45 protein-coding genes and 2 pseudogenes (1 of these 47 cut by a window edge) are annotated in these 57671 nt (G+C 38.6%); 26 read left to right on the top strand and 21 right to left on the bottom strand.

The genetic code is table 11. From position 1 onward, the window contains the following. The 3 genes from ACFIKN_RS05520 to ispG form a co-directional block, all read right to left on the bottom strand. Positions 1–390, bottom strand: the 5' portion of a protein-coding gene (locus ACFIKN_RS05520) for a hypothetical protein (protein WP_375658030.1). The gene continues 147 nt to the left of window position 1, outside the view; only the first 390 of its 537 coding nucleotides appear in the window; the start codon lies at positions 388–390; its stop codon lies off the left edge, out of view. 875 nt (positions 391–1265) lie between these two features. Further along, the gene (locus tag ACFIKN_RS05515) at positions 1266–2417 is read right to left on the bottom strand and encodes an MFS transporter (protein ID WP_375658029.1); all 1152 of its coding nucleotides are present in this window, start codon (positions 2415–2417) and stop codon (positions 1266–1268) included. A 500-nt stretch (positions 2418–2917) separates the two neighbouring features. Continuing rightward, positions 2918–4159: a flavodoxin-dependent (E)-4-hydroxy-3-methylbut-2-enyl-diphosphate synthase gene (gene ispG, locus ACFIKN_RS05510; RefSeq protein WP_273790506.1), complete on the bottom strand. Its 1242-nt coding sequence runs from the start codon at positions 4157–4159 to the stop codon at positions 2918–2920. An 848-nt stretch (positions 4160–5007) separates the two neighbouring features. Here ispG and ACFIKN_RS05505 point away from each other — a divergent pair. Beyond that, positions 5008–5292, top strand: a complete 285-nt coding sequence (locus ACFIKN_RS05505) for a hypothetical protein (protein WP_273790507.1) — start codon at positions 5008–5010, stop codon at positions 5290–5292. Between the two features lie 2050 nt (positions 5293–7342). Here ACFIKN_RS05505 and ACFIKN_RS05500 read toward each other — a convergent pair. From ACFIKN_RS05500 to ACFIKN_RS05465, 8 genes are all read right to left on the bottom strand, one after another. Continuing rightward, positions 7343–8350 carry an HlyD family secretion protein gene (locus tag ACFIKN_RS05500; RefSeq protein WP_273790508.1) on the bottom strand — a complete coding sequence of 336 codons (1008 nt, stop codon included), beginning with the start codon at positions 8348–8350 and terminating at the stop codon, positions 7343–7345. Positions 8351–8381: 31 nt separating this feature from the next. Next, positions 8382–10010 (bottom strand): MFS transporter, encoded by a 1629-nt coding sequence (locus ACFIKN_RS05495; RefSeq protein ID WP_375630912.1) that lies wholly within the window; start codon positions 10008–10010, stop codon positions 8382–8384. 23 nt (positions 10011–10033) lie between these two features. After that, a complete protein-coding gene (gene atpC / locus ACFIKN_RS05490; protein WP_273790510.1) occupies positions 10034–10450 on the bottom strand; it encodes an ATP synthase F1 subunit epsilon in 417 nt (138 codons plus the stop codon). Between the two features lie 108 nt (positions 10451–10558). After that, on the bottom strand, positions 10559–12184 hold the full coding sequence (gene atpD / locus ACFIKN_RS05485; protein ID WP_375611724.1) for a F0F1 ATP synthase subunit beta: 1626 nt from the start codon (positions 12182–12184) through the stop codon (positions 10559–10561). 19 nt (positions 12185–12203) lie between these two features. Then, entirely contained in the window at positions 12204–13115 is a 912-nt protein-coding gene (locus ACFIKN_RS05480; RefSeq protein WP_273790512.1) for a F0F1 ATP synthase subunit gamma, read from the bottom strand. A 20-nt stretch (positions 13116–13135) separates the two neighbouring features. Beyond that, positions 13136–14671 (bottom strand): F0F1 ATP synthase subunit alpha, encoded by a 1536-nt coding sequence (gene atpA / locus ACFIKN_RS05475; RefSeq protein ID WP_273790513.1) that lies wholly within the window; start codon positions 14669–14671, stop codon positions 13136–13138. Next, positions 14671–15252, bottom strand: coding sequence for an ATP synthase F1 subunit delta (atpH, locus tag ACFIKN_RS05470; RefSeq protein ID WP_273790514.1), 582 nt, complete (start codon positions 15250–15252; stop codon positions 14671–14673). The genes atpA and atpH overlap by 1 nt, the downstream gene beginning before the upstream one ends. A 1956-nt stretch (positions 15253–17208) precedes the next feature. Next, positions 17209–19404 carry a primosomal protein N' gene (locus tag ACFIKN_RS05465; protein WP_375658028.1) on the bottom strand — a complete coding sequence of 732 codons (2196 nt, stop codon included), beginning with the start codon at positions 19402–19404 and terminating at the stop codon, positions 17209–17211. Positions 19405–20555: 1151 nt separating this feature from the next. Here ACFIKN_RS05465 and fsa point away from each other — a divergent pair. After that, positions 20556–21209, top strand: coding sequence for a fructose-6-phosphate aldolase (gene fsa, locus ACFIKN_RS05460; protein ID WP_273790517.1), 654 nt, complete (start codon positions 20556–20558; stop codon positions 21207–21209). Here the strand turns inward: fsa and lptE are convergent. Together lptE and leuS are read right to left on the bottom strand one after the other, a co-directional pair. Further along, a complete protein-coding gene (lptE, locus tag ACFIKN_RS05455; protein ID WP_375654379.1) occupies positions 21206–21814 on the bottom strand; it encodes an LPS assembly lipoprotein LptE in 609 nt (202 codons plus the stop codon). The genes fsa and lptE overlap by 4 nt on opposite strands. Next, positions 21801–24443 (bottom strand): leucine--tRNA ligase, encoded by a 2643-nt coding sequence (leuS, locus tag ACFIKN_RS05450; RefSeq protein ID WP_375658051.1) that lies wholly within the window; start codon positions 24441–24443, stop codon positions 21801–21803. The genes lptE and leuS overlap by 14 nt, the downstream gene beginning before the upstream one ends. Positions 24444–24608: 165 nt before the next feature. Between leuS and ACFIKN_RS05445 the strand changes: the two genes are divergently transcribed. From ACFIKN_RS05445 to ACFIKN_RS05415, 7 genes and pseudogenes are all read left to right on the top strand, one after another. Then, positions 24609–25298 (top strand): YggS family pyridoxal phosphate-dependent enzyme, encoded by a 690-nt coding sequence (locus ACFIKN_RS05445; RefSeq protein WP_273790520.1) that lies wholly within the window; start codon positions 24609–24611, stop codon positions 25296–25298. Between the two features lie 1203 nt (positions 25299–26501). Further along, positions 26502–26672, top strand: coding sequence for a hypothetical protein (locus ACFIKN_RS05440; RefSeq protein WP_273790522.1), 171 nt, complete (start codon positions 26502–26504; stop codon positions 26670–26672). Between the two features lie 527 nt (positions 26673–27199). Continuing rightward, positions 27200–29143 carry an acetate--CoA ligase gene (gene acs, locus ACFIKN_RS05435; RefSeq protein ID WP_375658027.1) on the top strand — a complete coding sequence of 648 codons (1944 nt, stop codon included), beginning with the start codon at positions 27200–27202 and terminating at the stop codon, positions 29141–29143. Between the two features lie 534 nt (positions 29144–29677). Beyond that, the gene (ftsE, locus tag ACFIKN_RS05430; RefSeq protein WP_273723097.1) at positions 29678–30337 is read left to right on the top strand and encodes a cell division ATP-binding protein FtsE; all 660 of its coding nucleotides are present in this window, start codon (positions 29678–29680) and stop codon (positions 30335–30337) included. Beyond that, positions 30330–31283: a cell division protein FtsX gene (locus ACFIKN_RS05425; RefSeq protein WP_375630906.1), complete on the top strand. Its 954-nt coding sequence runs from the start codon at positions 30330–30332 to the stop codon at positions 31281–31283. Before ftsE ends, ACFIKN_RS05425 begins: the two co-directional genes overlap by 8 nt. A 4-nt stretch (positions 31284–31287) precedes the next feature. Next, complete coding sequence (locus ACFIKN_RS05420) at positions 31288–31953, top strand: YdcF family protein (protein ID WP_375643240.1); 666 nt, start codon at positions 31288–31290, stop codon at positions 31951–31953. A 1240-nt stretch (positions 31954–33193) separates the two neighbouring features. Then, positions 33194–33416 (top strand): annotated as a pseudogene (locus tag ACFIKN_RS05415) (Arm DNA-binding domain-containing protein); the annotation flags it as partial. Positions 33417–34577: 1161 nt separating this feature from the next. Here ACFIKN_RS05415 and ACFIKN_RS05410 read toward each other — a convergent pair. The 7 genes and pseudogenes from ACFIKN_RS05410 to ACFIKN_RS05380 form a co-directional block, all read right to left on the bottom strand. Beyond that, complete coding sequence (locus tag ACFIKN_RS05410; RefSeq protein ID WP_273790526.1) at positions 34578–36566, bottom strand: MacB family efflux pump subunit; 1989 nt, start codon at positions 36564–36566, stop codon at positions 34578–34580. Between the two features lie 3 nt (positions 36567–36569). Beyond that, a complete protein-coding gene (locus tag ACFIKN_RS05405) occupies positions 36570–37796 on the bottom strand; it encodes an efflux RND transporter periplasmic adaptor subunit (protein WP_273790527.1) in 1227 nt (408 codons plus the stop codon). After that, entirely contained in the window at positions 37793–39274 is a 1482-nt protein-coding gene (locus ACFIKN_RS05400) for an efflux transporter outer membrane subunit (RefSeq protein ID WP_273790528.1), read from the bottom strand. The genes ACFIKN_RS05405 and ACFIKN_RS05400 overlap by 4 nt, the downstream gene beginning before the upstream one ends. A 61-nt stretch (positions 39275–39335) precedes the next feature. Next, the gene (locus ACFIKN_RS05395) at positions 39336–40151 is read right to left on the bottom strand and encodes an exodeoxyribonuclease III (RefSeq protein WP_273790529.1); all 816 of its coding nucleotides are present in this window, start codon (positions 40149–40151) and stop codon (positions 39336–39338) included. A 33-nt stretch (positions 40152–40184) separates the two neighbouring features. Continuing rightward, positions 40185–40793 carry an outer-membrane lipoprotein carrier protein LolA gene (locus ACFIKN_RS05390; protein WP_273790530.1) on the bottom strand — a complete coding sequence of 203 codons (609 nt, stop codon included), beginning with the start codon at positions 40791–40793 and terminating at the stop codon, positions 40185–40187. A 121-nt stretch (positions 40794–40914) separates the two neighbouring features. Further along, a pseudogene (locus ACFIKN_RS05385) lies at positions 40915–41174 on the bottom strand (DNA translocase FtsK); the annotation flags it as partial. 723 nt (positions 41175–41897) lie between these two features. Beyond that, on the bottom strand, positions 41898–44339 hold the full coding sequence (locus ACFIKN_RS05380; RefSeq protein ID WP_375643239.1) for a DNA translocase FtsK 4TM domain-containing protein: 2442 nt from the start codon (positions 44337–44339) through the stop codon (positions 41898–41900). 732 nt (positions 44340–45071) lie between these two features. Here ACFIKN_RS05380 and ACFIKN_RS05375 point away from each other — a divergent pair. Continuing rightward, the gene (locus ACFIKN_RS05375; protein ID WP_375658026.1) at positions 45072–46349 is read left to right on the top strand and encodes a ubiquinone biosynthesis hydroxylase; all 1278 of its coding nucleotides are present in this window, start codon (positions 45072–45074) and stop codon (positions 46347–46349) included. Positions 46350–47918: 1569 nt separating this feature from the next. Here ACFIKN_RS05375 and ACFIKN_RS05370 read toward each other — a convergent pair. After that, on the bottom strand, positions 47919–48206 hold the full coding sequence (locus ACFIKN_RS05370) for an H-NS family nucleoid-associated regulatory protein (protein WP_015857007.1): 288 nt from the start codon (positions 48204–48206) through the stop codon (positions 47919–47921). A 128-nt stretch (positions 48207–48334) separates the two neighbouring features. Between ACFIKN_RS05370 and ACFIKN_RS05365 the strand changes: the two genes are divergently transcribed. The 16 genes from ACFIKN_RS05365 to trwL (ACFIKN_RS05290) all read left to right on the top strand — a co-directional run. Continuing rightward, positions 48335–48949 carry a hypothetical protein gene (locus ACFIKN_RS05365; protein ID WP_375643237.1) on the top strand — a complete coding sequence of 205 codons (615 nt, stop codon included), beginning with the start codon at positions 48335–48337 and terminating at the stop codon, positions 48947–48949. Continuing rightward, a complete protein-coding gene (locus tag ACFIKN_RS05360) occupies positions 48949–49581 on the top strand; it encodes a TrwN protein (protein ID WP_375658025.1) in 633 nt (210 codons plus the stop codon). Before ACFIKN_RS05365 ends, ACFIKN_RS05360 begins: the two co-directional genes overlap by 1 nt. A 124-nt stretch (positions 49582–49705) precedes the next feature. Further along, positions 49706–50005: a KorA family transcriptional regulator gene (gene korA / locus ACFIKN_RS05355; RefSeq protein WP_015857010.1), complete on the top strand. Its 300-nt coding sequence runs from the start codon at positions 49706–49708 to the stop codon at positions 50003–50005. Then, positions 49968–50291: a VirB2 family type IV secretion system major pilin TrwL gene (gene trwL, locus ACFIKN_RS05350; RefSeq protein WP_375658024.1), complete on the top strand. Its 324-nt coding sequence runs from the start codon at positions 49968–49970 to the stop codon at positions 50289–50291. The genes korA and trwL (ACFIKN_RS05350) overlap by 38 nt, the downstream gene beginning before the upstream one ends. 81 nt (positions 50292–50372) lie before the next feature. Continuing rightward, positions 50373–50693 carry a VirB2 family type IV secretion system major pilin TrwL gene (gene trwL, locus ACFIKN_RS05345; RefSeq protein WP_375658023.1) on the top strand — a complete coding sequence of 107 codons (321 nt, stop codon included), beginning with the start codon at positions 50373–50375 and terminating at the stop codon, positions 50691–50693. An 80-nt stretch (positions 50694–50773) separates the two neighbouring features. Further along, a complete protein-coding gene (gene trwL, locus ACFIKN_RS05340; RefSeq protein WP_375658022.1) occupies positions 50774–51091 on the top strand; it encodes a VirB2 family type IV secretion system major pilin TrwL in 318 nt (105 codons plus the stop codon). A 74-nt stretch (positions 51092–51165) separates the two neighbouring features. Continuing rightward, positions 51166–51489 carry a VirB2 family type IV secretion system major pilin TrwL gene (gene trwL, locus ACFIKN_RS05335; protein WP_375658021.1) on the top strand — a complete coding sequence of 108 codons (324 nt, stop codon included), beginning with the start codon at positions 51166–51168 and terminating at the stop codon, positions 51487–51489. A gap of 64 nt (positions 51490–51553) precedes the next feature. Further along, positions 51554–51874 carry a VirB2 family type IV secretion system major pilin TrwL gene (gene trwL / locus ACFIKN_RS05330; protein WP_375658020.1) on the top strand — a complete coding sequence of 107 codons (321 nt, stop codon included), beginning with the start codon at positions 51554–51556 and terminating at the stop codon, positions 51872–51874. 81 nt (positions 51875–51955) lie between these two features. Beyond that, on the top strand, positions 51956–52294 hold the full coding sequence (gene trwL / locus ACFIKN_RS05325) for a VirB2 family type IV secretion system major pilin TrwL (protein WP_375658019.1): 339 nt from the start codon (positions 51956–51958) through the stop codon (positions 52292–52294). A 74-nt stretch (positions 52295–52368) separates the two neighbouring features. Then, positions 52369–52689 (top strand): VirB2 family type IV secretion system major pilin TrwL, encoded by a 321-nt coding sequence (gene trwL, locus ACFIKN_RS05320; protein ID WP_375658018.1) that lies wholly within the window; start codon positions 52369–52371, stop codon positions 52687–52689. A gap of 239 nt (positions 52690–52928) precedes the next feature. After that, complete coding sequence (locus ACFIKN_RS05315; protein ID WP_375658017.1) at positions 52929–53240, top strand: conjugal transfer protein; 312 nt, start codon at positions 52929–52931, stop codon at positions 53238–53240. Between the two features lie 12 nt (positions 53241–53252). Next, on the top strand, positions 53253–53561 hold the full coding sequence (locus tag ACFIKN_RS05310; protein WP_175869113.1) for a type IV secretion system protein VirB3: 309 nt from the start codon (positions 53253–53255) through the stop codon (positions 53559–53561). 2 nt (positions 53562–53563) lie between these two features. Further along, positions 53564–56035, top strand: coding sequence for a VirB4 family type IV secretion/conjugal transfer ATPase (locus ACFIKN_RS05305; RefSeq protein WP_375658016.1), 2472 nt, complete (start codon positions 53564–53566; stop codon positions 56033–56035). Beyond that, positions 56032–56790: a type IV secretion system protein gene (locus ACFIKN_RS05300; RefSeq protein ID WP_375658015.1), complete on the top strand. Its 759-nt coding sequence runs from the start codon at positions 56032–56034 to the stop codon at positions 56788–56790. The genes ACFIKN_RS05305 and ACFIKN_RS05300 overlap by 4 nt, the downstream gene beginning before the upstream one ends. Before the next feature lie 183 nt (positions 56791–56973). After that, the gene (gene trwL / locus ACFIKN_RS05295; protein WP_375658050.1) at positions 56974–57273 is read left to right on the top strand and encodes a VirB2 family type IV secretion system major pilin TrwL; all 300 of its coding nucleotides are present in this window, start codon (positions 56974–56976) and stop codon (positions 57271–57273) included. 80 nt (positions 57274–57353) lie between these two features. Next, a partial coding sequence (gene trwL / locus ACFIKN_RS05290) for a VirB2 family type IV secretion system major pilin TrwL (protein WP_375658014.1) occupies positions 57354–57671 on the top strand: 318 nt, incomplete at its 3' end.

The following is a 57671-nucleotide window of genomic DNA, read 5'->3' as shown; positions in this document are numbered from 1 at the left end:
TCCACTTGAAGAATTAAGAAATTTTTTCGCATAATCAATCATGGGGTCGGTAGAATTCATAGACATATTATAAGCCCAAATAAAATCGCTTTCTCTCCAATTATAGTCATTCCGCAAACTGCTTATGACATTGGGTAGCATTGCCCATGACATCTCCTCATTATAATCACCGCGCAATAAATTAACAAAACGTCCACATAAAACAATCAGTATGTGACGATGCCATATAATATCAAATTTGGGCGCTATATTCTGATAGCCACGGCTATAGACGAAATTTCTTGCTTGTTCCTGCTTTTGAAAATGTTCAAAAGCCTCGTATTTTTCACTTATATATTCTTCGTAAAGGTTATTGTACTGCTCTAGACTATCTACGCGCGTACATCCCAACAACACGGATACAAAAAAAAAGAGTTATAAATGTTACAATATGCGTTATGGATAACGATTTCACCGCTTTATCTTTTAATAACTACAATTTGTACAGCCTAACAGATTCCTATCAAATATATCAATATGTGCTGGTTTCTTGTAGCTTATTTATAGCAAATTGTACTCAACAATATTTCTGTACTTGATTTTATTCCCTCTCAAAGAGGGGGCTGTCATTCAAAGTTTCCATAGATAAGTTTATTATCTAGATTAAGAGTATTTTCTAACATCAGAAAATACAAAGCTAACGCCACAACCAAAGAGAAAATACTCAAAAATGAGCTATAATGAGAATGAAAAATGTAAGAAAATATCTCAACAAGATGATTGATATTTTAAAGGAGGCAATGGTAAAATCCGCTAAATATACCAACAATAAAATAGATCATCAAAATATCAAAATCGATCATAAGGGAATTCTTATGAGGACAGGCTATAAATTGTCCGACTGTTTAAATTAGCTCTAATGAGATAAAGTGTTACCAGCAAGGAACCAATGAAAATGGGGAAAACTGCTCCATCACCATTCCTTAATAAGCATATAATCCAGCACAATCATTTTCTTTATCAGCGTCCAATCTTATCAGCAACTCTTGGCGCAATATTCATGAGCAGCATTTTTATTTCCTTTTTAACGATTATTATGCCACGCCCACTTATAACGACAAGCGGATGACTTTGATTACTTCAACATACATAGATTTTAAATAAGAGTAACTGACACTATTCAGCTTTCTCATTCAACATGCAAAAACAACGATGTGCCTTAATAAATAAAAGCATTGCCCCACTATGAAACCATATAAAACACGTATCGTAATAAGTTAATATTTTCACTGAACTTTTTTGAGAGTTCCTTCTAAAAAAAATACCGCCAACAAGTAAATCAATAAATAAATAGCAAAAATATAAACGAGTGAGAAAAAGCCAAATATATTGACCATATACGCACTCATGTAAAAAAATACCAATAAGCTAAATCTCCCAACGGTTGACAAGAAAGATTCATATGTAGCCCTGAAATGATCACTAATACTATCATGCAAAACAACTTCTACACGAAGATATGTATACTTAATGAGATAAAAAATCATACAGACTAAAATGACAGCAATTTCTTTTCTTGGTTCAAAGAAAGCAATGGTAAAAATCAGTGAAGCCGAAAGAAACAACAGTAAAATAAAATTCACTCTTTCACTTAGTTTTGTAAAGAGAAAACTAGCCAAGAGCTGAGAGAACAATATCAATGAAAATGTCACACCAAGATCAAAATAAGTGACATTAATATTATGATCTTTAAATATCCACTGCCAATATTGCGAGAATATATTGAAAAAGATCAATGAAAAATAAAAGCATAAAGAGATATAAGGAACTTTAATAAAAATAGATAACATCTCCTTAGCTTCACAAATGAGAGAATTCGCTTTATTTGGTTTTTTCTCCCCCTTCAAGTCATCAAGAAAAAACAAACCAAATAGTGTTGTCATCAACATTAAAAACGCCGCGATATACCATATATATTGGCTAGAATAATCAGCAAAATATGCCCCGATTAAACTGAATATAAACATGCCGATGTAATTATATTGAGAGCTGGAACCAAGCACTTTTTTAGTGGATGTCACTTTTGCTTTTGCATATTGAACAAGTAAAGCATTATAAGCCCCAGCAATTAATGTTAGCGATAAGGCATTAAAAGTTTCTGCCAAAAGAAAACCATAAAAGCTTGTAGAAAATCCCATGAGAAAGAGCCATGTAGCAGCAAAAGCAGCTGCCAAAACGATCGATATTTTATAACTTTTTCGATCAGCAAAATATCCCAGAGGAATATCGGTAACCATCATAATAAAAGCCTGAAACGACTTAATGACACCTATATCAATAAGCGTTAAGCCTTTTTCAAGCATATAAAAGACAATAAAGGCGCCAGTTAAAATCCTTATACCATTAAATAAAAAGCCAAACGCTAATATACTTGTCATGCATTCCCCCAATAACGCCCAAAAAGGCACCCGTATACATCATTTTATATCAATATAAAAGTTTACATTTTACGACAAATAGGACTATAATCGCTATAAGGATTTCCAATCCTATCAATTTGATACCCCAAAAAATGCTGGGAAAATGCCTGAAAAATCAATAAACAATGTTCTTTCTATAATTTGATATTTGAAGAATCCGTTAAATATTTTACTGTCTCAAGAGCAGCCCAAAAACCAGCAACAACATTTACGGATCTATCAAAGTATTCATATCGTTTTGCTTAATAGTCTTAACACACTCAAACTCATTAATATCCTTCATAAGCTTCTGATTCTAAAACAGGCATATCATCTGGTTTTACCTAAAATAATAAGCAACCAACGACAGTATTGACCATAGCTAAAGCAGCATACAACAGCACCCTCTTCACATTGAAGACAGCTTGTTTTTAAAAAATGACACACCATTTTTACTTCAGCCTTATGCGATTTTTACCTCAACCTTGCCCAAAGCGTGTATGAATATAATCACTCAAAAGTGCTTCAAATTCTTCAGCAATGTGATCACCCCGCAAAGTTTTTACCTTTTGTCCCTCAATGAAAACAGGTGCCGCAGGACTTTCCCCCACTCCAGGCAAAGAGATTCCAATATCCGCATGCTTTGACTCCCCCGGTCCATTGACGATACATCCCATCACAGCAACCTTCAAGCTTTCAACGCCAGGGTATTTTTCACGCCAAATAGGCATATTTTTGTATAAATCTGCTTCAATTTTTTGCGCCAATTGTTGAAAGACCGTTGAGGTTGTGCGCCCACAACCAGGACAAGCCGCAACAACAGGCAAAAATTGCCGAAACCCCATCACTTGCAAAAGTTCTTGCCCCACCTTTACTTCTCGTGTCCGATCACCACCAGGTTTTGGCGTTAAGGAAATTCGTATCGTATCGCCAATCCCTTGCTGTAATAAAATACCCAAAGCCACCGAAGAAGCAACAACGCCCTTTGTTCCCATCCCAGCTTCCGTTAATCCCAAATGAAGAGCATAATCACAACGCGCCGCTAAGGTGGTATAAACAGCAATAAGATCTTGGACGTCACTCACTTTAGCAGAAAGAATAATTTTATCACGTCCCAACCCCATCTCTTCAGCGCAAAGAGCCGATTGCAGAGCAGACTGCACAACAGTTTCCCGCATCACTTCAGCAACCGATAAAGGATTTTCTTGCTGTGCATTTTCATCCATAAGCCGTGTTAACAATGCATTATCAAGAGAGCCCCAATTCACGCCAATGCGAATAGGTTTATGATACCGACAAGCAATCTCAATAATTTCTGCAAATTGACGATCTTTTTTTGCGCCAAAACCAACATTTCCAGGATTGATGCGATATTTTGCAAGCGCCTCAGCACACGCAGGATGCTCAGATAAAAGCTTATGACCAATATAATGAAAATCCCCAACCAATGGTACAAAAAATCCTAACCTCTCCAATCGCTCCCGTATTTTTGGTACAGCAGCCGCCGCTTCATCGCGATCAACAGTAATTCGAACCAATTGTGAACCAGCTTGCCAAAGAGCAGCCACTTGAGCAACAGTTGCATCAACATCAGCGGTATCTGTATTGGTCATTGACTGTACAACTATCGGGCTCTGCCCCCCAATGATCACATCACCAACAGCAACACCAACAGATCGACGACGCTCAAGTGGTTTAGATAAAAAATAGGTCGTATTCATCAAGTCCTCAAATTTTTAAAACCTGCGCTATCAATCATTACTTACATTGACTTCCTCCGCGCTTCAAAGGACGAAAATTACACCGCCCACCAATCTTAACAGATTGCTCTCAAAAGGTTCTACCTACTAACACTGATGCAATTCAACTCATAGGTGGATTCATTCTATAGACGCACCGGATAAGTTCTACTACTTCTGTTCAAGTTTATACTTCTACACTTGGTTGATTCAAAAAGAAACTGAAACCAAACAGAGACAATACTGTATTTTTAGTTGCATGCCGATACCTTACATCAACGTCATCACAAAACAGTGTTTTACAACACAACAGATAACGCCTAACAAAACACCATTTTTAAAATGCATGAAAGACATCGCCAAATTAATCCAACATATTGATTTATAATAATCTATTTTTTACAAATTTGAATGCTAAACCCAAATATCGTAAGATTTCCTCATTTTAAATCTTCTTAATTGAATCAATCAATACCACTCCCTACAGCCACAAGAGAATATGTAGATAAAAACTCCTTATAAACTATTTCAAGTGCCAAAAGATATCCCAACACTTTAAACAAACAAAAAAATGAAGACATCGCCCACCATCTTTATGATGAATCTTACACCATCTTGTAAAAATTTTTACCTTACATCCTTAACAAAAACCATCATGAAAAGAACTCGGACACATTAAAAAATGCCTCATTAAACTCAAACTCTTAATTTTCATCTCACCCACGCGCGGCATTATCAATGCAACTTTTCAATTTTCAAGCCGTTATAGCAAAACCCCAAACACAATTCCAACTGTCACGCAACAATTTAACACATGAAGGAGTCAATAAATGTGTCTATTTTCACCCCATAGAAAAAATGCTAAAATTAAAAAACGTATAGCACAATTAAAAAGAGAGCTGGTCCCCGTAAATCATTGGAGTTTTCAAAATGATAGCTTTGAAAACATTTCTGAGCTGTTTAACACATGGAAACAAAAAGGCCGTCACGCACTTTATCACCTCAACGAACATGCTACAGAATTAAAGAAAAAAGCGAAAGAAAATCCTAAAAAAACCCTCGCATTAGCAGCAGGAATTGTTTTAGTAAGCTTCTTGCTAATCCGTAAACATTAATAACGCAATCAATAACCTTCCCTTTTAATGCCCGATTCAAAGCGGGCATTTTTATGGTTTACAAAATATAAACTTTACGTCTTTCTCCTAACTTTACGCCCTCTCCCAAAAGGATAAGTTTTCCAGCCATCCAGCCAGTCTATAATCCAGCTTTTGTCTATCGGAAACCTATCAACGCATGCGATTCACATCACCACCCCTCAAAGGAAAACATTTCTAAAGGCAACAAACAAGCCCTACAACGAATGTGCTCCCCACACAAACACTTAACGCATCAAAAAGATGCCTGATACCACACCTAAAATGAGGATATTCACGGGACAATAAGATAACAACTCAAATATTCAATCCAAAACTTCCCCCAATTTCCCAGCCTTCCCAAAACTTCATTGTGTATATAGACTAAAAATAAAGAATTAATACTGGAAAAGCTTACACTTTTACTCTATACGCCCCCGATTGTCATTTTAATTGGGGAAAGGGGAGGATATTTTGATATTGAAAACCCACACTCCTCTCACTACCAGGTATTTTTTATAAAAAATACCTTTAGACAAAAGAAATGTTTCTCAACAACAATCATTGCATTTTCCTTTGAATTTCACACGAGCGTATTTGCAATAATTCTTCTATTTTTTTCCAACTCATTTTGCCAAAATATAGAACAGATTAAACAAGAAAAACAACAGCTTGCACATTTTAAAAATCCACTCGATGAAATAAAAAAACGACATGGTTTCTTAAATAAAACATCCGCTGCTCTTCAAAGAACATTCAAAAAGCAAAAGAGTCATGGCCTCCATCGCTCTAATTTTAGTCACTTTCAAAAATTGACAGGTATCAGCAGCAGCAAAAATACTGAAAAGAGGAAAGAAAAATTCTTATACTAAAGAGCCATTAAAAAACGCAAAATCAAAAGCCGCAGTTGATATTTTTGATGAACAAAAAGCCAAAACACAACATAGAACAAGCTATTTACGAAAAAGCGCGTGAAAAACAAAAAAACCATAAAACAGCTTATTGATCAACTTAAAAGTCCTAAAGATACTGATCAAATTCAGCCCATTCAAACACTCTACGCAGCCCTACAGATTCACGAATACGAGTTCTACAAATGAAAGCCTCGGCAATAACCCAACAAGGAAAAGAAGAATGTGAAGCGAAAGAATTTAGAAAACGACACAAAGATTATACCCAACCACTCTATAGTCATTAAACTAAAAAAATTGTGAAAACGTACGAGTAGCTGATCATGAACTTGCCATAGAACGTCAGAAAAAAGCTGAAGAGGAAGCTAAACGAAAAGCCGAATATGAAAATGGGAAGCTGAAGCTGAAAAACGGAGAGCTGAAAGTGAAGTTAGAGGACGAGCTAAACTTTAAGAATTACAGTGAACATAACAAGAGAATATTCGTAAAATGTTTGGAACTGAAAAACAAAAAGAAAACGAAGGCATATTGACCTAGATAGATAACGATTTAGTCCCTTACAAAGACAAATAGACAACACCATTACACATCTTTCATCGGCTATATCTGCTCCGGTAACTACATTTTATACGCTCTATAGTGTGTCCCCATAAAGTACAATATTATGTATAAGCGTTTTTTAGCTAGATTATTGCGACAGTTTTCAAACTTAGCATCATTGTTATACACACAATACACATTGATAATAACAACACATCTATCAGAGATAGATTTTTCAATGATCTGCCTCACATCATTGCAAATATCACATAAAGAGTACACTCAGATAAAAAGAAGAGCCTCCTTTCCACACCTCAAAAGATGATGTTGCTAGAAACGACAGGCAAAGCTTCCAATACTCCATCCCCCCCTACTGAGTTATTTCAAAAGAAATGGAAGTGAGTAAAGATGCATGCGCTTTAATATTCTAAGGCACATTATTTTACATCATGAAATAGAATAATAAGAAGCTTAAGAGCTTTAAAAGATGTAGTATAGCAAACCAAACGAAATCTTCTAACGTGAATATCCATTTGCTATAAGTAAATGACGCAAAAATTAAACTGAAAAAACCCAAAATTTTATCCTCCAGAATCGACTCGCTGCGAAGTATCTACATAGGTAACCACGGACATGCCAGGAATGAGTTTTTCAATCCCTTCCTGTCCAGGATCTAAAGCAATCCGTACTGAAATACGTTGCGCAATTTTGATAAAATTACCAATTGTCGTATCCGTTTTTAACAATGAAAACTCTGAGCCTGTAGCAGGTGCAAAACGAACCACACGCCCTGTTAACTTTTTGTTGTTCAATGCATCAACAGAAAAAACAACCGGTTGTCCCACACGCATCTGAGAAAGTTGCGTTTCCTTATAATTAGCAATAATCCAAATATCATCAGAAATAACAGAGACCAATTGTGTCCCCGGCATAACATATTGCCCTACCCGCGCTCCAACTAATCCAATATAGCCTGTTCGAGGAGATAAAATCTTTGTATGATCGAGATTAAGTTTTGCCAACTCAACACTCACCTTCGCTCCAGAAATTTCTGACTGTAAACTTTGCCGTTCAAGATCCAATTGTTTTTGCAATTGGCGTTTTGTTTCGAGAGCTGTCAAGAGTTGTGAAAGAGGACGAGAAACAGAACTTGCCGCATCACCAAAACCTAACTTTTTACTATCTGGAACAACATTTGAAAATGCTCGTGAACGCGCCAACTCCACCTCTGCTGTATTAATCTCGCCCTGCAAAAGCTGTGCTTGTAATTCAATACTTGCCAGTTTTGCATTTTTTGAATCGAGAACAGCCTGTGCCCGTGCAAGCTGCTGGCGAAAAAGAGAATCATCGAGCTCAAAGAGCAGCATTCCCTTTTCAACGCGTTGATAATCTTGCACATAAATCCGTGCAATCACCCCAGAGATCTGTGAACTAACCAGAGTAACATTGCCCTTAATGGAAGCATTATCGGTTATTTGAATGTTACTCACAAAAGGAGGAAGTCTCCAAGCCCACAAAATCAGCAAAACACCCGTAATACCCGATAGGAATGCAACAATCGTAGCTTTTGACCGTAATGTTTTTATCATTTTTTTGCACCCCTCTTTCTATGACATTACTCTACTTTTCTAATGCGCGCAAAGAGCATGACTTAACAATCATTGTGACAAGAAAAATAACGAATACAACCATTGAAATATAAAAATAAAGCCGAAAAACGTCATCATAAGCAAAAATATTTGCTGTTAACTTAAATTTCTCTATCAACATAGAAGTACCTTGCTCACTTCTCAAGCCATTGGGAACAGAAACACCATAAGAAGGCGAAAATAAAGTATTCATCTCACCAGAAATAAGAGGATCAGTAATAATAATATTTTGTGTTAAGGACTCAAAGTTTTTATGGGCAAAATAAAACTGTAGGCTGCCAAAAAAAGCCGACCCCATCAATCCCCCTGTCACTTGCGTTAACAAAAAAACAGCAATAAAACTTAAAACGTAACGCGGTCCTCGCTCACCAGCGATCACAAACCCTTTGAAAAGAGCAGGAGGCAAAAAAAGTGCATAACTAAAACTCACCAACCCTTGGCTCAACATCATATCTTTCGGACGCGTTAAATAGTTTACATGACTGTCTAAATAAGCTCCCAACGCCAAACAACCTAAAGATAACAAATAAAAATAATCCTCACGCCCCGCCCGTAAAAAAAAGACACAAACAGCCCCCCCTAACAGAATCCCTAATGTCACCGCAAGATACATGGGCGCCATCTCACGATTGAGTAAACCAAAAAGATTAAAAAACCCTACGGGCAAATTTGACCGCTCCAATAAAAAAACATGAAAGATCAATAAAATAAAAACAGATTGGATCATTTCTTTACTGAAAATCCAACGTAAATCAATCAACGGTTTTTCTCTATTAAGCTCAATAATAATAGCAATAGCCAACGAGAAAATAGCAAGTGCGAGCCCCCAACCAATCCATGGTGCTTCATACCACCAATACAATATGCCAACAGACATGATCACAGCATTTAATCCAAGACCAAGAGCAATCAAACCATAGCTTATCCAATCTAATTTTTGAATAACCTTACTACGCACAACAGGAGTAAGAGGCAAAGTATAGATACAGACCAAGCTGATAAGAACCAACCCCATTTCCAGAGCGGAAAGACTGGAAAAACCACCATTTTCCAGCAAATCAGGAGAAATCAAACGTGATAAAGGTGCCGCTAAAGCCGCATTCATATAATTCAAACTAAGACCAATAGTAAACTTCTTTGCTGGAGCAAAAGCCTCCATCATATAAAGCAGCGCAAGCGAAGCCAAAGGAGCAGCAGCAATCCCAGCAAAAAAGCGAATAATCAATGCAGAACGCAAATCCGTAACAAAGAGCTGCAACACGCAAACCAAAACAAAGCCAAGAATTGATAATTCAGCAAAAGCGCGTAGCCCAAATTGATAGCGGATTTTGATCAACATAATCGCTACACTCACATTTGGCGCCATATAGGCCGCTACCAGCCATGTCGTCTCGGCCAAAGTTGCATGAAAATCACCCGTAAGATGGACAATATTAGACTGAACAATATTAGCCCCTAAACCATAAGCCCATTGCAAAATAAGAGAAGCCAAAATATAAACAAAGCACTTTGGCAAAGGTCCCGCAAAGACACGACCAGGACGAGGAAAGGGTTTTGCGCTCCTTTTAGCAGACACAACCGTACTCTTTTTTCCGCTCATGTCACCTTTTCCTGTATACTCTGCTACGCTTCTATCAATACAGCACCATCAGCTGACAACTGCTGGAAAAAAGACTCTATTTTATGATTGTCCTCATCACTTGTCCCTCCTTCTAACGTCGCTTGAATCTGCAAAATCTGCTGTTCTAATGCATCAAAAGAAAGATTCTCTACAGCCACAACGTGCTCTACCAATAAAGAGCAGCCCGAAAAGGTAATATTTGCAACGCCCCCGCATACAGCAAATAATTTTTCACCCAAAGAGGTGCGAACACGAACACTACCCAACACAATACTTGCCACCAATGGCGCATGATGCGCCATAACTGTCAAATAACCTGAGGCTGAAGGAAGAACAACAGACACTACCTGCTCTGAAAACACAATTTTTTCAGGCGATACAAGCTCAAATAAAAAATGCTCTTCTCTATTGTTTTCCACAAAAATCTCCACAATACCCGATATAAGGACTCTCTGTTTTCTTCAACGATGCGTCCTTTTTAACGAAAAATACCCATGACAGTTTTTTCTTGAATAAGAAGCTTCTTACTAAGAAGCCTCTGCCATGAGACGCTTTCCTTTTTCAAGTGCTTCATCAATCGAACCAACCATATAAAAAGCAGCTTCTGGCAAATCATCATAATCGCCAGCACAAAGACCTTTAAAGCCTTTGATTGTCTCTTCTAAAGGAACGAGTTTCCCCGGCGAACCAGTAAAGGCTTCCGCAACATGGAAAGGTTGTGAAAGGAAACGTTCAATTTTACGCGCCCGCCCCACCAGCAACTTGTCATCTTCAGAAAGTTCATCCATTCCAAGAATAGCAATAATATCCTGAAGCGCTCTATAACGTTGTAAAATGGTTTGTACTTGACAAGCAACTGTGTAATGCTCTTCCCCCACAATCAATGGATCCAACATACGTGAAAAAGAGTCAAGCGGATCAACCGCCGGATAAATTCCCTTTTCCGCAATAGAGCGCGAAAGCACAGTTGTTGCATCCAAATGAGCAAAAGACGCTGCAGGCGCCGGATCCGTCAAGTCATCTGCCGGAACATAAATTGCCTGAACGGAAGTAATAGAGCCTGTTTTTGTACTGGTAATACGTTCTTGCAACGCCCCCATATCCGTTGCCAAGGTAGGCTGATACCCAACAGCAGAAGGAATACGCCCTAAAAGAGCAGATACCTCAGCTCCTGCTTGCGTGAAACGGAAAATATTATCCACAAAGAAGAGAACATCTTGTCCTTCATCACGGAAACTTTCTGCAATTGTCAATCCTGAAAGAGCCACACGCGCACGTGCTCCTGGTGGTTCATTCATTTGCCCGTAAACAAGGGCACACTTTGACCCTTCCGTTGAACCATTATTCTCTTTTGGATTCACATTCACGCGGCTTTCGATCATTTCATAATAAAGATCATTTCCTTCACGTGTACGTTCTCCCACACCAGCAAATACAGAATAGCCACCATGTGCCTTTGCAATATTGTTTATAAGCTCCATAATGAGAACGGTTTTTCCAACACCAGCACCACCAAACAAGCCAATTTTACCCCCTTTAGAATAAGGGGCTAACAAATCCACGACTTTAATACCGGTGACGAGAATTTCCGAAACAGTCGATTGCTCAACATATTCAGGTGCCTCTTGGTGAATAGAACGTGTTTTGGTTGAAGCGATTGGTCCCACATTATCCACCGGCTCCCCAATCACATTCATAATACGTCCCAACGTTGCTTCTCCTACAGGAACGCTAATTTGTGTGCCTGTATCCACAACCTTTTGGCCCCGCATCAAACCATCAGTCGTATCCATAGCAATCGTACGCACGGTATTTTCACCCAAATGCTGCGCAACTTCTAATACCAAGCGATTACCTAAATTCTCTGTTTCCAAAGCGTTGAGAATATTTGGCAATTCACCTTCAAATTGCACATCAACGACAGCACCAATAATCTGCTTGATTTCACCAACAGCGCCTTTTGCACGCTCTTCTTTTTTTGCGGATGTATCTTTTTTTACAGGTGTATCTTTAGCTGCATCACGCGCAGGTACAGAGGAAGCCTTTACATCCACTTGAGATTTCGAAGCGGCTTTTTTCACGCTAGAACGAGCAGCTGGTTTCTTTTTTTCACCTTTTTCTGTTCCTTTGCTTGAGGTTACTGCTTTTACCATCAATCCTTACCTTCTCCATTTAAAGCGCTTCAGCGCCCGCAATAATTTCGATCAATTCTGTCGTAATCTGTGCTTGACGTTGACGATTATAAGCCACCGTCAATTTACTAATCATTTCACCCGCATTGCGCGATGCATTATCCATAGCTGTCATCTTGGCGCCCATCTCACCAGCAACATTTTCCAGCAAAGCCCGAAAGATTTGCACCGAAAGATTACGTGGTACAAGGGCCTCTAAAAGAGACGCAGCATCAGGTTCATATTCATAAACAATCGATTGTGAACCTGTGTTATGATCGGTTTGCTCCACAACATCTATTGCCCCAACAGCTGCTTTTGGAGCAACCATTGGAATCAAATCCAAAGCTGTTGGACGCTGATTAATTACGGAAACAAATTCAGAATAAAACAGCGTACAGACATCGAAAGCGCCTTCATTGAATAAATCAACAATCCGTTGACTAATCATCACTGCCTCTGCAAAACCAATTCGCTTTACAGCATGCAAATCGATATGGTCAATTATCAAGCCTTTGTAATCACGCGATAAAATATCCGCGCCCTTTTTACCCACAGTGATAATTTTTACTATTTTATCAGCCGCCAACAATGCCTTAATCTGTTCACGTGCACGACGAGCAATTTGCACATTAAAAGCACCACACAAACCGCGCTCAGCAGTACACACCACCAAAAGATGCACATCATCGCGCCCCGTACCACGCATAAGAGCAGGCGCATCAACACCATCTACATCAGCAGCAACACTGGTCAAAATATCAGCCATTTTCTTCGCATAAGGGCGTGCAGACTGCGCTGCCTCTTGAGCACGATGCAACCTTGCCGCTGCAACCATTTGCATAGCTTTGGTAATCTTTTGTGTTGCTTTAACCGAAGCGATACGGTCTCTAAGATCTTTTAGTGAAGCCATTCAAGCATTCCATCAATTCATCACGAGAAATTTTTCGCATAAGTATCAAGAACAGTTATCAACTTATCTTTCAGCTCATCTGTTATTTGCTTTTGCTCAGCAATTGCCTTTAAGAGATCTTGATAATCACTACGCAAAAGCACCAAAAGTCCCTGCTCAAACCGCGCAACATCAGAAACTGCCAAAGCATCAAGATAGCCATTCACACCCGCGAAAATAACCACCACCTGTTCTTCTGTTTTGAGTGGAGAAAATTGCGGCTGCTTCAACAGCTCTGTCAAGCGCGCACCCCGATTTAACAAACGCTGGGTTGACGCATCCAAATCAGAGCCAAACTGCGCAAAAGCTGCCATTTCACGATATTGCGCCAATTCACCTTTAATCGAGCCAGCAACTTGCTTCATCGCCTTAATTTGTGCAGCAGAACCAACACGCGATACAGAAAGACCAACATTTACAGCAGGACGAATTCCTTGATAAAACAAATTAGTCTCTAGAAAAATTTGTCCATCAGTAATCGAAATCACATTTGTAGGAATATAGGCAGAAACATCATTTGCTTGCGTTTCAATAACTGGCAAAGCTGTCAACGACCCAGATCCATTTTCCGCATTCAACTTTGCAGCCCGCTCTAAAAGACGCGAATGCAGATAGAAAACATCTCCCGGATAAGCTTCACGACCTGGAGGACGACGCAATAAAAGAGACATTTGACGATACGCTACCGCCTGTTTTGACAAGTCATCATAACCGATCAAAGCATGTTGCCCATTATCACGGAAATACTCACCCATAGCACATCCAGCAAGAGGTGCAATAAATTGCAATGGTGCTGGATCAGAAGCGGTCGCTGCAACAATAATAGAATATTCCAGCGCTCCACGTTCTTCTAAAACTTTAACGAATTGTGCCACAGTCGAACGTTTTTGACCGATAGCCACATAAATACAATAAACTTTATCTTGCTCTCGTCCAGCCCCTTTTTCATGAAAAGGTTTTTGGTTTAAAAATGTATCGAGCAAAATTGCTGTTTTTCCTGTTTGGCGATCACCAATCACCAATTCACGCTGCCCCCGTCCAATAGGGATGAGTGCGTCAATCGCTTTCAATCCGGTCGACATCGGTTCATGGACAGACTGACGCGGAATAATTCCAGGAGCCTTAACATCGACACGACGACGCTCTGTTGCTTTAATGGGCCCCTTACCATCTATAGGGTTTCCCAACGCATCAACCACACGCCCAAGCAAAGCGGGGCCCACAGGAACATCGACGATAGCGCCTAACCGCTTTACACAATCACCTTCACGAATATCACGATCTGAGCCAAAAATGACCACACCAACATTATCAACTTCCAAATTGAGTGCCATACCGCGCACACCGTTTGGAAAGGCGACCATTTCCCCTGCTTGGACATTATCCAAACCATAAACGCGAGCAATACCATCTCCCACAGAGAGAACCCAACCAATTTCTGAAACCTCAGCCTTTTGGTCAAAGTTTTTGATTTGCTCTTTTAGAATTTTTGAAATTTCAGATGGTCTAATATCCATCAGCTGACCTCTTTTTTCAATGCAAGCTTAAGCGAAGACAATTTTGTGAGAAGAGACGTATCAATTTGAGACGACCCCACACGAACGATTAATCCACCAAGAATTGTTGGATCCACAATGATGTGCAGCAAGACTTTTCCTCCAACAACACCTTCCAAAGCCTCACACAACTCTTGTCTTTGTTGAGAACTTAAGGGGCGCGCAGAAACAATTTGCGCAGTAACCTGCCTACGAGCGCGTGCAACACAACGCTGGAAAGCATGTAAAATACCAAATACGGCACTAAGCCTACGGTTTATTACAATAACGCGTAAAAAATTACCAATGACCTGCCCTGCGTTTTTATCAGCAAATTTGATGTTTGCACAAACAGATTGCATCACCTTAATTTGCTCTTTAACTGAAAAGAATGGACTGAGCACAAAGAATTTTAAATCCTTATTCTCCAAAACAAGCAAAAGATCCTCTACTGCCTTTTCAACCTTTTCGACATTTCCGGCTTCTTGAACGCAATCAAAAAGCGCTTGCGCATAGCGTTGATCTACCAACGGCAGCGGTATGAGAGAAAATGAATCCGACACGAAATACCGCCTCTTTCCCTTGAGCGACTCTCTGATAGTTATCAGATGAAATGAAACAGACATTCTCAATCTTAAGAATCTTCTTCTTAAAACCTAGAACAAAAATCACTTGGTTTCTAGCATAGACATAGCCGACTCGCAACACCACAAATCGCTGCTTTTCAAAAATTTTAATAAAATATTCAAAATATTTTTGAAAAGCATTTTTTTAGATATACAGGATGGCATCACAGTTTTTTTATGCCTCTTTTTGACATTCTCTGAGCGATTTTTTCACTCTCTTTGATTTTTCTTCAAACGCTCTTGTCACCAAACGCTCTTGTCACCATAACAAAACATTCCCTTTATCACCACAAAACCTTTAACGAAAGACGACGGCGACTGAAAAAGTCTATTATTTCAAACTGATAAGAAAGAAAAAACAATGAATATCCTCCTAAAAATTGATCTTTTTTCTTCAAACACCCACTCCTTTTAAAAAATTTTACCAAGTAATATTTTCTTGTAAGCACACTCTTTTAATATACAAAACATTGATTTATAATGATAATATATCATTTTTCATACCGGATGAGCTTCAAATATCGAAAGATTCTCTCTTTTCAAATTTTTTTATCAAAATCACTCCCTTGCTTCATCACAAACAAAAAAGGAAATGATTAAAGAAAACAACACCTCTTATAAACGCTCTCAAGTACTAAGAGTTTTCGTAATACTCAAAGCTAAATAATAAATGGCGCCATTTTATACCTTTATGAAATAAAGATGGGGAGCCTTAACGTGGTTTTTTCATTCATGAAAGCTTTGATATTCTACACTCGAAAAACATCGTAAAATGAATTCGAGTATGCTGAGAAACATTTGCTTAAACAAGCATATGAATGTAGTAATACAATAGATGTTCTGTAATATTCCGCTTTGGGCGTTCTGCTTTACATGAAAAATGTGCCCCGTTAAAGAACGAAAGTAATAAAAGCATGAAACAATGGATAATCTCCATTTCACGACAGCGCCTATGAATGCTATAATGGTAACCCCATTGAGCAGCCCCATCTTTACACTTATGAAAGAACAAGCCGGCACCATCACACACTTTGCCATCTCCCAATTTTACGACAGCCCTTAATTCTTGAGATGATTAGGTATTTTGGTCCTCTCTTGTATAGTTTTACGCGACACATGCTCCCCCATCTGTAACATGCAAACGAATGGTTTTGATTGATCAATATAAATAGATTTTAAATAAGAGAATCCTACGATAGTTGAGGCTATAATATGAATAACGGCATATTATCACTATAAATCAATATTTATTATTTATAAAAATTATTATTATGGATGCTTTTGAAAATTCTAGAGCCGAATGAATAAGGATGACAACGATGAATGCTCATTTTGACCTTCACGCTCCAAAATGAGTCCGTGTTCTCGTCAAAGATAAATAAAATAGATATATGCAATATTCTCGCCCTAATCTAGCATATAAACGCAGGTACGACTCGTACAGCGCTGATACATCTTATGAACGCCGCTTCATAAGGCTTTAAGGTCAAATAATATCAAAAACACGTCCCTCATTAAGCCCACATAGCGTCACTTTATATGGCACTATATTGCACTGATTTAGAAAAAGCATAGATCAATATCAATTTGAACGCGAACGGAACTGGGCATTTTGGGTGTACAGCTAAGCATTTTAAGCCCTTATAAAAAGAATCCGCCTATCAAAAGAATACTGTCCCTCATACAAAAAAGGAGTAAAAGCCGAAATGATAGTGCCCTCGAAGAAGAGAGGCGCTTCTGCTGGTTCTATAACAAAGATATTTTTTCCCGTAGCTCTACTTAATACAATGTACATGTATCATATTTTGCTGCCTGGATGCTTATTCTGAATAATATAAGAGTTCAAGTAAAGCACCTTAAGCAAAGAGACCTTCACTTTATGCGATACTGGTTTTAGAAAAAACTTTGCGGATCAATATCAATTTGAACCCGAACGGAACTGGGCATTTTGGGTGTACCACTAAGCATTGCACGTATAAACCCTTGTATATCAAAAGAACGCTGTCCTTGCAGCAAAAGCCGAAAACGATAACGCCCCCGAACCAAAGCCAAAGGCGCTTCTGCTGGTCCCATAACCGAGATATTTTTTTCCCGTGGCGCTGCTTGACGCAATGCGCGCGCATAATGTTCTGCTGCTTGGCGCTGTTGTGCAGAGATAATCAAAGAGGCAAGCCGCCCATAGGGAGGCAAATGATAATGCTGACGCGCTGCAATCTCACGTGTGTAAAAATCTTCTGGCTGGCATGCAAGTAAGGCTTTGATAACCGGATGATCTGGTTGATAAGTTTGCAATAATCCTAAACTTTTCAATCCCACACGCCCTGCTCTTCCGGTAACTTGAGAAAGCAGCTGATAGGTACGTTCACTTGCGCGTAAATCGCCATTGGCAAGACCAAGATCAGCATCAATAACGCCAACCAGAGAGAGCTTGGGAAAATGATGTCCTTTAGCGACTAACTGTGTTCCAATAATAATGTCCACATCGCCATTTGCAATGGCTTGTAATTCGCTTCGCAACTTCCCAATCCCTCCTTTGAGATCTGTTGAAAGGATCAATGATCGCGCTTGAGGAAAAAGCATTTGTGTTTCTTCGGCAATTCTTTCCACACCCGGTCCACAAGCCACGAGATGATCTAATGTCCCACATTCAGGACAGGCTTGAGGAAGTGGTTCATGATATCCACAATGATGACATTTCAGTTGCCCTTGCGCACGATGTTCGACCAACCAACTTGAACAATCGGTACAATGAAAACGATGTCCGCAAATTCGGCATAAAGTTAAAGGTGCATAACCACGACGATTAAGAAAAAGAAGAGCTTGTTCGCCCTTATCAAGCGTTTGTTTTAAAGCCCTTTCAAGAGCAAAGGAAATAAAGCGCCCCTTTTGCACCCCTCCTTGGCGCATATCAACCACCCGCAACTGTGGAAGTGCAGCTTCTTTAAAACGGGAAGGTAAATGCACCTTTTGATAACGCCCTTTTAAAACATTGGCTTGGCTTTCAATCGACGGTGTGGCTGAAGATAAAATAACAGGAAAATGCTCAAAAGAGCCCCGTGCAACAGCCATATCACGCGCATGATAAAAAATGCGCTCTTCTTGTTTATAAGCGCTATCGTGCTCTTCATCGACAACAATCAAGCCAAGCTCATGAAAGGGAAGAAAAAGCGCCGAACGAGCCCCCGCAACGACACGCACCCGCCCTTCTGCAACTTGTCGCCAGACGCGTTCTCTACGACGTGGCGTCAAATCAGAATGCCATTCTGCTGCCGCAGCGCCAAAACGTGCATAAAAACGATCTAAAAACTGCTGTGTTAAAGCAATTTCCGGCAATAAAATTAAAACCTGCTTGCCCTCTTTAAAGGCTTGAGAAACCGCTTCAAAATAAACCTCTGTCTTTCCTGAACCCGTAACACCATCAAGCAAAAAAACTTGAAACTGAGAAGATAAAACACCTTCCCGCAATAATGTTGCTGCTTCACTTTGCGCTCCCTGCAACTGAGGGAGACAAAAATCAGGATCAGGCATTGCCACAAGATCAGGAGCAGGAACCTTAACATCTTCAAAAATTCCTAGCGCTTTTAAACCTTCAACAACAGAAACCGAAGTTCCAGCCGCATGTGCCAGACCAGAACGTGTCCATATCTTCTCATTACGCACCAATTCCAAAATCCGTGACCGCGCTGGTGTGAGACGTTCTACATTTCCACCACAATATCGCAAACCCAGCATCTGCGCTTCCGGCTCTAAAGCAGCCGGTACCGACAAAACCAATCGTGCGACAAGACCAAAAGGTGCCATTGTATAGCGACTAACAAAACGCAAAAATGTGATCATTTCTGCTTTTAATGGGGGGCAATCAAAAACATGAAGCAGAAAGCGTAATTTTTCACGCGCCACCGAAGCAGACTTGTGCCCATCGGCTGTCTGCTCTCCAACATCTACAACAAAACCGCAAAGCTCACGCCCCATCAACGGAACCCGAACAAAGGAACCAATGTTCACCTCCATAGAAGATGGAACTTTATAACTATAAGCGTGAGCAACAGGAAGAGGAACCAATACGGATACAATCTTTTCCTCTATCATGCTTGAATTCATCTTGTAAACCAATCTACGACCTATTGAGCATCAACAAGTCTACACCTTATCTTTAAACACTCTTATAAAATTCATTGCAGGATTCAATCCCCCCCCGATCACAACACTTTTCTAACAAAAATTCTTTTTAACACGCATTCCCTCACCAAAGTGCCAATATAAAGAACCAATCTCATCGTCTATAACAAAAAACTCTATAGCAAAAAAACAGCACTATTCTTCTGTGTAAATAAAACGCATCACTATTAAGCATTCAACATGCTATCGGTTAAGTGCATCCTTCAACAAAGCGATCCCATAGTGTGACCTCTTCCCAACGCACACTTTTATTTTTTTACCGCCTCATATCTCAATTTATCTTCAACAAACTGATTTATAAAGATATAATCATCATTTTACCTATTGTAATAAAAACCCTCAATACGATGATTTTTTTTCATTTCAAACCCATCGAGGAACATTTGTAAATCCTTATTGATGAAAAAGTATCCCATGATTTTAATTATAAGGAGAATAATATTGCAAATGGAGCCGTTACAATATTCACCTTGGCTTTGTGCCAAAAAGTGAAAACACGTGTATACATCTTTCAGCTTGATTGAAAATCAAGCAACAATACAAGCAGCACAAAAGCGTATTTTTGAAGAATGGGGAAAACAGAATAAATCAATGTAATTGACCATAAAAAAACCCTTCATGCGTAAAATTTTACAGGCGTTCTTCAACAGTGTTTTACGACAAAATAAATCCATCCGCTTTCATCAAAAACAGGTTAAACATACCCCCTAAAAAAGGAAGGTATCTTATGATGCACTCTCAAATATCAAGAGCAATCGCAAATAGGAAATGAGCAAAGTGTTTGATAATGCTAGCTTATTTCCATAAATATAAAAACACCGCTACGCAAAGATGCCAATACGCAAAAATGTTGGTACGCAATGAATTCTATGCCTTATCACGAGCAACACTATGAAATGGGTGTGGAAACGATAAATCATATTTCTTTATCGAAAACGGATACATGATTAACACCATAGCATTCTTGTTCTTTACACAGATATTAATTCTTTCTCTTGCTTTTGCAGTCAACAATAGCGCATAACAAAAAATAGGATAAAGCTAAAAAAAAGAGGTTAGAGATGAAATTTTTTGTGGATAGCGCCAATATTGAAGAAATTCAAGAGTTACAGAATTTAAGCCTTGTTGATGGTGTTACCACCAATCCCTCTCTTATCCTAAAATCAGGACGCAATATTCTTGATGTTACAAAAGAAATTTGTGCTCTCGTTAGCGGACCTGTTTCTGCTGAAGTTGCAGCAACGGAATTTGAAAGCATCATGAAAGAAGCAGCTGTTTTAGCAAAGGTTGCCGACAATATTTGTATCAAGCTTCCTTTAACACTCGATGGATTAAAAGCCTGTAAAGCCCTCACAGCAGCAGGACTAAAAACAAATCTCACACTTTGTTTTTCTGCCAATCAAGCCTTATTAGCCGCCAAAGCAGGCGCAACATTCGTTTCACCTTTTATTGGTAGACTTGATGATTGTGGAAATGATGGAAGTGAACTGCTTCATGAAATTCGCACAATTTATGATAACTATAACTTTGAAACACAAATCTTGGCCGCTTCAATCCGCACCGTTAATCATGTCAAAGAAGCAGCACTAAGCGGTGCTGACGTTGCAACAGTTCCACCAGCAATCTTAAAAGCACTAGTCAAACATCCTCTCACCGACAAAGGGTTGCAAATATTCCTCGACGACTGGAAAAAAACAGGACAAAATATTGCTTAATGTCTAGAAATTTTATTGGAAAGATCTTTTGAAAGTAACAAAAAGATCTGTTCAGCCAACTCTTCCGCAACACGTTTTTTTGCATCTTCTTCTGCTTGCAGCGTTGCATATTCTTGACGAAGTTGCTCAAAAGATGCATTCATCATTGCTGTTCCTTTTGCAACAAGAGTATTTTTCATATCCTGCAAAGTATAAGAAGCTCTGCTCATAACAGTTCCAACAGAAGGTCGTCCCTTTCTCTTTTTCTCGAAATCAACCTCTATCTGCATAGATTCTCTTGTAAAGACGGATATCTGCAATGCCAATTTATAAGCAGGTAGAGAAGGTTTAGCACCATTTCCATACAAAAGAAAAAGCAGATGATTGCGCACCATTTGACCAAAACGATCCGAAGGTTCTTCCACAACAATAGAAGCAAGCTTTTGCGCTAACCCCAAAGAAGCTTGTCCAGAAGGGTATCCAGAAGCAGGATTCCCATAAGAAGCAGAATCCATTGTCATTGCACTCTGCAACTCTTGACGGTAAAGCGGTTCAACTTTGCATCCACACAACAGTGTGAATACACCAGCTAAAATGACAAGAATAGAACTTCTAAAAAACGACATTCACAATCCTTTGTGGAACAACAATGATTTTTTTCACAGGCTTTTCAACCAGCTGCGCCTTTACAAAATCTAACGCCAAAACCGCTTCTTTAATCATCACCTCATCAGCAGTTGCTGCAACGCTCACCTCACCGCGTTTTTTACCATTAATTTGTACTGGCAAAGTATAGCATTCCGCAACGGTTAACGCACGATCATAAACAGGCCAAGCAAGCGCAGACATTAAAGTTTTTCCTCCTAAAGCAGCATGACATTCTTCTGCTAAATGGGGCATCATGGGTGCAATCATGGCAAGAAAAAAATCCATAGCTTGACGTAAAGAAGCTTTCATTTCATCGTCAACACTTTCTATCCTATTTAACAACGGTGCCATAATATTCAAGAATTCATAAAGGCGTGCAATAGCCCGATTAAAAGCGAATTTTTCCAAATCATCTTCTACAGCGCAAAGCGTGCGATGTGCGACCTTTGAGAGTTCCAAAGCCGCCCCCTGATGCCCTGCACAAGGCGCCACATCCTTTAAAATAGAAGCACTCACAGCCACATGGCGCCAAACACGCTGTACAAAGCGATGTGCACCTTCAACACCAGATTCTGTCCAAATGACATCCCGCTCGGGAGGAGAATCTGACAACACAAACCAACGCACAGTATCAGCGCCATAAGATGCAATAATATCATCAGGATCAACGACATTCTTTTTTGATTTTGACATTTTCTCAATCAAACCAATCGTCACTTCACTTTGATCGGTTAATTTATAAGCACACCGCTTTCCATCTTTTTCAACAATCGAAATTTCTGCTGGAGAAACCCACCCTTGATCATCCCGATAGGTTTCATGCACCACCATCCCTTGGGTAAAAAGCCCCTTAAAAGGCTCATCTACCGTCACATGACCGACCAATTTCATAGCACGCATAAAAAAGCGCGCATAAAGAAGATGCAAAATGGCATGCTCAATTCCACCAATATATTGTTGCACAGGCAACCATTCAGCTGTTGCTTGTTTGTCAACAGGTCCCTGCGCAAAAGGAGCTGTAAAGCGTGCATAATACCAAGAAGAGTCAACAAATGTGTCCATGGTATCGGTTTCGCGTTTGGCAGGTTGACCACAGGAAGGACAAGTAACATTCTGCCACCTTTCATGTCGTGCAAGAGGATTTCCTGGTTGATCAAAAGTAACATCATCAGGCAACACAACCGGTAAATTGGCACGTGGAACAGGAACAACCCCACAAGTTGTACAATGGATCATCGGAATGGGACACCCCCAATAACGTTGACGTGAAATCCCCCAATCACGCAAACGAAATTGCACTGTTTTCTTCCCTTGCGGTTGCCCATTGAGCATTTGTTTTTCAAGCTTTTTAGCAGCTTCTTCAAAAGCTTGTTGGGGTGTTAAACCATCCAAAAAACTGGAATTGATCATCACACCATCACCCGTATAAGCTGTTTCAGCAATGACAAAATCTTCTGCTCGCTCTCCTTTTGGTAAAACCACCGGTTTTATTGGAAGATCATATTTACGCGCAAAATCGAAATCTCTCTGATCATGAGCCGGACAACCAAAAACAACCCCTGTTCCATAGTCCATAAGCACAAAATTCGCGATATAAACGGGAATATGTACTGTTGAATCGAAAGGATGAACAGCCAAAAGGGGCGTGAGAAACCCTTGTTTTTCAGCTGTTTCAAGTGCTGCTGTTGTCGTTCCACCACACCGACAATTTTCAATAAAAGCACTCAACGCTTTGTCTTTTTTTGCCAAAGCTTGTGCAATAGGATGATCAACAGACAGAGCCAAAAAGGAAGCGCCAAACAGTGTATCAGGACGCGTTGAATAACAAACAACCTCATCAAATTTATCACAAACATCATCAGCATCACCCGCCGACTTTAAAGCCCAACGAATCAACAAACCTTGTGATTTTCCAATCCAGTTTTTTTGCATGGTGCGAACTTTTTCCGGCCATTGGTTCAGCTCTTCAAGCCCTGCCAAGAGATCTTCACTAAAGTCGCTAATTTTGAAAAACCACTGCGTCAACTCACGTTGTTCCACCAACGCACCAGAACGCCATCCCCGCCCATCAACAACCTGTTCATTGGCCAAAACAGTATGATCAACAGGGTCCCAATTCACCTTAGCCACTTTACGTGCTACCAACCCCTTTTGATAGAAATCAAGGAACAACATTTGTTGGCGGTGGTAATATTCCACATCACAAGTTGCAAATTCACGCGCCCAATCGAGTGAGAGTCCTAATTGTTTTAATTGCCCGCGCATGACCGCAATATTTTGATAGGTCCAAGTTTTAGGATGCACTTTACTTTGCAGAGCAGCATTTTCAGCTGGCATACCAAAAGCATCCCACCCCATGGGATGAAGCACATTAAAACCCTTTGCCCTTTTATAGCGTGCCACCACATCCCCCATGGCATAATTGCGCACATGCCCCATGTGAATACGGCCAGAAGGATAAGGAAACATTTCTAAAACATAATATTTTTCACGAGCATCTTCTTGAAGAGTCTGAAAAATTTTCTTTTCATCCCAAATTTCTTGCCATTTTTTTTCTCTCGCACGTGGATTATAGCGTTCGCCTATATTATAATGTCCAATTGTCATTCCCATTATACTCTTTTAATAAAACAGAACCAAAAACTTGTTTTATTATGCTTGACCATGGATTAACCTCATCGTCAACATTTTCGTGAAATATTTCCCTAAGTATTTTATAAAACTTTAAAAAAAACGACCAACTCTTGAACAAAAAAGGCAAAGCACAAAAATATGAATACACAAACGCCCCTCGATGCCCCTTCCGTTGAAGCATGGCAAAACCTTCAAAAAGACATTGCAGCAATATGCCAAGAGCTACAACGCCCTGTAGAAGAAATTGAACTTATCGCTGTTTCAAAAACTGTTTCTGCTATTGATATACGACCCCTTTTGCAAGCAGGCCAATCTTTGTTTGCAGAAAACCGCGTACAAGAAGCAGCACAAAAATGGCCTGCTTTACGTCAACAATTTGAAAATATTAAACTTCATCTCATCGGTCCCCTACAATCAAATAAAACAGCAGAGGCGATCAAACTTTTTGATGTTATTCAAACGGTTGACCGTGAAAAAATAGCCAAAAGCTTAGCTGAAGAAATGGAAAAACAAAAAAGGCATCTTCCTTGCTATGTTCAGGTTAACATTGGCTTAGAACCGCAAAAAAGTGGTATCGCACCACAAGAAGCTACATCTTTTGTCAACCAATGCAAAAACAACTATGGACTTGATATCATCGGACTTATGGGCATTCCCCCTGTCGATGAAAACCCCGGCCCCTATTTCGCACTGTTAGCAAAATTAGCAAAACAAGCAGGTCTTCCAAAGCTTTCCATGGGCATGTCCAGTGACTTCAAAACCGCTCTACAGTTTGGCTCTAACGTCCTTCGCATTGGCTCTGCTTTATTTGGAAAACGCCCTGTGTAAAGCAATTCCCCCTTCATATAAATTCCCATTGAAAATTCTACGAACAAACCAAAAACAGCAGAAATGAGAAAAAATATTTCCTTCAATATCAATAAAAGAGCAATTCTAGCAAAAAAGATTCCAGTCCCTCTTTCATCCTGTTAGCAAAAAAGCTGGTCTTCTCAAATCTCTCACCGGCACATCCACAACACGTACAATAGCTTCAAGATAGCATTGCAATTTGGCTCTCATATTCTCGCACATTGGCTCTACTTTACTCCCCTCTGACCGCCTCTCCAGCAAAAGCAATATAAAAAATAAATCCTTATATAAAGGCAAAATGATAAGAGGGGCGTTGCGCATGAATGAAAAAACTGTCGCGAAATAAATAATTACAAAAGAATATTTAATAAGATCATCGCAATGATTTCCATTAAAAACCACGAATTCTCTTAAACTTCTCCAACACGCGTAAACAATTTCCCCACATGCCAATGGTGTAAAGCAGACAAAAAGAGGCTTATGGCTGCATAATACAGTAACAAAACTCTTTCATGTAAGTCACTTGAGCAAAATAAACATCTCAAATACCCAATAGAGCACCAAGAACCGCGCTAAACAACATGATAGCAATCTATAAGGTCAACGATAGCATAGAGGCTTTCCATGCTCTACAAAGCATAACATACGGTCAATATTCGCCTGAAAAATAAAAGAACAAATCCCGTGCATATGCGCATAATACATGCACGCAAAACAATGGAAATGAGAACGATTTCAATAACGATATTCCTTTATCATTATTCCTTTGTCGATCTCGTAAACAAAGAGAAAAACTTCAACTTTTCATATGCCTAATTTTTCTAATTTTAAACTTTAATTAAGGAAAAACAGGGGATATTTCTTATATTTTAAAATATTGCAAATAATATTATTATCTTCTTAAGAATAAGATTTCATGTATACATAGTATAGATATTATTTATACAGTATTTTTATTGTTATTTTTAAAATTTATCTTTGAAATTTTTCTAAAAATACATGATATACATTTGAAATGTATCATTATGATACTACTTTTAATGTAGATAATTAAGGAGAATTAATATTTTTGGTTCATGCAGCACATTCGGTCATATAGCGACAAAGCCTTCTTTTGGTCATTCGCACAATTCAAGACCTACTCATGGAAATGCATGCAGTCCTAATGCTTTTCTTTCTCACATGAATGCACAAGGTTTTGACTATGCAGTTGCAGGAGGGATAACCGGAGCAGCATTGGGAGCTGCAACTGGTCCAGGTGCACTTATGGGTGGACTTACTGGTGCCACGACTGGTTTCTTCGGAGGTTTTGGTTTAAGGTTCGTACAGAAAGTTCATGAGTGTTGGTTCTAATTTTTAGAGAGCAACTATAAAGATATCTCTGAAGTTAATAATTTGTAATTATATTATAATTTGGATTGCGTGATGACAGATCTTATCTCTAAAATTATTGAAACGCTTATAGCAACATTTTTTTTTTGGTTTAATATATCTTTTTTATTATAAGTTTATTTATTATAGTTGGAAAGATTCTCTAAAAAAATCATTATTAATAAGCTCAATATTCTTTCTTGTTAGTCTTTTATTTAACTATATTGGTTTATATCAAATTTTGAGAAATATTTTATAATAGACATTTTTAAAATGTCTTAGTGTGTTTATAAAAAGCTCTATACCGCAATAGGTTTTGCTATATTTGAGTATCCTAAAAACATAGAATACCCTCTTTAATATCATCACATCAGATTTAAAAATTGACTATTCTAATCTTTGTCATTTAGTCTAACCTCACAATGAAAAGCTTTTGGGAAAACTCTGCCACAAATATAACCATACAAAAATACAGAGGCAGATTTTCAAAACAATAAAAAGAGGGAAACATGACTGAAAAAATCTATCCAGTATCAGAAGAGATCAAAAAAAATACTTTACTCGATGAGGAAACTTATCAACAGTGGTATCGAGAAAGCATCGATGATCCAGAAAGCTTCTGGGCAAAACATGGTCAACGCATTGAATGGTTTAAACCTTTTACAAAAGTAAAAAACACTTCTTTTAACGGAGATGTCTCCATTCAATGGTACGAAGATGGGATAACAAATGTTACCTATAATTGCATTGATCGCCACCTGAAAACCCATGGAGACAAAATCGCACTCATTTGGGAAGGAGATAATCCTTACCATGATAAAAAAATAACCTATAACGAGCTTTATGAACATGTTTGTCGTTTTGCTAATCTTTTGAAAAGTCGTGGCATTAAGAAAGGCGATAAAGTAACCATTTATCTCCCCATGGTACCCGAAGCAGCCTATGCTATGCTCGCCTGCGCCCGCATTGGTGCTATTCATTCGGTTATTTTTGCTGGCTTTTCTGCTGAGGCAATAGCAGGACGCCTTGTCGATTGTGAATCAACCTTCATTATTACCGCTGATCAAGGCTTGCGTGGCAGCAAACGGATCAACTTAAAAGACAATGTTGATCATGCTATTGAGATAGCAGCGCGCCAAAACGTGCATGTGGACCAAGTCATGGTTATACGGCGAACTTGTGGACCCATTCAATGGGTAGAGGGGCGTGATTTTTGGTACCACGAAGAGATAGCTCATGCCAAAACAGCTTGTCCACCAGAACCAATGAATGCTGAAGATCCACTTTTTATTCTTTATACTTCAGGCTCCACCGGCAAACCTAAAGGTGTTTTGCATACCACAGCAGGCTATCTTATTTTTGCCTCGATGACTCACCAATATGTTTTTGATTACCACCCCAATGAAGTTTACTGGTGCACGGCTGACATTGGGTGGATAACCGGTCATTCTTACTTGGTTTATGGACCTTTATGCAATGGTGCGACCACTTTAATGTTTGAAGGCACACCAACCTTTCCTGACAAAGGCAGATTCTGGGAAATTGTCGACAAACACCAAGTCAATACGCTCTATACAGCACCAACAGCTATCCGCGCCTTAATGGGAGCAGGAAATTCGTTTGTTGAACACTCAAACAGAACATCGTTGCGTCTCTTAGGCACGGTAGGAGAACCGATTAATCCAGAAGCATGGGAATGGTTTTATCATATAATTGGAAATGACCGTTGTCCGATTCTCGATACATGGTGGCAAACGGAAACAGGAGGGCATATGATCACGCCCTTGCCCGGTGCAACACCCCTCAAAGCAGGATCGGCCACACGTCCTTTTTTTGGTGTTCAACCCCAAATTGTTGATGCCCAAGGCAATGTTTTAGAAGGTGAAGCAGAAGGCAATCTTTGTATCAGTGATTCATGGCCCGGACAAATGCGCACACTTTATAAGGATCATGAACGCTTTATTCAAACTTATTTTTCCTCCTATAAAGGAAAATATTTTTCAGGCGATAGCTGTAGGCGCGATAGCGACGGTTATTATTGGATCACAGGACGAGTTGATGACATTCTCAATGTCTCGGGGCACAGGTTAGGAACTGCTGAAATTGAATCAGCTCTTGTTTCTCATCCCGCTGTATCAGAAGCAGCTATTGTGGGTTACCCGCATCCCATTAAAGGACAAGGAATTTATAGTTTTGTGACTCTCATGGAAGGAACAGAGCCAAGTGAAGAATTGCAAAAAGACCTTATCAAGCATGTGAGACAAGAAATAGGCTCTATTGCCATATTGGATAAAATTCAGTTTGCTCCGCAGCTTCCCAAAACACGATCAGGGAAAATTATGAGACGTATTTTACGAAAAATCGCTGAAAACGATTTTGATACTCTCGGAGATATTTCAACCCTTGCCGAACCACAAGTTGTTGAAGATCTGATTGCCAACCGACAAAACTAAAAAACACGACGCAATACAACATACGGTGGTTTTTGTTTTTTTGCTAAAATTATCTCAGCATTATTACGAAAACCACCAAGGAGAATAAAAAACAAAACAATGCATGAGAAGCTCAATCATTCTAACAACAAACGCTTTTTTTCATAACAGGTAAGAAATAATTTAAGCAAAAACCTCAAGATTGGGATGCGAACAAGAATAAGAAAGTAAGATAAAAAGAGCAACATAGCTTTTTAAAATCACCCAATGTCCACTCAATGCAAAAAAAGCCTCTGAGTAAGAAGGAAAAATAGTTCTGATGTTTATGCTAGAATCCCTTTGAAATTCCTGCTAAAATCATAAATAAAGCTAAAAAAAGAAAGTATAAGTGATAATATTCTTGAGCAAAAATATTTATCTATAACGAGGGTGTATAAAAAATATTGAAAACCATGAAATCTAAAATAAACAAGCTTACAACAAAAATCTAAAGCAATGAAAGTAAAAGTTCTTAGAATAAATGATGCAATATAAAATCAGGAGTAATAATAAAAAGTGATTCATTTTGAAAATGTCGGCCTACGCTATGGAATGGGCCCTGAGGTCCTTCGTGATATTAGCTTTCATATTCCTCCTGGATCATTTCAATTTCTCACAGGTGCCTCTGGAGCAGGGAAAACGTCGCTGATGCGTCTTATGTTTTTGGCACTCAAACCCACCCGCGGTCATATTGATCTCTTTGGAACAGACACAGCATTACTCAAACGACAAGAGCTCCCTGCGCTGCGACAACGTATCGGTGTGGTTTTTCAAGATTTTCGTTTACTCGACCACATGACCACTTATGAAAATGTCTCCTTACCTTTACGCATTAAAGGACAAGAAGAAGCAACCTATCGCAGTGAAGTGGAAGATCTTCTCTGTTGGGTAGGTCTTGGAGATCATATTCATGTTTTACCACCTGTTCTTTCCGGTGGGGAAAAACAAAGGGTAGCCATTGCACGCGCACTCATTGATCAACCTGAAATTCTACTTGCCGATGAACCCACTGGAAATGTCGATCCGCCCTTGGCAAAACGCCTCCTCCGTTTGTTTATTGAATTAAACCGTTTTGGAACGGCTGTTATCATTGCCACCCATGATATTGCCTTAATGGAACAAGTTGCAGCACGGCGTATGCTTCTCCATAACGGACGGATGACGATTCATGAATAAGTCTTTCCCCATTTTTACAAGCAATAAAAAAAATACAACAGCGATTATTCCCAGTGGTAATATTTCTGGAAAAGCATTGGTTGCCGTAATTGCTATTATGACATTTCTTTCAAGCCTCACCTTAATCGGTGTTGATTTAGTCCAACATGCCGCCCAAAATTGGAGTAATCAGATTAGCTATGAAGCAACAATACAAATACGCCCCATTGACAATGTTGATATCAACAAAGCACTCCGTGATGCCGTACAATTGGTTAAAACATTTTCTGGTGTACAAGATGCAAAAATTGTTGACCAAAAAGCTACAGAAAAGTTACTGGAGCCATGGCTTGGAACAGGCTTCAATGTCAATGAACTACCCCTTCCCCGCCTCATCATTGTGACCCTGAATGGGGATGAAAAAATCAATTTTGCAGCCATTAATCACGCCATTAAAACCCAAATTCCAGGAGGTCAATTTGATGATCACCGTGTTTGGGTTCATCGTTTTGCGACCATGGCACACACCACTGTTTTCATTGGTTTTTCAATTTTAGCATTGGTTCTAGGTTCTCTTATCCTCACCATCATTTTTGCCACTCGCAATGCATTGGCAGAAAATACACATATTATCAATGTCTTATATTTCCTTGGTACTGAAACTCTTTTCATTGCTCGCCAATTTGACTGGCATTTTTTTAAAACCGCGCTGCGTGGTGCTTTATATGGTGGTCTTACAAGCATATTTCTGTTTTCAGCCTTTTGTCTCTGGACGAATTATAACTTGGGAAGAGTGGAAGCTAGCCAAATAACAGCTTTGTTTGGACATCTTTCCATAAGTTCCATTCCTTATGGAAAAATCATTTTTCTTATTATTTTCGTTTCTTTTCTTACCACCCTTACAAACCGCATGACTATTTTAACGCAACTGAAAAAAATCGATCAATGTGAAAACGGTTTATTTTAATTTTATGACTCACAACACTTCCAACTCATTGACGCAAAACAATTTAGAACGTCCTCTTCCAAAACGGCTCCACTATAGTTGGTCTCCCCGCTTTTTATTTCGCTATTTTCCACCGACAACCCTTACTCTTTCAATCATTGTTTTCATTTTCTGGAGCGGTTTTATTATTTTTTCTGAAAAAACTGAACGACTTTCTCCCCCACAGCCTCTCCCCAAAGCTGATGCCATCATTGTGCTGACAGGCGGAGAAAACCGAATAGAGACAGGACTTAATCTCTTACAAAGGGGGCTTGGTTCACGTCTCCTCATCAGTGGTGTAAATACCACAACCAACCTGAAAAGTCTCATGCATAACATGCATATTACCCGACGGCTTATCTCCTGTTGTATTGACATCGGGCATCAAGCGATTAACACCAGAGGAAATGCTAAAGAAAGCGCCGATTGGATCAAAAAACACCACTATAAAACCCTTTATATCGTCACCCATGATTACCATGTGTGGCGCTCGATGCGAGAACTTAAATATTTAATGCCTGATATCCATTTCATTGCCTATCCTGTTAAAAAGAACAATGCTGAAAGCGCAATACAACAGATCAATCAAATCCGCATTCTCATATTCCAATATATTAAAACGCTCCAAGTCTATATCAGAACCGCATTCTAATCTTTATCCTTCTGACTTTTTAAAAATCTTGCCATCTTCTGACCTCTTCATACCTTTCTCTCATACTCTTCCACAAGAGGTTGCTTCTATAAAAGCTCGACAGAGCTACCTTCATACAACACAGAACACCCCACAATACATGTATCACTGTATTGCACATTCACCCAAAACATCTCTTACATCCCAAACATATCTCACAGCACGGGATCTGTACATGCCATCTCAATATATAAGCTCTTGTAAATAGAGCCCCCAGACAACTATAAGATCTTCAGACTTGTTATAGAGATCTATTTATACCACCGTCTTTACGCTTCATAAAAATGCAAACCACCCCACCCTATATTTTGCCGCCCCCAAGTATTACGATAGCTCAAGCCTCTTGGGATGATTGGTAAGAGGCATGCATTACGCCTTTCTTAAACACGAACATACCAACCTCGTATGACATGCAAAGAAATAATTTTAATAGATTTAAAATGAGAAAATTTATGATACTTAGATTTCTCATTCAACAGAGAGAATGTTAAACGATCATTATAAGTCAATATATTAGTAACAATCTCTTATTCTAAAAAGCATCTTCTTAAGAGCATTTTAGATCACAGATAGGAATAAGCTCAAAACGCACACCGCTACAAATACCCCACGTTTTTTATCGCAATCTTTTTTGAAATCATTTTGCTCTCTAAGATCACTTTTTGTCTGGTTTCCTCCCCAAAAAAGAACGAAAATTTTTAAACTCTATTGATCTGTAAACAATAATAACTCAGCTTCTTGTCTAACGCGTTCCACCTGCTCACTTCAATATCAGAACACCTCAAAAGACAGATTTCATAAGAATTGTGATTTCCTCTCAACATCTCAAAGGACGATGATTTCTATCAGCAACGATTTGTAAACAGTTCACTTTCTCTGGACAGGTTCCTCTCAGCTTCCCCATTTATATGGTTTACTCACATAAAGCTCGACAAGAAAACCCCTGCCTGAGAATATTCATCACTGCCGCTAAAGCTCATGCGTCATAATTTTAGTGACCTCACTGCCTAAGGTGCTTTATTACATACAACATATTGATTTATAATGAAATTTTATTACGCTACAACTTGAATGAGAGCTCTCAATATCATCAGATTCTCTCATTTCAAATCTGTTTATGTTGAATCAACTAAAACCACCCGCTTGCACATCACAAGCGGGATGAGTGTGTGGATAAAAACTGTACAAGAAATGACTAAAAATGGCTCTTATGAACCGTCTTAATGCAAGGTCTATCGCAACACCCACGAGCTGGCAAATATAATGATGGTGCCGGCTTGTTACTTCATAAGCGTAAAGATGGAGGTGCTCAATGGATTTACCGTTGTACCATTCACGAGCGCCGTCGTGAAATGGGATTGGGTGCCTTAAGAGATGTCTCTTTAAAACAAGCCCGTGAATGTGCAAACCAATGGCGCTCTGTATCGGACTTGTAGCAGGAGGGAGAATAACCACCATACCAACTAGACATACCATTGCTCATCACTAGCGCCATTATGTTCTTTAGCAGCATAACTGCAGCTTGGTATTACGATGTTCTCTTACTTCATCTCACACCTGCTGAATATGAGCTTATTCTTTTTCAATAAATGAAAGCCCTTTTCATTGATACATCATTCAAAATAAGAAGCTATCCGCCTCTCAAACTTTTTGTCTTCCTCACCAAAACCATTAAATCAAACCCGCATTTCACGGTATTAGTTCTTAAGATCACGCCCCCCTACCGAGTATCTGACGGCATCCTTACCCTAGAAACTCAAATGGCTTGTTTATCCTTCAGCTCCAAAATCATGAGATAAGGCAGAAAAAAGCGATGCCTTAAACAAAATATTCTAAAGAAAGCTAAGTTACTCGCATAAAGGAACAGAAAATGGCTGTGTCTTAGGTCACATTTTAAAACTTGAGCACGATCATAATTTATTTGCATAAACCTAAACACCTATAATTTGCACCACCCTCTGCAAAACCAAAAGTGAGAAATACTCATAACCTCTTTTCCGAAAATCTTAAAAATACTAAACGAAACCTCTTAAACTTCTCAGCTATCTCGATACCAGTTCATTTTTTTTGGAAGAATGGAGGTTTAAGCTGTTTTTGGCATCAACCTTCTTTTTTGTTCTTTTGTTTGTTAGCAGATATACTTATTCACTTCCCCGCCTCTTTTTAAATTAAATCTTAAGAATCGTCGGGCAATATATTTCATTTGTCCTCCTCTTCACATCTCAGAAGACGAAGATTTTTAACAAAATTCAGTCTGCAAGCAATCTCATTCTAACGGGTTCCATTTAACTTCTCCTTAATAGGATTTACTTCCATAAGACTCGACAAGAAAGATTTAAAAATATTCATCGTGCATTCTCAAAACATTTAATGCCTCAAGAAGGCTTATATGCCTATCATATCTCACATGATGTGGTGCGCTATAAGAAACGTTCACCTCTAGTGGTACGCTCCACTTAATAAACAAAGCGTTTTCTAAAATAGAGCAGCAAATAATGCCAAACTTTTCCCATTCATGTTTCGCTTCATAAACGCTTCATCCAAGTGGAAAGCATCACGAACAAACATGACCCAATTGATAAAGCTTAATCGCGTGAAAGAGCGACAACAGGGTCAAGCCGTGAAGCTTGCCGCGCTGGAGAAAAGCCAAAACATATTCCAATGAGTGTTGAAAAAGTAAGAGACATAATGATCGATTCAATAGTATAAACCAAATGGATAGGCGCCTTAAACAGAAGAAATAAGCCACCGATAGAAAGCCCAAGCAAGATCCCCAAACCACCACCAATCACACAAACCAAAATCGCTTCAATGAGAAATTGCTGTAAAATATCACTTTGCCGTGCACCAACTGCCATACGCACGCCGATTTCATTGATCCGCTCAGAAACAGTGACCAACATAATATTCATCACCCCAATACCCCCCACAATCAGGGAAATAGCTGCAATTGAAGAAATTAAAAGTGTTAAAATATTTGTACTCTCCATAACACGTTCACGGAAGAATTCAGAATTTCTAATGAAAAAGTCCTCCCCACCATGCCGCATAATGAGAAAACGTTTTATCATGGTCTCCGCTAAATGTGAATCAATATCATCAGCAATTCTAACAGTAATTGCACGAACTTCTGTTGTGCCAAGAAAACGTGTCTGCACTGTTGTATAGGGCAAATAAAGCTGTAACGTATTTGATGTATCTCCACTTGCATTATTTTGCGAATCAACAACACCAATAATACGCGCTGGAACATTCCCCACATGCACCACCTTTCCAAGGGGGCTTTCATAGCTATGGGGGAAAAGAACAGACAATGCTTCTTTCTCGATCACGAGATCAACCGCCCGATCATGGACACTTTTTTGATCAAAAAACTGTCCTTTGAAAACTTTGAGCCCCTGTGTCTGAAAAAATTGTTCCCCCACCCCCGCAATGACGGCATTGACTTCAACTGCACCAAAACGCACTTTCGAGCTTGCTGAAATCTGTGGTGTTACACCAGAAACATAAGGTAATCCAGACAAGGCTTCTGCATCAGCTTCAACCAAACTGGTTATTTTTTCTGCTTGTGGATCAGAAAAACTTTTACCAGGAAAAATGGTTAATGTATTAGTACCCAAACTTTTAAAATTTTCCAGAATTTTCTCTCGTGTACCATTCCCTAAAGCCACCATAGCAATAATCGCCCCAATACCGATAATCACCCCAAGCATTGTTAGAAAAGTCCGCATGCGATGTGCATTCATTGCCAACAGAGCCATCACAAACGCCTCACGGAATCGCTCAAAAAAAGAACGAAAAAAGCCCAGTTTTTGTTGGCCTTTTAGATTTTGTTGTTCCTGAAGAGATTTTCTACCAACTTTTGTTTTTGCAACCCTTGACCGCTTATCAGCAATAATTTCCCCATCACTGATTTCGATAATACGCTCTGCTCTTTCAGCCACCTGCATATCATGGGTTACAATGATAATAGTACGCCCTTCTTGATGAAGTTCATCCAAAATATGCAATACTTCTTGCCCACTCTTTTTGTCCAATGCACCAGTTGGTTCATCTGCAAGAATGACCTCCGCATTATTCATGAGCGCCCGAGCAATAGAAACACGTTGTTGCTGACCACCGGAAAGCTGATTTGGACGATGATTTATCCGATCACCCATGCCCAAACGCGTTAAAAGATCCTGTGCACGCTTTTTTCTTGCTTCCACGGCACATCCCGCATAAATAGCCGGAATTTCAACATTACCAAGAGCTGTCAATTCATTCAACAAATGGTAGCGCTGAAAAATAAAACCAAAATGATTACGTCGTAAAGCCGACAATTCATCCGCAGAAAGAGAAGCTGTTTCTTTACCAGAGATCCAATAACGGCCAGAAGTTGGACGATCAAGACAGCCTAAAATATTCATCAAGGTAGATTTACCTGAACCGGAAGCACCTACAATTGCCACCATTTCACCACGTTTAATGGTAAGATTGATGTTTTTCAAAACGGTAACAAACGTTTCGCCCGCAGGAAATTTGCGCACAATATTTTCCAAGACGAAGACAGCATCTGCTTGATTTGTGCTCATGCTTTAACTCTCGTCTTCGCTATGCATGTTAGAAGACTCTGGCATCACTCCATCAGACGAACTGGTGATGACGACATCACCCTCGTTAAGTCCTGAAATAATCTCTGCCATAACCTTATTATTCAACCCAACACTCACCTGTTTAGTAACCACCTTATTTTCCCCCACCAAAACAGAAACCCATGCTTTACGCTCTCTTGTCTCATCGCGTAAAGCATCACTTGGAACCAACAAGACATTCTGCGCGCGCCCTAAGATAATATGAACTTGAGCAGTCATATAGGTTCGCAAAAAATTGTCCGCATTATCAACATGTAGAATTCCATTGTAATAGATAGCCGATGATATTAAAGCACTAGAACCACTCACCATACCAGGATTAATACTCACATCAGCACGAATTGCTTCAGGAGCCGGCTCTACTTTTTCTAAAACGCCTTCATAACGACGCTGTGAATTACCTAAAACTGTAAAATAAAGTGGTTGTCCAGCTCGGACTTTAAGAATATCTGCTTCTGAGATTTGCGCCTTGATCGTCATCTTTGATAAATCACCCAAAATAACAATTGTTGGCGCCGACTGAACCGCATTCACATTCTGCCCTTCTTCCACAACTGTTGCCAAAACCGTTCCCGCTGAAGGGGCAGTGATGCGTGTATAACCTAAATTAACCTCTGCACTCTCCACATCAATTTGTGCTTGCACAATCTGCTGACGAAGTTGTTCAATTTGCGCCTCGCGTATTTTCACCTGTGTCGCAGCCTCATCGAGGTTCGCCCGTGAAATCGCACGTGTTTCGATCATTTTTTTCTGACGCTCTAAATTTTTCTGTGCAAGAGAAAGATAGGCTTCTTGTTCTACCAAATTCGCATAATAATGCGATAATGCTGCTTTTTTTCTTTTTAAATCATTTTCCTGATCTGTAGGATCAATTTCTGCCAAGAGATCGCCTTCTTTCACAACACTCCCAGGGGAAACACGCATTGACACCACACGCCCTGTTGCACGCGCACCAACAGCCACCAACCGGTAAGGACGTACAAGACCAGAAGCTAAAACACTTTCCTCAATATCCCCACGCTTCACCACCGCTGTTATATAAGTTGGAGTAGATGTTCCAAAAAAAACAGAACGTAACCATAACAACAAGAGAATGAGAAATATAGCAGTTAAAAAGAAGGAAAGTTTTTTATGTTTTGTAATGAAATTTTTGAGTAAGTTTTTTTTCATTTCCCTACCTTTGCACGCGAACGAGGTGCATTATCAACGACTTCTGGACGCGATACATCAACAACGCCATCCCAGCCTCCCCCCAATGCTTTCATCAACGTGATATATTGCGTAACCAAAGAAACACGGCTATCTTTAAGCGCCATTTGTGCAGAATAATAAGAGCGATCAGCATTTAACAATTCAAGAAAACTAGTATTTCCATTCTCAAAAAGGCTCCGTGAAAGTTTTAAGGAATGAAGAGAAGCTTTATTCGCAACGATTAGCTTTTCTAAGCGTTGATGTTCCTTCGTTAATCTTACAAGCGCATTTTCTACATCTTCTAAAGCTTCCAACACAGCAGCTCGATAAGTAATAAAAGCTTGATCACGCTGCGCGCGCGCTACCGCAATAGAAGCCTCGACCTGACCTCCATTAAAAAGAGGAAAACGAAGACCAGGTCCAAAAGACCAGCCAATCGTTGAATTTTTCCATAATTGATCAATTGCCGTTGCTGCTGTTGAAATATTACCTGTTAAAGTAAGTGATGGATAACGATCTGCTTCACGTTGACCAATCCGTGCTGTCGCTTGCGCATATTGACGCTCTGCCCGTCGTAAATCCGGACGTGTTAACAAAATATCAGCTGGAATTCCTGCTGGTATCGGCCAGCGTGGTTGTGGAATCTTTGCATGCTTAGCATTTTTTTGTAAAAGATCCTTCAATGCCGTAGGCACACGACCAGTTAAGACAGAGAGGCGATGAACGCTCATTGCTACATTCGCTTCCATCTGTGATATATCTGCCTCTGTATTTGCCATTTGCGCTTGCGCATTTGAAACATCAAGCTCAGAGACATCACCAGCTGTTAATCTAGCGCGCATCAGTTCATAAGTTTTACGTTGTGAGACAGCAATTTGCCGCACAATAAACAACTTTTGTTGCCAACCACGCATTTGCACATAATTTGTTGCCACATCTCCTAGTAATGTCACCATGGTAGCACGCATATCTTCCACAGCCGCATCAAGGCCATAACGCGCTGCTTCAACCGCACGTTTATGCCCACCAAAAAAATCCAGCTCCCAGCTTGCATCAAAACCACTACTATACTGGTTTAACAATGCATCAGACTGTCCAGAACGACTACGGGTTCCTGAAATTGAATTGGACACATTTGGCAAAAGAGTTCCCACAACCTGCCCTAAACCTGCACGCGCCTCACGTACCCGAGCTTTGGCAACAGCAACATTATTATTTCCAGAAATAGCATAATCCATTAACGCATCTAGAACAGGGTCATTCAAATGCCGCCACCATCCGGCAAGCGCAACGGACTGCCCTGCAGTCTGTGCAGATTTTTCTCCCCAAACTGCTGGAACACGAAAAGATGTTTTCTGGTAATTAGGACCAACCATACATCCTGACAAAAGCAAACACAACAAGACACTAGAAAATAATCCACGAGAAGCGCCCCATTTGAGATTTCTGATATACATCCAGTCTCCCGCATTCTTTCAGAATCATTATTTAATATTAATACTTTATTTACCTCTTATTTCAAACTTGACGTGAAAAATCAAATACAGTTTGCACAGGAATATGATCTGAAGGACGTTCCCATCCGCGCGCATCACGAAAAATAGAAAGATCTACAACAAAAGGTGCTAAATCTTGAGAAGACCAAACATGATCAAGCCGCCGCCCATAATCGGTAAATGCCCAATCGCGAGCACGATAACTCCACCATGTGTAAAGCTTGGTAGGAACAGGAATATGCAACCGCATCAGATCAACCCATCCACCTTGACAACACAAATCCTGTAAACGCTCGGTTTCAATAGGAGTATGGCTTACAACCTTCAACAATTGCTGATGAGACCAAACATCCTCTGCCAAAGGAGCAATATTTAAATCTCCCACCAAAAGAGAAGAAAGACCATCGCCGTGATCCGCACGAATGGAAGACATTTCTTCTAAAAAATCAAGCTTATGACGAAATTTTTCATTCACATCAGCATCAGGGATATCTCCCCCAGCAGGAACATAAAAATTATGAATCCGCAAGCTTCTCCCATGGGCTTCCACAATAACTGAGATATACCGGCAATCTTGGTTTTGACAAAAAAAACGTTTTTCTACCTTTTTAAAAGGCAAACGAGAAACAATAGCCACCCCGTTATAAGATTTTTGTCCACTCAATGCGATATGCTTATAACCCGCTGCTTCAAAAGCCTCCACTGGAAATAAAGCATCTGGACATTTTGTTTCCTGTAGACACAAAACATCTGCGGAAAAGAGTTCCAAATACTGAAAAACCTGTGCAAGACGCAAACGAATAGAATTAATATTCCAAGTCGCAATACGAAAGAACATTTGTTTTAATCCAAATAACGTAACACTCTTTCTTCATTTCTTCGAAGGAAGCGTGAACATCCCATTAGCGAACCGGACGTCTGTCCGCACATTCATAACCTGCACAGTAGTTTCCAAATTTTGTTGGTCAACAATTGTCCACTGCCGCAAAGCAGAGCCTTTAGAATCAAAAACCATCCTTATTTGCCCTGCCCCAATCGTTTTATCACGCAGAACAATCGTCACAGCCCCTGGATCTTCGCGAAATGCCAACAAGCGCCCAGAAGATACATCAATTTTATCATCCAACAAAAACTTCATTGGCGTTTGCGAAAGTTGTGAAAAGTTCCAAGTATTCAAAGCCCGATTGTTAATACCCACAAATTGGCCATCTGCAATAATTTGTAAAGGCATTTTTTTGTAAATGAAACGAATTTTCCCTGGACGCTCTAAATAAAATGTCCCCTGAGACATTTTTCCCTTTGGACTAAACTGAATAAAATCACCTGTCATTGTTTTGATTGCCGCAAAGTGATTCACAACATTTTGCGCCTTTATCACTTTATTAGATACTTGCGAAAAAACAGGAAAAGTTAAACACCAAAAGATAATAATTCCCACCAACCCAAAGATTCTTCTTTGCGGTAAAAAAGACGTTTTCATAAAAAATGCTCCCAAGCAATACTTAATTAACTTTATAATTCATAACTTAAGTGATCAACGACGAATAAATACCTATCTTTATAAGATAAAGATATTGTTTGAAAAAAATATCAAAAGATTTTCAAAAGTATTCTTCTTCGACAGTCTCCAAAACTTTTTGCTTACCCATATCATTTACTGGACTAATGATGCCTTCTTCTTCCATCCTTTCAATCAATGTTGTAGCACAGTTATAACCAATGCCTAAACGACATTGAATATAAGAAGTCGAAGCCTTACGATCACGAAGCACAATAGCAACAGCTTGACAATAGGAATCATCTGCTAAAGAAACATCCTTCCTTTATTTCTTGCGATCTCTTTCGGTATCGTTTCCAAATAACCAGTCTGCGTTTATGTTTCCGAAATCATCAAATTTTCCTGCTTTTCTGCTGATTTTCTAAACGCATAATATATTCTTTCCCACCCCTAATCTATGAAGCAACATAAATTATAGTCAATACATAATGGATTAAGGACTAAACATATTACTCGCGAACCTGAAAGCTCTTTTAAGTGTCAAAAATGCTTTTTTGACTTCCTTCCCACCCAAAAGAATAAAAATCTCCATCCGAACCACTCTGTAAACAGTTTGGAGTTTAGCAAATTTCACTTAGCTTCCCACCCCATATAATTCATTTATATTAAGACTCGACAGATCAGCCTTGCCCTAAATATTTAGAGCGCACTTAAAAAGACACTTAAATACCAAACCTTACATGCTTTTACCCCCCTCTACACTCGCAATGACATTATTTTATACCAAGATATTGATTTATAATAATTTATCTTTTTAACTTAAATCATAACGCCAAATACAATAAGATTCTCTCATCACATACTCTCTCATATTGAATCAATTCAAATCATTTGCTTGCACGTTACAAGCAAGGTTGGTGTATGGATAAAAGTTATATAAGATAAAGAATCCCCTTATAAGGAGTCTCAAGTACCAAGGAGCTATCGCAAATTGAGAGCTGGGATATGAAAATGCAGACTTTCTACGATACAATAGGATAAACACTTGTTTTACAAGGTATTATAAAAAACAACTATAAATATTTTTCAAAAGCGTTCTTCTTCAGCCGGCACTAAAATTTCTCGTTTCCCTGCGTGATTTGCTGGACTAATAATACCTTCTTCTTCCATCCTCTCAATCAATGTCGCAGCGCGGTTATAACCAATGCCTAAACGGCGTTGAATATAAGAGGTTGAAGCCTTACGATCACGAAGCACAATAGCAACAGCTTGACTATAGGGATCATCTTCTGAAGGAGAAGACAAAGAAACATCAGCACCATCCTCTTCAACTTCTTGCGTAATTGTTTCTAAATAATCAGGTCGTGCTTGCTCTTTGAGATGCGCAACAACCTGCTCCACTTCATCATCCGCAACAAAAGGCCCATGCACACGCTGAATACGTCCTCCTCCCATCATAAAGAGCATATCTCCTTGTCCCAATAATTGCTCGGCCCCCTGTTCGCCTAAAATTGTTCGGCTATCAATTTTGGAACTCACAGAAAAAGAAATGCGTGTAGGAAAATTGGCTTTGATCGTCCCGGTAATAACATCGACGGAAGGACGCTGTGTCGCCATAATTACATGGATACCGGCAGCACGTGCCATTTGTGCTAAACGTTGAACCGCTCCTTCAATATCTTTCCCAGCAACCATCATCAAATCAGCCATTTCATCAATAATGACAACAATATAGGGCATAGGACTAAAATCAAGTGTTTCCGTTTCATAAAGAGGCTCACCGGTCTCGCGATCAAATCCAACTTGAATTGTCCGCACCATTGTCTCTCCCTGACTTGCAGCTTCCCTAAGACGTGCATTAAACCCATCAATATTACGAACGCCTAGTTTTGACATTTTACTATAGCGCTCTTCCATTTCACGAACAGCCCACTTTAAAGCAATCACGGCTTTTTTAGGATCTGTCACCACGGGTGTTAATAAATGGGGAATGCCATCATAAACCGAAAGCTCAAGCATTTTCGGGTCCACCATAATGAGACGACATTGTTCAGGTGTCATACGATAAAGCAATGATAAAATCATTGTATTGATAGCAACAGACTTTCCTGATCCTGTTGTACCAGCAACCAAAAGATGGGGCATTTTTGCTAAATCTGCAACAACAGCTTCTCCTCCGATTGTCTTACCCAAAGCAAGTCCTAGCTTTGCTTTGCTGTCAATAAATTCTTGCGCCTGCAACATTTCTCGTAAATAAACCATCTCACGCTTTGCATTAGGCAATTCTATTCCAATAACATTACGTCCTGGAACCACCGCAACACGCGCCGAAATCGCACGCATCGAGCGTGCAATATCATCTGCCAAACCAATGATACGGGAAGACTTAATACCTGCAGCCGGTTCAAATTCATACAAAGTTACTACCGGTCCAGGACAAGCATCTATAATTTTTCCTTTGACCCCAAAATCTAACAAAACCCCTTCAAGTTCCTGAGAATTTGCTCTTAAAACAGCAGGAGAAAGTTTTGCATCCCTAACAGACGGTGGTGGAACCGAAAGATAATCTACAAGAGGAAGAACAAAACCACCATTTGAAGAAGCTGTTAAAGACTTTCGATTTTTAACAGGAGAAACATAGGCTTTATTTTGATTTTTCTCACACTTTACTTTTTCACCCAAAAAAGTTGGCTCAATCCGATCAAATGGCTTTCCTTGCCCTTTACTCTGAAAACGCCTTTTGAAACAGAATAAACGAAAAAAACGCGCTTGTAAAAAATAAAAAAGATGCAAAAGAGCGCCACAAGTTGTCGCAAAAAAACCATGATTTTCACGATCCTCCTCTGCGGCATATTCCGTATCTTCTTCCAACTCAAAGACTGGATTAACGATTTCGTCTTTTGGAATGCTTTTTTCTTTTCTTTTCTTTGTTCGACGCCGCCATATCACATTACCAGCAAAAGCAGCGGTGAAAAAACCTAAAAGAATAAAAACAACACTGAAAAACACCGTGTAAGGAGGAGAAAGAAAAAGAGGAAAGACTGAAGAAGCAACACTTAAAACTTTATCTCCTAAAACCCCTCCCAATCCCATTGGCAATGGCCAATAAGTAAAAGAAGCAACAGGTGACATAAGGGCAAAAGCAATTAAAAAACAAATCGTTGATAGCACCCATAAAAAAAAGCGCAAAGTCAAATTGTAGATATTCTTTTGCGCCAACAAGAGAAAAGACCAAAATAACGGTGGCAACAAAACAGAAAGACTTGCCAAGCCAAAAAACTGCATAATAAAATCTGAAAAAATTGCCCCCATCCACCCCATAAGGTTTGTAACCTCATTTGTACTTGCATGGGTTAAAGATGGATCCGCAACATTCCACGTCGCCAAAGCAAACACACAAAAAATAATAAAGCCCAAAAGCCCAAGCCCAATAAATACCCCTATCTGACGTAAAAACATCTCAATAAGACGCGAACCTTGAGAATTTCGCACTTCTAATGAATCATAAGGAGAAGAACTTCGGTGCATCTATCAATTCCAAATACAAAAATTTCATATTTTAAAGAGTTATAACTCCCTCTCTCTCTTAAAAAAGCATGAAGCTTAAACTCTGTGCCGATTTGTAAACAAATAGCCTGTAAACAACCCGACTTCTTATCTAGCGCGTTCTACCTTCTAACCACTTCATATCATTCATATACCACCACCCTAAGAGACAATCCTTCATAAGGCGCACAAAAAGCTCTCCCTGAATATTTATCAAACGATCAACCAAAAAACACCTCATGTGTAAAGTGTTACATGGGTGCTATAGGCACCTTCCTAAACAGATGATGTTTTTTACGCTACATCATGATAACGGCAAAATATGAATACTGTTTTAACCATCACGAATGACCACAATTTTTTATCTACCATACTAACGAAATGTCCCCCTTCAGGACAGGTATACTGAAGTAACTCACACAACTTAAAAAATACACGACATCTTTGTTTATTTTTAGTTTTCTTTTTTATCAACCAAGTGTAAAAAGAATTGAAGAAGATATTCAAAAAAGCTTATCCGATAAATCTGTAAGATGAATCACATAAATGATTAAGCAGAAAAACTCTGAAAAACCAATCTGTCATCAGATTGGCGCCAAAAAGAAACCTCGTTTTTGTAAAGCAGAGAGAAAAGTAAAAGTTAAGATATTTTAGGCAATGTAAAAAGATATTCTTTTTAAAAGAAAGCAAACTATAAACAATGGAAGAAGTATTGTGTGTTCTAATCGCAATAAAGACGTACAACCCAATAAAAAAATTAAATCTCATAAAACTAAACAATGTGATCTGCTCATTGCAGGGGGGGCAGCTGTCGGTTTAACCCTAGCGATAGCACTCAAGCAAACAGCCCCTACTCTGAAAATAAAAATCGTTGATGCTGCTCCACAAGGAGATACCCCTGCTTCTAACATACGAACCATTGCCCTTGCTGCTGCTTCTATTCGTATGTTAAAACAATTACAATGTTGGGAACCTATAAAACCCTATGCGCAACCCATTCATTCAATGATCATCACAGATGCAAGCACTAGTGATCCTGTCAAACCCACCCTTTTAACCTTTGAAGGCGACATTACCCCCGGTGAGCCCTTTGCTGCTATGGTAGAGCATAGAGAACTCATCAACACTCTAAAAAAACGTGTCAAAGATCTCAATATCCCTGTTATTACAAACACGCGTGTCATTGATTTTCATCAAGAACACCAACATACAACCGTCACTTTAAATAATGAAGAGGTTTGGCAAACAAAATTGCTTATTGCAGCTGACGGAGCCCATTCGAAATTACGCCAAAAAGCTGGTCTGAAAAATTTTTCTCATCCCTATAAACAAACAGCAATCATCTGCACAGTTGAACATGAAAAACCCCATAATGGTCAAGCAATTCAACATTTTTTACCTGCCGGTCCTTTTGCTCTTCTCCCTCTCAAAGGCAACCGATCCGCCATTGTGTGGAATGAAGATCATAAAACTGCGCAATATTATCTCAAAGCTGATGCACTTATTTTTGAAACAGAACTCGAAAGACGCATTGGCCATCGGTTAGGCAAACTCTCTTGGGATGGCGAACGTCAAGCTTTTCCTTTGAGTCTTTCTTTAACACGTCAATGCGTTAAACCACGTTTTGCTCTCGTTGGCGATGCCGCCCATACCATCCACCCCATTGCAGGACAAGGACTCAATTTAGGATTACGCGATAGCGCTGCCCTCGCTGAAGTGATTATTGAAACAGCACGACTAGGTCTTGACATTGGCTCCCTCACGGCTTTAGAGCGCTATCAAAGCTGGAGACGTTTTGAAATTGTCCGTATGGCTTTAAGCAATGATTGGCTTAATAAACTCTTTTCTAATGATAGCCTTCTTTTACGGATGCTCCGCGATACCGGCCTTGGAATCATTAATCAAGCGCCAAAAATAAAAAAATACTTCATTCAAGAAGCTGCCGGACTCACTCCAAATGCCCCACGTCTTCTACACGGCTTCCCACTTTAAGAAAAAATTCATACTATTTTACAACCTTTGCCTTCCTCCTTCAAAGAACAAAAAATTCCTATCTCATCCAATCTGTTTACAAACCGGATTCCTGTCGAGTAATTTTTTCTTGACTTCCTCCTCCCATATTTCACTCAACATAAGACTCGACAAGCAAGCTACATTATGAGAATATTCACTACGCACTGAAAAAAACGTTTAATGTCTCAAAGAGGTTGTTGCTTTATATCACCACACTTTAAAAGAAGCCATTTCACGGCATAATAAAATAAACAAGACTTTTTAGCACACAACACTTTTATTTATAATAATAAGTTCATTGTTCTCATATTGAGTGAGAAATCTAAAGATCATAAAATACCCTTATTTCAAATCTCTCTACATGTTGAAGCAATCAAAATCATTCGCTTGCACATCACAAGCGAAAGTGTCGTATAAATAAAAACAATTAAACAAAGCGACAAAAGCCTCCCTCTCTCAAGAACTAAGGACTTTAGCAATATTGGAGGCGAGTAAAGTGTATAAGGACGCCGGCTTATACTTTTTATTGAAGTAAAAATGGTGGTGTACAATGAATTTTATATGATCATAGGGGCTTTTACGTTATACTATTCACGAGAAGCGCCATAAAATAAGCTTAGTTGCATTGAAAAATTTTTCTTTTAAAAAAGCGCGTAAATTAGAAACACAAATGCATTCCGTTTGGGGCATTCTGTTTCTCAGACAAACCCTTTAACTTATTGTGGAATACCACACAATTTTAGAAAAAATATTCCGATATATAACAAAGTGTTCCGCACTCTATACCATCACACACAATTGTAAACCTGCATACCCCCCCTATTTCACACCATAAAAGAAGATAAACCGCAATAGAAATGATCCAATCCTTTTATTTTCAAATACACTCTTTATTCATTATTCATAAACGCTCATAAATGAATTTTAATCACAAACGCTCAGAAATATGTCATAAATTCTATAAACCCCATAACAGCCATAGAAATTTTCCATTTTCTACACACTCACTCATCTCAACTAACGATAAATAAAGTAAATGCCTCATATATAATCTTACAGAAAAAAGCCCAAACAAAATCTATAACATCAGGCTTGTTCTACAGAACAGTATTTCAAAAATATAAGTATGCTAATTTATTAACATATTAATTGATAAAATTATCATTTTACATATTGAGTTAAAATCCCTATGCAATAAATTATTCTCATTTCGACCATTTTTGTAAATAATCAATAAAACTCTTTATTTACATAGACTAAAAAGAGCAACGTTAATGAAACGATAAAAAGAAGTAAAATACCCCCCTCTCTCAAATGCCAAAAGCAATTACAATATTTCAACCTGGCATCATCATTATGCTTGCCAGATTATGACAACAAGACCTTTGCATTTAAATAAATTGTTCACGCTCCCTATTGTTGTATTTGGTAACTCAATACTTCAATATATTTGTTCAGTATGTTTATACAATCAAATTACCCAAAAGAGCATACTTCTTGCATTTACATTCCTTAGTATTCCCTTATCTTGTAAATATCGCACACGTGTTACGTTACTTCGAGTTCATCAAGTGTATACCCATTCTCCAACCACTCTTTAATCCACTTAGGTCTACGTCCACGCCCATTCCATAATTCCCATTGGTTATTGGGATTTCTATAATGGCGCTCTTTGCTCACAAGATCAGCGATATCAATTCCATGGGCATTAGCAATTTCAAGAATTTTTCGTCGCGCATTTTGCTTTTCCTTTGCTTGCCGTTTTTTTAATTCCACATCGATTTGTGTACGCATCTCTTGTAGTTCATCAAAATTCATATTCTTGAGATCATTCACCTTAATTACTCCCCTTGCAAAAAAGAATTTCTTTTTGCCATATTTTAAACACAATTATAGACAATTTCTGTCCATTTATTATCGAAATTAAAATTACGATACATATATCACTTTGACGGAGATGTGCTTTGAGCCACAAAGAACTGTTTATTGGTATATCAACTACCACCACTGCATCTTTTTTCAGTTCAATTACTGGAACTACTAAATGCAGTGCTCAAACACCATCACACCTCTCTGACTCTCATGAATCAGTAGTCAAAAGTAAATATAAATCGTCACTCTATAAATTATGGCAATACGCAACAAAGAACAAGCCCTCTCTGTATAATGATAGTGTAGTTCATTATAACAGTAAAACCTCCCCTTACACACAACGGCTTTTTACTTCGTATAAATTTTTTTTGAAAAAATTTTTGCAACTAGAGAATTATATAAAACAAGCAGCTTCAATACAGTATCAAAGATTATTATTTTTTAAAAGCAGCGCCTTTTTTCGTGATTCCAATAATATTGGTTGGCGTAATGTGCTCTATTTTATTCAACACTTTTATCTTGTTGGTTGGATATTCGCATATATTAGAAATCTTCTTAGAAGAGAACAAAGCAATAATCACAAGGAATATTCTAAGCTAAACAATCTCATTCTGCAAATTTATAAAATCAAAAGACAACGAGAAAAAGCACCACAAAGAATTAGCATTTGTATTAATAAAATTCTTCGTAATAAGGTGTATTGCTAATGATTGTTCCAGATTTCACATTTTTTGCTGCTGCATGCATATCCAATACGCCCCCCATAGCATTTTCAGTTATCGCCAAACAAGAAGCGCGGGACAATGTCTATGTAACAGATGATAAAGATAACTTGTTCTATCAATCATCTCAGCTTAAGGAAACAATCGCAACAGCTGAACAGTTTAAACAGAATAAACATAATTTTAACATAATTTTAGGGCAAATTGATGTTGGAAATGTGAAATTGTTTTCTCTTTTTGATGTATTTGATTTTTGCAGAAATCTTACAGCTGCACAAAGTGCTTTAACTTACTGCTATGAACAAACAACATCAAAGTGCATCTTTGAAAAAGCGACTTTGCAGTCTGTGCTGAATTTTTACAATACAGAAAACTCAAACCACACCCGCATGCAAAAAGTTACTTCATATATTGGAGTAAAAACTGCTGTACGAGGAAATGAAGACTTGCAGGAGCCTGTAAAACTTAAAAAAGAAGAACCAGAACAGACAACTAAAGTAGATTCTCTTTCTCTCTCTTCAAAAGGAGAAGAAGATGCATTTACACATAAAGAAAGTAGCGCCCGCGATGCTTTTTCAGCTGAAGATTTTTCTTCATCGAGAAGATTGCTAGAGTGAGGACTGATATTTTCACGAAACTCCAGAAATTTGATAGGATATTATAATGAAAGGTAGATAAGAAAATGTTAAAGCTCTAATTAGTAAGATTGAACAAAATCTCTTCTAGTTGAGGGCAAAGATAATGAAAATGATAGAACAAAACAGCGTTGATATAGCATTTAGTCAAAAAGCAGCACGTGAGATTACAGTCGTGATGCTTTCAGAAAGAGAATGGTATTTCACGTTTATTTCCGACGATCCAATCACCGGAAAGCCAAATAAATATACGTTACTTACACAAAGAGGAAAACTAAGAACTTGGGCTGATCCAAAATATCTTTTTAAGTTTCTTCATGAACGAGGGGTCATTTGTGGGAGTTTTAATCTTAATCAGGATAAAGAACATGAAACAATTAAATATTCTTCACACAACAGCTCGTAATAAAATTGCTGCATTTTCTGCAGCTTTAACTGTGTTTTTTATGGGTAGTTCTGCTCATGCACAAGCCCAAGTACAAACTTTAACAAATGCATCGACAGCTCTAAAAGGGTTACAAGACGATATTCAAAAAATTATACCTATTGCTGCTGCTATTATACTATTATGCTTAGCAATTGGTTATGCAGGACGCTACATCGGAAAAGATACATTTGTGCGGTGGGCAATCGGTGTTGTCATCGCAGGTTCTGCAGCCCAACTTGTCTCACTGCTATTTAAAACAACGTAATAATGGTATTAATTATAAATTGTAAAATACAATATGTTTATTTATATAAAAATATTACCTAGATTTTAATAAGAGTGAAATATGCAAAAATTAACTAGTATTCAATTGAAAAGTAACAACAAAATCATCGCAATTTCTGCAGCTGTGACTGCGCTCTTTATGAATAATTCTGCTTACGCCGCCGACCCAACCGTTTTAACAAATGCATCGACAGCTCTAAAAGGGTTACAAGACGATATTCAAAAAATTATACCTATCGCTGCTGCCGTTATACTGTTGTGCTTAGCAATTGGTTATGCAGGGCGTTACATCGGAAAAGACACATTTGTACGGTGGGCAATCGGTGTTGTCATCGCAGGTTCAGCAACCCAACTTGTTACTCTGTTATTTAAAACAGCGTAATAATGGAATTAATTATAAATCGTAAATACAATATGTTTATTTATATAAAAATATTATCTAGATTTTAATAAGAGTGAAATATGCAAAAATTAACTAGTATTCAATCGAAAAGTAGCAACAAAATCATCGCAATTTCTGCTGCTATGACTGCGTTCTTTATGAATAGTTCTGCTTATGCCCAAGCAGCCGTTTTAAAAAATGCATCGAAAGCTCTAACAGATTTACAGGCAGATTTAAAAGTGATTATCCCTATCGCTGCTGCCGTTATACTTTTATGTTTAGCAATTGGCTATGCAGGGCGTTACATCGGAAAAGACACTTTTGTACGGTGGGCAATCGGTGTTGTCATCGCAGGTTCTGCAACCCAACTTGTTACTCTGCTATTTAAAACAACGTGATAATGGCATTAATTATAAATACAATATGTTTATTTATATAAAAAATATTATCTAGATTTTAATGAGAGTAAAATATGAAAAAATTAACTAGTATTCAATCGAAAAGTAACAACAAAATCATCGCAATTTCTGCAGTTATGACTGCATTCTTTATGAATAATTCTGCTTATACACAAGCCCAAGCACAAACTTTACAAAATGCGAAGACAGCTCTAACAGAGTTACAGAAAGACTTGAAAGCAATTATACCTATTGCTGCTGCCGTTATACTGTTGTGCTTAGCAATTGGTTATGCAGGACGCTACATCGGAAAAGACACTTTTGTACGGTGGGCAATCGGTGTTGTCATCGCAGGTTCTGCAGCCCAACTTGTTTCACTGCTATTTAAAACACAGTAATAATGGCATTAATTATAAATCGTAAAATACAATATGTTATATAGCATTTTAATAAGAGTAAAATATGCAAAAATTAATTAGTATTCAATCGAAAAGTAACAACAAAATCATCGCATTTTCTGCAGCTGTGACTGCATTATTTATGGATAGTTCTGCTTACGCCACCAAAGCGAGCGTTTTAACAAATGCACAAAGCGCTTTAGAAGGTTTACAAGGCGATATTCAAAAAATTATACCTATTGCTGCTGCTATTATACTATTATGCTTAGCAATTGGTTATGCAGGACGCTACATCGGAAAAGATACATTTGTGCGGTGGGCAATCGGTGTTGTCATCGCAGGTTCTGCAGCCCAACTTGTCTCACTGCTATTTAAAACAACGTAATAATGGTATTAATTATAAATTGTAAAATACAATATGTTTATTTATATAAAAATATTACCTAGATTTTAATAAGAGTGAAATATGCAAAAATTAACTAGTATTCAATTGAAAAGTAACAACAAAATCATCGCAATTTCTGCAGCTGTGACTGCGCTCTTTATGAATAATTCTGCTTACGCCGCCGACCCAACCGTTTTAACAAATGCATCGACAGCTCTAAAAGGGTTACAAGACGATATTCAAAAAATTATACCTATCGCTGCTGCCGTTATACTGTTGTGCTTAGCAATTGGTTATGCAGGGCGTTACATCGGAAAAGACACATTTGTACGGTGGGCAATCGGTGTTGTCATCGCAGGTTCAGCAACCCAACTTGTTACTCTGTNGTTCTGCAGCCCAACTTGTCTCACTGCTATTTAAAACAACGTAATAATGGTATTAATTATAAATTGTAAAATACAATATGTTATATAGCATTTTAATAAGAGTAAAATATGAAAAAATTAACTAGTATTCAATCGAAAAGTAACAACAAAATCATCGCATTTTCTGCAGCTGTGACTGCGCTCTTTATGAATAATTCTGCTTACGCCACCAATGCAAAGACTTTAACAAATGCGCAGAACGCTCTAAAAGAGTTACAAGACGATATTCAAAAAATTATACCTATCGCTGCTGCCGTTATACTTTTATGCCTAGCAATTGGTTATGCAGGACGCTATATCGGAAAAGACACATTTGTACGGTGGGCAATCGGTGTTGTCATCGCAGGTTCTGCAGCCCAACTTGTTTCACTGCTATTTAAAACACAGTAATAATGGCATTAATTACAAATAATACAACGCGATACGTTTATACGATAGGTAGTCAGTATTATTGTTGTGCCCTCTACAACAAAACTGACTACAATACTATTGAAAGGTAATTCATGAATCAGTATAATACGTAATGTTTTTAACATCCATCGATTATAGGTGTGTGCCAGTAATAATGTAGTCATACTGAAAAAAGGAATATTATTTATAGCAACTTTAATTAAAAGGGGATAAAGGATATGAAACAATCAAATACGTTGCAAGCGAAGACGTACAACAGGATTAATGTTATTATTATCACTTCAATGATATTATTAATAACGCAATCTGCATATGCTCAGACGGAAACAGAGAGCTTGGATGCCTTCATAGGAATGCAATATGGATTAAGTATATTTATTCCTATCGTCGCTATCATTATTCTTTTATTACTTTTGCTTATTTATATATTTCGCATCATCGCAAGAGCTACATTTATGCGATGGGCATTCAGTGTCATTATTGCTGGTGCAGCCTTTTATATTAGCCACATATTATTTTACCTCCACTAACAAGAGCACCCCATGAAATCGCAAGAAAAAAAAGAATTCCCCCTATTCAAGGGAGCAACACGTGTTCCAACGATATGGGGTGTCCCCATGATGCCATTTATCGTTATGGTTATGGGGGTCGCTGTTATTGCCATGACAGTAAGTATCTTTTTGTGGATTATGGCACCTCCATTATGGTTCATTATGGTGCAAATTACTAAAAACGATGATAAGGCGTTTCGTATTTGGTGGTTATGGATAGATACTAAGTTTCGCAATCGCAATAAAGGTTTTTGGGGCGCATCAAGTTATAGTCCCTCTGATTATAGTAAAAGGAGATAAACATGACAGCTGTTGAAAGCAGCAAACGCCTTGCATCAGAGACACCTGTAAGCCTGTTTCTGCCTTATTCACATCATATTACAGATACGATTATTTCTACTAAAAATGCGGAATATTTGTCAATTTGGAAAATTGATGGGCGTTCGCATCAAAGCGCTTCAGAAGAAGATATTTTTCAATGGATAAAAGAGCTTAACAATACTCTACGGGGTCTTGCATCAGCCAATTTATCATTTTGGACGCATATTGTGCGCCGTCGTGTTTATGAATATCCCGATTCAACATTTGATCAAATGTTTTGCTATCAACTTGATGAAAAATATCGGCAAAGCTTTACTGGTTATAATTTGATGGTCAATGATTTATATCTGACTGTCATTTTTCAACCGATAGCGGATAAAATTATGTCGTTCTTTTCTCAACATGAACGTGAAACGCTTGATCAAAAAAAGATGCGACAAGACACATGTATCAAAGAACTCAATGACATCAACCGTACTTTAGGCCAATCTTTAAACCGTTACGGTGCAGAACTTCTTGGTGCTTATGAAAAAAATGGGCATGTTTATTCTTCTGCACTTGAATTCCTTGGAATGCTTGTCAATGGTGAATATCGCCCTATGCCAATTTGCCATGACCGTTTTTCCGACTATATGTCTATCAATCGACCTTTTTTCTCAAAATGGGGTGCTCTTGGTGAACTGCGAACAACCAGTGGAATGCGTCGATTTGGAATGCTGGAAATTAAAGAATATGATGCAACAACCAAACCAGGACAATTAAATGTTTTGTTGGAAAGTGACTTCGAGTTCGTATTGACGCAGAGCTTTTCAGTACTCTCTCGACATGCTGCTAAAGACTATTTACAACGGCATCAGCGTAATCTTATTGATGCACGAGATGTGGCAACGAGCCAAATTGAACAAATTGACGAAGCACTAAACCAGCTTATCAGTGGACATTTTGTCATGGGAGAACATCACTGCACATTGACTATCTATGGTGATACAATTCAACAAGTACGCGACCATATGTCCAAAGCGAGTGCAGCATTACTAGACGTTGCGGTACTGCCCAAACCTGTAGACTTAGCGATAGAAGCTGGCTATTGGGCACAACTTCCTGGCAATTGGAAATGGAGACCACGTCCTGCTCCGATTACATCATTGAACTTTTTATCATTTTCATCTTTTCATAATTTTATGTCAGGAAAACCCACTGGCAACCCATGGGGACCAGCCGTCACAATTCTTAAAACAACCAGTAAAACACCGCTTTATTTCAATTTTCATGCCTCCAAACTTGAAGAGGACTCGACAGATAAACGTTTACTTGGTAATACCGCACTTATCGGACAATCTGGTTCCGGTAAAACCGTGTTACTCGGCTTTTTGTTAGCACAAGCACAAAAATTTAAGCCGACAACTGTTGTTTTTGATAAAGATCGTGGCATGGAAATTGCCATTCGGGCTATGGGTGGAAAATATTTAACATTCAAGCCAGGCAGGAGAAGTGGTTTCAATCCTTTCCAACTCCCACCCACACAAGAAAATCTTATTTTTCTGAAACAATTTGTTAAAAAATTGGCAGAAGCTGGTGGTGAGGTCACGCATCACGACGAGGAAGAAATTAACAAAGCGGTTATGTCTGTTATGAGCAGTAACATTGACCAATCACTCCGTCGTTTGTCCTTTCTGGTACAATTTTTACCAAATCCGCGTTTAAGTGATTATAATGCTCATCCTTCTGTTCATGCTCGCTTACTAAAATGGTGTGAAGGTGGTGATTATGGATGGTTATTTGATAATCCCCATGATGCTCTTGATCTCTCAACACATCAAATTTACGGCTTTGATATCACGGAATTTTTAGATAATTTTGAAACTCGCACTCCAGTGATGATGTATTTGCTTTACCGCACAGAAGGCATGATTAGCGGACAGCGATTTATGTATATCTTTGATGAGTTTTGGAAGCCTTTGCAAGATCCCTACTTTGAAGATTTAGCGAAAAATAAACAAAAGACTATCCGTAAACAAAATGGTATTTTTGTTTATGCAACACAAGAGCCTAGCGATGCCTTGGAAAGTAATATTGCCAAAACACTCATTCAACAGTGTGCAACTTACATTTTTCTAGCCAACCCCAAAGCAAACTATGAAGATTATACAAAAGGCTTTAAACTAACAGATAGCGAATTTGAACTCGTTAAAGGACTTGGTGAGTTTAGTCGCCAATTCCTCATTAAGCAGGGCGATCAATCTGCGCTTGCAGAACTGAATCTTGGTAAATTCCATCTGACACGCGATGGAAGAACCATCGAACACGACTTTAGTGACGAGCTCTTGGTGTTATCAGGTACACCTGATAACGCAGAATTAGCCGAAAGCATTATCGCGGAAGTTGGTGATGATCCAGCAATATGGTTGCCAATTTTCTTACAGCACGCAAAAAATGACAGGAGGGAAACATGAAAAAAAAGGTCATTTCAATAGTAGTTGTAATAACTTTAGGGATTCCAAACCCAGCAATGGCTTGGGTTTGGGGCGCTGGAGTAGCGGATTTGTCGGCATCAATTCCAACGACGTGGCCCAATTTTTTTGGGAGTTCAAAAACATCAAAGAAAACACCTCCACAACAAAAGAAAGCGCCACCTGATGCCCAACTTCTCGATATGCTAAAAAAACAACTTGAGGAAACAAAAAAGATACACGAATCTATAACGGGAAACCAAAAGTTCGACACTAAAAAACTTAAAAGTGCACAAACAGATCACAGCAGTTTTTTTCTCAAAAATCCAGAAACGCTCTACAATAGAAATGAATCTTCAGCGCTATCTACATCACTTAAAAAGATTTTAAAAGAAGAAGAAATTCCTATTTCTATCCATGAATCTAGCAGTTTTATCAACGATCGTATTCAATATGCAGCCATCACTGATAAAGCCATAAGTTTAAAGACTTTTGAAGAAGCAAACTATCGTTTTCAGCAAATTGAAGAACTATTAAATGAAATCAAGACAACAAAAGATCTAAAAAGTATTGCTGAGTTACAAGCATATATAATTGGAATGCTCGCTAAGCTACAAAATGAAACAGCAAAACTACAAATGGTCGCACATTTACGCAACGCTGAACATGCACTTATCAAACAGCAGAAGGACAAACATAACATAAAAATTTTAAATAGTAAAAACACGAAAATGCCTACCATAAGATTTATTAGATAAAGCTTTTTGTAACAATATTTCGTTGTATTATTTTTCTTGTATGCTCGAAAAAAGAAAAAGTTAATGTATAATATTCAGTCCTTTCTCATAGACTGAAAAGGTCTATGAAATTTAATTCCATCCTAAAAAAATCAACGAAAAATGCTTAAAAATCATATAAAAAGTTGAAAATTCANAACTAGTATTCAATCGAAAAGTAGCAACAAAATCATCGCAATTTCTGCTGCTATGACTGCGTTCTTTATGAATAGTTCTGCTTATGCCCAAGCAGCCGTTTTAAAAAATGCATCGAAAGCTCTAACAGATTTACAGGCAGATTTAAAAGTGATTATCCCTATCGCTGCTGCCGTTATACTTTTATGTTTAGCAATTGGTTATGCAGGGCGTTACATCGGAAAAGACACTTTTGTACGGTGGGCAATCGGTGTTGTCATCGCAGGTTCAGCAACCCAACTTGTTACTCTGTTATTTAAAACAGCGTAATAATGGAATTAATTATAAATCGTAAATACAATATGTTTATTTATATAAAAATATTATCTAGATTTTAATAAGAGTGAAATATGCAAAAATTAACTAGTATTCAATCGAAAAGTAGCAACAAAATCATCGCAATTTCTGCTGCTATGACTGCGTTCTTTATGAATAGTTCTGCTCATGCACAAGCCAAACCATCCGTTTTAACAAATGCATCGGACGTTCTAACAGCTTTACAGGCAGATTTAAAAGTGATTATCCCTATCGCTGCTGCCGTTATACTTTTATGTTTAGCAATTGGCTATGCAGGGCGTTACATCGGAAAAGACACTTTTGTACGGTGGGCAATCGGTGTTGTCATCGCAGGTTCAGCAACCCAACTTGTTACTCTGCTATTTAAAACA

This window comes from Bartonella sp. CL436QHHD (assembly GCF_042195105.1).
Classification (GTDB): Bacteria; Pseudomonadota; Alphaproteobacteria; order Rhizobiales; family Rhizobiaceae; genus Bartonella.
This window is presented reverse-complemented; position numbering and strand designations above follow the sequence as displayed.

What these genes read in the sequence shown, in the direction of transcription:
- ACFIKN_RS05445 (WP_273790520.1), top strand. Translation starts at nt 24,609, where the DNA reads ATGAATACACAAACGCCCCTCGATGCCCCTTCCGTTGAAGCATGGCAA.
- ACFIKN_RS05505 (WP_273790507.1), top strand. Translation starts at nt 5,008, where the DNA reads ATGTGTCTATTTTCACCCCATAGAAAAAATGCTAAAATTAAAAAACGT.
- trwL (WP_375658022.1), top strand. Translation starts at nt 50,774, where the DNA reads ATGCAAAAATTAACTAGTATTCAATCGAAAAGTAGCAACAAAATCATC.
- ACFIKN_RS05425 (WP_375630906.1), top strand. Translation starts at nt 30,330, where the DNA reads ATGAATAAGTCTTTCCCCATTTTTACAAGCAATAAAAAAAATACAACA.
- acs (WP_375658027.1), top strand. Translation starts at nt 27,200, where the DNA reads ATGACTGAAAAAATCTATCCAGTATCAGAAGAGATCAAAAAAAATACT.
- ACFIKN_RS05465 (WP_375658028.1), bottom strand. Translation starts at nt 19,404, where the DNA reads ATGATAGAGGAAAAGATTGTATCCGTATTGGTTCCTCTTCCTGTTGCT.
- ACFIKN_RS05310 (WP_175869113.1), top strand. Translation starts at nt 53,253, where the DNA reads ATGAAATCGCAAGAAAAAAAAGAATTCCCCCTATTCAAGGGAGCAACA.
- ACFIKN_RS05515 (WP_375658029.1), bottom strand. Translation starts at nt 2,417, where the DNA reads ATGACAAGTATATTAGCGTTTGGCTTTTTATTTAATGGTATAAGGATT.
- korA (WP_015857010.1), top strand. Translation starts at nt 49,706, where the DNA reads ATGAAAATGATAGAACAAAACAGCGTTGATATAGCATTTAGTCAAAAA.
- ACFIKN_RS05500 (WP_273790508.1), bottom strand. Translation starts at nt 8,350, where the DNA reads ATGATAAAAACATTACGGTCAAAAGCTACGATTGTTGCATTCCTATCG.
- ACFIKN_RS05315 (WP_375658017.1), top strand. Translation starts at nt 52,929, where the DNA reads ATGAAACAATCAAATACGTTGCAAGCGAAGACGTACAACAGGATTAAT.
- trwL (WP_375658021.1), top strand. Translation starts at nt 51,166, where the DNA reads ATGAAAAAATTAACTAGTATTCAATCGAAAAGTAACAACAAAATCATC.
- ispG (WP_273790506.1), bottom strand. Translation starts at nt 4,159, where the DNA reads ATGAATACGACCTATTTTTTATCTAAACCACTTGAGCGTCGTCGATCT.
- ACFIKN_RS05440 (WP_273790522.1), top strand. Translation starts at nt 26,502, where the DNA reads ATGAATGCACAAGGTTTTGACTATGCAGTTGCAGGAGGGATAACCGGA.
- ACFIKN_RS05420 (WP_375643240.1), top strand. Translation starts at nt 31,288, where the DNA reads ATGACTCACAACACTTCCAACTCATTGACGCAAAACAATTTAGAACGT.
- ACFIKN_RS05405 (WP_273790527.1), bottom strand. Translation starts at nt 37,796, where the DNA reads ATGAAAAAAAACTTACTCAAAAATTTCATTACAAAACATAAAAAACTT.
- ACFIKN_RS05380 (WP_375643239.1), bottom strand. Translation starts at nt 44,339, where the DNA reads ATGCACCGAAGTTCTTCTCCTTATGATTCATTAGAAGTGCGAAATTCT.
- ACFIKN_RS05390 (WP_273790530.1), bottom strand. Translation starts at nt 40,793, where the DNA reads ATGAAAACGTCTTTTTTACCGCAAAGAAGAATCTTTGGGTTGGTGGGA.
- ACFIKN_RS05300 (WP_375658015.1), top strand. Translation starts at nt 56,032, where the DNA reads ATGAAAAAAAAGGTCATTTCAATAGTAGTTGTAATAACTTTAGGGATT.
- ACFIKN_RS05495 (WP_375630912.1), bottom strand. Translation starts at nt 10,010, where the DNA reads ATGAGCGGAAAAAAGAGTACGGTTGTGTCTGCTAAAAGGAGCGCAAAA.
- trwL (WP_375658020.1), top strand. Translation starts at nt 51,554, where the DNA reads ATGCAAAAATTAATTAGTATTCAATCGAAAAGTAACAACAAAATCATC.
- trwL (WP_375658023.1), top strand. Translation starts at nt 50,373, where the DNA reads ATGCAAAAATTAACTAGTATTCAATTGAAAAGTAACAACAAAATCATC.
- trwL (WP_375658018.1), top strand. Translation starts at nt 52,369, where the DNA reads ATGAAAAAATTAACTAGTATTCAATCGAAAAGTAACAACAAAATCATC.
- ACFIKN_RS05395 (WP_273790529.1), bottom strand. Translation starts at nt 40,151, where the DNA reads ATGTTCTTTCGTATTGCGACTTGGAATATTAATTCTATTCGTTTGCGT.
- trwL (WP_375658024.1), top strand. Translation starts at nt 49,968, where the DNA reads ATGAAACAATTAAATATTCTTCACACAACAGCTCGTAATAAAATTGCT.
- ACFIKN_RS05360 (WP_375658025.1), top strand. Translation starts at nt 48,949, where the DNA reads ATGATTGTTCCAGATTTCACATTTTTTGCTGCTGCATGCATATCCAAT.
- ACFIKN_RS05480 (WP_273790512.1), bottom strand. Translation starts at nt 13,115, where the DNA reads ATGGCTTCACTAAAAGATCTTAGAGACCGTATCGCTTCGGTTAAAGCA.
- lptE (WP_375654379.1), bottom strand. Translation starts at nt 21,814, where the DNA reads ATGTCGTTTTTTAGAAGTTCTATTCTTGTCATTTTAGCTGGTGTATTC.
- ACFIKN_RS05305 (WP_375658016.1), top strand. Translation starts at nt 53,564, where the DNA reads ATGACAGCTGTTGAAAGCAGCAAACGCCTTGCATCAGAGACACCTGTA.
- ACFIKN_RS05400 (WP_273790528.1), bottom strand. Translation starts at nt 39,274, where the DNA reads ATGTATATCAGAAATCTCAAATGGGGCGCTTCTCGTGGATTATTTTCT.
- atpA (WP_273790513.1), bottom strand. Translation starts at nt 14,671, where the DNA reads ATGGATATTAGACCATCTGAAATTTCAAAAATTCTAAAAGAGCAAATC.
- fsa (WP_273790517.1), top strand. Translation starts at nt 20,556, where the DNA reads ATGAAATTTTTTGTGGATAGCGCCAATATTGAAGAAATTCAAGAGTTA.
- leuS (WP_375658051.1), bottom strand. Translation starts at nt 24,443, where the DNA reads ATGACAATTGGACATTATAATATAGGCGAACGCTATAATCCACGTGCG.
- atpD (WP_375611724.1), bottom strand. Translation starts at nt 12,184, where the DNA reads ATGGTAAAAGCAGTAACCTCAAGCAAAGGAACAGAAAAAGGTGAAAAA.
- ACFIKN_RS05410 (WP_273790526.1), bottom strand. Translation starts at nt 36,566, where the DNA reads ATGAGCACAAATCAAGCAGATGCTGTCTTCGTCTTGGAAAATATTGTG.